The 57,671-nt window shown below is 42.2% G+C and carries 45 protein-coding genes, 1 tRNA gene and 1 pseudogene (1 of these 47 only partly in view); 28 read left to right on the top strand and 19 right to left on the bottom strand.

Annotated elements, in window-relative coordinates:
- The 5 genes from FHG64_RS05320 to dnaG form a co-directional block, all read left to right on the top strand.
- A protein-coding gene (locus FHG64_RS05320; RefSeq protein ID WP_139065451.1) for an RNA polymerase sigma factor crosses the window boundary here: on the top strand, positions 1–420 show its 3' portion. 144 nt of this gene lie to the left of the window's left edge; 420 of the gene's 564 nt are visible here — the last part of the coding sequence; the start codon falls outside the window, past its left edge; it ends in the stop codon at positions 418–420.
- Entirely contained in the window at positions 407–1,141 is a 735-nt protein-coding gene (locus FHG64_RS05315; protein WP_139065450.1) for a hypothetical protein, read from the top strand. The genes FHG64_RS05320 and FHG64_RS05315 overlap by 14 nt, the downstream gene beginning before the upstream one ends.
- 98 nt (positions 1,142–1,239) lie before the next feature.
- Complete coding sequence (locus FHG64_RS05310; RefSeq protein WP_139065449.1) at positions 1,240–2,298, top strand: hypothetical protein; 1,059 nt, start codon at positions 1,240–1,242, stop codon at positions 2,296–2,298.
- A 140-nt stretch (positions 2,299–2,438) separates the two neighbouring features.
- Positions 2,439–3,200, top strand: a complete 762-nt coding sequence (locus tag FHG64_RS05305; protein WP_139065448.1) for a hypothetical protein — start codon at positions 2,439–2,441, stop codon at positions 3,198–3,200.
- 185 nt (positions 3,201–3,385) lie between these two features.
- Positions 3,386–5,344, top strand: a complete 1,959-nt coding sequence (dnaG, locus tag FHG64_RS05300) for a DNA primase (protein ID WP_139065447.1) — start codon at positions 3,386–3,388, stop codon at positions 5,342–5,344.
- Here dnaG and FHG64_RS05295 read toward each other — a convergent pair.
- Together FHG64_RS05295 and nadE are read right to left on the bottom strand one after the other, a co-directional pair.
- Positions 5,337–5,978 carry a response regulator gene (locus FHG64_RS05295; protein ID WP_139065446.1) on the bottom strand — a complete coding sequence of 214 codons (642 nt, stop codon included), beginning with the start codon at positions 5,976–5,978 and terminating at the stop codon, positions 5,337–5,339. The genes dnaG and FHG64_RS05295 overlap by 8 nt on opposite strands.
- Positions 5,979–6,108: 130 nt before the next feature.
- Positions 6,109–6,900, bottom strand: a complete 792-nt coding sequence (gene nadE, locus FHG64_RS05290) for an NAD(+) synthase (protein WP_139065445.1) — start codon at positions 6,898–6,900, stop codon at positions 6,109–6,111.
- A 106-nt stretch (positions 6,901–7,006) separates the two neighbouring features.
- Between nadE and gldB the strand changes: the two genes are divergently transcribed.
- A complete protein-coding gene (gene gldB / locus FHG64_RS05285) occupies positions 7,007–7,966 on the top strand; it encodes a gliding motility lipoprotein GldB (protein WP_139065444.1) in 960 nt (319 codons plus the stop codon).
- Positions 7,966–8,304, top strand: coding sequence for a gliding motility protein GldC (gldC, locus tag FHG64_RS05280; protein ID WP_139065443.1), 339 nt, complete (start codon positions 7,966–7,968; stop codon positions 8,302–8,304). The genes gldB and gldC overlap by 1 nt, the downstream gene beginning before the upstream one ends.
- A gap of 51 nt (positions 8,305–8,355) precedes the next feature.
- On the opposite strand, the gene FHG64_RS05275 is transcribed toward gldC, so the two are convergent.
- Together FHG64_RS05275 and rho are read right to left on the bottom strand one after the other, a co-directional pair.
- Positions 8,356–9,024 (bottom strand): hypothetical protein, encoded by a 669-nt coding sequence (locus FHG64_RS05275; protein ID WP_139065442.1) that lies wholly within the window; start codon positions 9,022–9,024, stop codon positions 8,356–8,358.
- A 914-nt stretch (positions 9,025–9,938) separates the two neighbouring features.
- Positions 9,939–11,813, bottom strand: a complete 1,875-nt coding sequence (rho, locus tag FHG64_RS05270) for a transcription termination factor Rho (protein ID WP_139065441.1) — start codon at positions 11,811–11,813, stop codon at positions 9,939–9,941.
- Between the two features lie 200 nt (positions 11,814–12,013).
- Between rho and FHG64_RS05265 the strand changes: the two genes are divergently transcribed.
- Positions 12,014–12,424 (top strand): DUF4293 domain-containing protein, encoded by a 411-nt coding sequence (locus FHG64_RS05265; protein WP_139065440.1) that lies wholly within the window; start codon positions 12,014–12,016, stop codon positions 12,422–12,424.
- Positions 12,425–13,127: 703 nt separating this feature from the next.
- Here FHG64_RS05265 and FHG64_RS05260 read toward each other — a convergent pair.
- Positions 13,128–13,621 (bottom strand): annotated as a pseudogene (locus FHG64_RS05260) (metallophosphoesterase family protein).
- Positions 13,622–13,794: 173 nt separating this feature from the next.
- Here FHG64_RS05260 and truA point away from each other — a divergent pair.
- Both truA and FHG64_RS05250 read left to right on the top strand, forming a co-directional pair.
- Positions 13,795–14,541 carry a tRNA pseudouridine(38-40) synthase TruA gene (gene truA / locus FHG64_RS05255; RefSeq protein WP_139065439.1) on the top strand — a complete coding sequence of 249 codons (747 nt, stop codon included), beginning with the start codon at positions 13,795–13,797 and terminating at the stop codon, positions 14,539–14,541.
- Positions 14,542–16,308, top strand: coding sequence for an ABC transporter ATP-binding protein (locus FHG64_RS05250; RefSeq protein ID WP_139065438.1), 1,767 nt, complete (start codon positions 14,542–14,544; stop codon positions 16,306–16,308).
- Here FHG64_RS05250 and cdaA read toward each other — a convergent pair.
- Both cdaA and folP read right to left on the bottom strand, forming a co-directional pair.
- Complete coding sequence (gene cdaA, locus FHG64_RS05245; RefSeq protein WP_139065437.1) at positions 16,305–17,078, bottom strand: diadenylate cyclase CdaA; 774 nt, start codon at positions 17,076–17,078, stop codon at positions 16,305–16,307. The two genes, FHG64_RS05250 and cdaA, sit on opposite strands and share 4 nt — an antisense overlap.
- A gap of 36 nt (positions 17,079–17,114) precedes the next feature.
- Positions 17,115–17,939 carry a dihydropteroate synthase gene (folP, locus tag FHG64_RS05240; protein ID WP_139065436.1) on the bottom strand — a complete coding sequence of 275 codons (825 nt, stop codon included), beginning with the start codon at positions 17,937–17,939 and terminating at the stop codon, positions 17,115–17,117.
- A 98-nt stretch (positions 17,940–18,037) separates the two neighbouring features.
- Between folP and FHG64_RS05235 the strand changes: the two genes are divergently transcribed.
- The 5 genes from FHG64_RS05235 (at position 18,038) to FHG64_RS05215 (ending at position 22,101) form a co-directional block, all read left to right on the top strand.
- Positions 18,038–18,589 carry a DUF1599 domain-containing protein gene (locus FHG64_RS05235; protein WP_139065435.1) on the top strand — a complete coding sequence of 184 codons (552 nt, stop codon included), beginning with the start codon at positions 18,038–18,040 and terminating at the stop codon, positions 18,587–18,589.
- A 71-nt stretch (positions 18,590–18,660) separates the two neighbouring features.
- The gene (locus FHG64_RS05230; protein ID WP_139065434.1) at positions 18,661–19,755 is read left to right on the top strand and encodes a BT_3928 family protein; all 1,095 of its coding nucleotides are present in this window, start codon (positions 18,661–18,663) and stop codon (positions 19,753–19,755) included.
- Positions 19,756–20,067: 312 nt separating this feature from the next.
- Positions 20,068–20,832, top strand: coding sequence for a triose-phosphate isomerase (gene tpiA, locus FHG64_RS05225; RefSeq protein ID WP_139065433.1), 765 nt, complete (start codon positions 20,068–20,070; stop codon positions 20,830–20,832).
- A complete protein-coding gene (gene prmA / locus FHG64_RS05220; protein ID WP_139065432.1) occupies positions 20,822–21,658 on the top strand; it encodes a 50S ribosomal protein L11 methyltransferase in 837 nt (278 codons plus the stop codon). Before tpiA ends, prmA begins: the two co-directional genes overlap by 11 nt.
- A 164-nt stretch (positions 21,659–21,822) precedes the next feature.
- A complete protein-coding gene (locus FHG64_RS05215) occupies positions 21,823–22,101 on the top strand; it encodes an ATP-dependent Clp protease adaptor ClpS (RefSeq protein WP_139065431.1) in 279 nt (92 codons plus the stop codon).
- 107 nt (positions 22,102–22,208) lie between these two features.
- Here FHG64_RS05215 and FHG64_RS05210 read toward each other — a convergent pair whose 3' ends face one another.
- From FHG64_RS05210 to FHG64_RS05195, 4 genes are all read right to left on the bottom strand, one after another.
- Positions 22,209–24,386 (bottom strand): xanthine dehydrogenase family protein molybdopterin-binding subunit, encoded by a 2,178-nt coding sequence (locus FHG64_RS05210; RefSeq protein WP_139065430.1) that lies wholly within the window; start codon positions 24,384–24,386, stop codon positions 22,209–22,211.
- A gap of 23 nt (positions 24,387–24,409) precedes the next feature.
- The gene (locus FHG64_RS05205) at positions 24,410–25,402 is read right to left on the bottom strand and encodes an FAD binding domain-containing protein (RefSeq protein ID WP_139065429.1); all 993 of its coding nucleotides are present in this window, start codon (positions 25,400–25,402) and stop codon (positions 24,410–24,412) included.
- 65 nt (positions 25,403–25,467) lie between these two features.
- Positions 25,468–26,262 (bottom strand): 2Fe-2S iron-sulfur cluster-binding protein, encoded by a 795-nt coding sequence (locus tag FHG64_RS05200; protein ID WP_317133589.1) that lies wholly within the window; start codon positions 26,260–26,262, stop codon positions 25,468–25,470.
- Between the two features lie 815 nt (positions 26,263–27,077).
- Positions 27,078–27,151, bottom strand: a tRNA-Arg gene (locus FHG64_RS05195).
- A gap of 209 nt (positions 27,152–27,360) precedes the next feature.
- Between FHG64_RS05195 and FHG64_RS05190 the strand changes: the two genes are divergently transcribed.
- On the top strand, positions 27,361–28,848 hold the full coding sequence (locus FHG64_RS05190; RefSeq protein WP_139065427.1) for an aminopeptidase P N-terminal domain-containing protein: 1,488 nt from the start codon (positions 27,361–27,363) through the stop codon (positions 28,846–28,848).
- A 7-nt stretch (positions 28,849–28,855) separates the two neighbouring features.
- On the opposite strand, the gene FHG64_RS05185 is transcribed toward FHG64_RS05190, so the two are convergent.
- From FHG64_RS05185 to FHG64_RS05175, 3 genes are all read right to left on the bottom strand, one after another.
- Positions 28,856–29,266, bottom strand: coding sequence for a response regulator (locus tag FHG64_RS05185; protein ID WP_139065426.1), 411 nt, complete (start codon positions 29,264–29,266; stop codon positions 28,856–28,858).
- Entirely contained in the window at positions 29,256–31,460 is a 2,205-nt protein-coding gene (locus FHG64_RS05180; RefSeq protein WP_139065425.1) for a PAS domain-containing protein, read from the bottom strand. Before FHG64_RS05180 ends, FHG64_RS05185 begins: the two co-directional genes overlap by 11 nt.
- Before the next feature lie 831 nt (positions 31,461–32,291).
- Positions 32,292–32,891, bottom strand: coding sequence for a Tll0287-like domain-containing protein (locus FHG64_RS05175; RefSeq protein WP_139065424.1), 600 nt, complete (start codon positions 32,889–32,891; stop codon positions 32,292–32,294).
- 135 nt (positions 32,892–33,026) lie between these two features.
- On the opposite strand from FHG64_RS05175, the gene FHG64_RS05170 reads away from it, so the two are divergent.
- Positions 33,027–33,515 carry a YqiA/YcfP family alpha/beta fold hydrolase gene (locus FHG64_RS05170; protein WP_139065423.1) on the top strand — a complete coding sequence of 163 codons (489 nt, stop codon included), beginning with the start codon at positions 33,027–33,029 and terminating at the stop codon, positions 33,513–33,515.
- 393 nt (positions 33,516–33,908) lie between these two features.
- Here FHG64_RS05170 and FHG64_RS05165 read toward each other — a convergent pair whose 3' ends face one another.
- Positions 33,909–35,453, bottom strand: a complete 1,545-nt coding sequence (locus tag FHG64_RS05165) for a pyruvate kinase (protein ID WP_139065422.1) — start codon at positions 35,451–35,453, stop codon at positions 33,909–33,911.
- A 179-nt stretch (positions 35,454–35,632) separates the two neighbouring features.
- On the opposite strand from FHG64_RS05165, the gene FHG64_RS05160 reads away from it, so the two are divergent.
- Complete coding sequence (locus tag FHG64_RS05160) at positions 35,633–35,845, top strand: hypothetical protein (RefSeq protein WP_139065421.1); 213 nt, start codon at positions 35,633–35,635, stop codon at positions 35,843–35,845.
- 8 nt (positions 35,846–35,853) lie between these two features.
- On the opposite strand, the gene FHG64_RS05155 is transcribed toward FHG64_RS05160, so the two are convergent.
- Positions 35,854–36,486: a hypothetical protein gene (locus FHG64_RS05155; RefSeq protein ID WP_139065420.1), complete on the bottom strand. Its 633-nt coding sequence runs from the start codon at positions 36,484–36,486 to the stop codon at positions 35,854–35,856.
- Positions 36,487–37,133: 647 nt separating this feature from the next.
- Here FHG64_RS05155 and FHG64_RS05150 point away from each other — a divergent pair.
- Both FHG64_RS05150 and FHG64_RS19970 read left to right on the top strand, forming a co-directional pair.
- On the top strand, positions 37,134–38,027 hold the full coding sequence (locus FHG64_RS05150) for a helix-turn-helix transcriptional regulator (RefSeq protein ID WP_139065419.1): 894 nt from the start codon (positions 37,134–37,136) through the stop codon (positions 38,025–38,027).
- A 131-nt stretch (positions 38,028–38,158) separates the two neighbouring features.
- A complete protein-coding gene (locus FHG64_RS19970; protein ID WP_139065418.1) occupies positions 38,159–38,554 on the top strand; it encodes a YkvA family protein in 396 nt (131 codons plus the stop codon).
- 2,236 nt (positions 38,555–40,790) lie between these two features.
- On the opposite strand, the gene FHG64_RS05135 is transcribed toward FHG64_RS19970, so the two are convergent.
- Together FHG64_RS05135 and FHG64_RS05130 are read right to left on the bottom strand one after the other, a co-directional pair.
- Positions 40,791–42,458: a ribonucleoside-diphosphate reductase subunit alpha gene (locus FHG64_RS05135; RefSeq protein ID WP_139067897.1), complete on the bottom strand. Its 1,668-nt coding sequence runs from the start codon at positions 42,456–42,458 to the stop codon at positions 40,791–40,793.
- A 62-nt stretch (positions 42,459–42,520) separates the two neighbouring features.
- Positions 42,521–43,495 (bottom strand): ribonucleotide-diphosphate reductase subunit beta, encoded by a 975-nt coding sequence (locus FHG64_RS05130; RefSeq protein WP_139065416.1) that lies wholly within the window; start codon positions 43,493–43,495, stop codon positions 42,521–42,523.
- Between the two features lie 1,127 nt (positions 43,496–44,622).
- Between FHG64_RS05130 and FHG64_RS05125 the strand changes: the two genes are divergently transcribed.
- The 8 genes from FHG64_RS05125 (at position 44,623) to FHG64_RS05090 (ending at position 57,255) form a co-directional block, all read left to right on the top strand.
- Positions 44,623–45,291, top strand: coding sequence for a transglutaminase-like domain-containing protein (locus tag FHG64_RS05125; protein ID WP_218937557.1), 669 nt, complete (start codon positions 44,623–44,625; stop codon positions 45,289–45,291).
- A gap of 66 nt (positions 45,292–45,357) precedes the next feature.
- A complete protein-coding gene (locus FHG64_RS05120) occupies positions 45,358–47,151 on the top strand; it encodes an acyl-CoA dehydrogenase family protein (RefSeq protein WP_139065415.1) in 1,794 nt (597 codons plus the stop codon).
- 215 nt (positions 47,152–47,366) lie between these two features.
- Positions 47,367–48,173 (top strand): trehalose-phosphatase, encoded by an 807-nt coding sequence (otsB, locus tag FHG64_RS05115; protein WP_139065414.1) that lies wholly within the window; start codon positions 47,367–47,369, stop codon positions 48,171–48,173.
- A gap of 169 nt (positions 48,174–48,342) precedes the next feature.
- Positions 48,343–50,934: a M14 family metallopeptidase gene (locus tag FHG64_RS05110; RefSeq protein ID WP_139065413.1), complete on the top strand. Its 2,592-nt coding sequence runs from the start codon at positions 48,343–48,345 to the stop codon at positions 50,932–50,934.
- 86 nt (positions 50,935–51,020) lie between these two features.
- Positions 51,021–52,472 carry an exonuclease domain-containing protein gene (locus FHG64_RS05105; protein WP_139065412.1) on the top strand — a complete coding sequence of 484 codons (1,452 nt, stop codon included), beginning with the start codon at positions 51,021–51,023 and terminating at the stop codon, positions 52,470–52,472.
- A 305-nt stretch (positions 52,473–52,777) separates the two neighbouring features.
- Positions 52,778–55,864 (top strand): ligand-binding sensor domain-containing protein, encoded by a 3,087-nt coding sequence (locus tag FHG64_RS05100; protein ID WP_139065411.1) that lies wholly within the window; start codon positions 52,778–52,780, stop codon positions 55,862–55,864.
- 21 nt (positions 55,865–55,885) lie between these two features.
- Positions 55,886–56,524 carry a response regulator gene (locus FHG64_RS05095; RefSeq protein ID WP_139065410.1) on the top strand — a complete coding sequence of 213 codons (639 nt, stop codon included), beginning with the start codon at positions 55,886–55,888 and terminating at the stop codon, positions 56,522–56,524.
- 197 nt (positions 56,525–56,721) lie between these two features.
- Entirely contained in the window at positions 56,722–57,255 is a 534-nt protein-coding gene (locus FHG64_RS05090; RefSeq protein ID WP_139065409.1) for a hypothetical protein, read from the top strand.
- Positions 57,256–57,393: 138 nt separating this feature from the next.
- Here the strand turns inward: FHG64_RS05090 and FHG64_RS19770 are convergent, their stop codons facing one another.
- On the bottom strand, positions 57,394–57,516 hold the full coding sequence (locus FHG64_RS19770) for a hypothetical protein (protein WP_262710275.1): 123 nt from the start codon (positions 57,514–57,516) through the stop codon (positions 57,394–57,396).
- Between the last annotated feature and the right edge of the window lie 155 nt (positions 57,517–57,671).

The following is a 57,671-nucleotide window of genomic DNA, read 5'->3' as shown; positions in this document are numbered from 1 at the left end:
CACGCAGAGGAGGTGATGTTAAATGGTTTTTTTAAAGTCTTTGCCAATCTCTCGTCCTTTAAGAATGAAGGCAGCTTTGAAGGCTGGGTAAGAAAGATCATGATAAGGGAGTCCATTTCCTTTTTAAGGAGTGAGAGATTCCTGAACTTTCAGGAGAACGGGCTGGAAAATTATTCTGAAAGTACAAACAACATACAGTCGGGCATGGAAGTAGAGGAGATACAGAGCCTTATTGATGCCTTACCGGAAGGATACCGGGTGGTGTTTGTGATGTATGCGGTAGAGGGTTATAAACATCACGAGATCGCTACACTTTTGGGAATTACTGAAGGTACTTCCAAATCACAGCTCTTCAAGGCCCGGAAAATGTTGCAGGAGAAATTATCAATAACAGAAAATACCAGTTATGGGACAACATAATATAGACAAAGAATTTGGCCAAAAATTGAGGGATCGGGAGATCACTCCAAAGGCAGACAGCTGGGAGAAATTAAATGCGCGGCTGGAAAACGACAATAAAAGATCTGGCTCCTATAAATGGATCCTGGGGATAGCCGCTTCTTTTGTGGCCGGGATCCTTATCCTGGGACAGGTCTATCGTACAAATATGGTTGAGGATGCTCCTGCAGTTGTGGACACGCCTGAAAAGATTGAGGTAGAAGTGGAAACTTTTTTGGAGCAGCAAAATTCGATGCTGGCGACAGAGGAAGAGAAGGAACCTGTTGAGGAAAAGAAAATTGAAGATCGCAACACAGCCCAAAAACCACCGGTTCCCAAAATGGAAAATATAGTGCAGGTGGCCTATGAAGTTGAAGCCGATAAGGTTCTACTGGATGCAGTAGAGGAGAAGCCAAACCAAAATCTTCCTGTAGCCCTTGAAGATGCTATAGCAGCCGTATCCTCCGGCCTTGCTGAAAATAACAACCTTGCTGAAGCTGAAGCAGATTCCCTCCTTTTGATGGCAGCTGCACGAATATCAAGGGAAAGGACCACCTATGTTGCCGGGCAAAGCTTAGATGCGGAATCCCTATTATGGGATGTGGAGATGGAAATGGAACAATCCTTTAGAGAGAAAGTCTTTGACCTTATGAAGGAAGGTTATCTCAAAGCGCGAACTGCAGTGGCAAACCGCAATTATTAATAGATCATCACGAAAATTTAATCATTCATTCATCAATCAACTCCTGTCTTTTGCCTTCCCTTTAGGGGAGGGCAGGGATTTGGAAAAAATCAATCATTATGAAAACAATTATCACTTACATTTTAATCACATTTATCAGCCTTCTATTCTCCAATCTCATGGCACAAACAGATTCCATTCCTGCCAACAGAGAGCCACAAAGTATTGAGAATATTGAATATTTCAACAGGGAGAAGGAAAAGATCATACAGGAGGAAAAGGAGCAGCTAAAGCTTACAATCGAAGGGATAAACTACCGGCTTGAAAGAGAAATGATCTCTGTAGAAAAGGCTAATGAATTAAAGCAAAAGGCAGCGGAAAAACACGCCCGCAACATCGAGAACAGGATCACTATCCTGGAAAATAAACTTGCCCTCGAAGAAAGGAATCGGGACTTTGAGAACAGGCTTTCCCTGTTTGACAGCGGGAAGATCGTGAATATTTCTATGAGGAATAATTCCCCGACGCGCAAGTATGATAAACGAACTACCAGCGATCTTGTTTTGGCCGTTGGTTTTAACAATGCCCTCACTTCCGGCAGCTCCATTGATGAATCTGATTTCAAACTGGCGGGAAGCAGGTTCTTTGAAATTGGCTGGGCATGGAAGACCAGGGTATTTGATAATTCTAACTTCTTAAGGCTGAAGTATGGGGTTTCTTTTCAGTTCAACGGACTCAAACCTACAGACAATCGCTTCTTTGTAACAGATGGCGGCCTTACGACTTTGGAAGAATATCCAATAGAACTCGATAAATCAAAATTCAGGATGGACAACCTGGTATTCCCACTGCATTTTGAATTTGGACCATCAAAGAAAATTGAAAGAAAAGACTATATAAGATATTCTACAGCTGAAATGATAAAAATTGGTATAGGGGGTTATGCAGGCTTCAATATTGGGGACCGTCAAAAGCTTAAATACAGGGAAAATGGCGATAAGGTGAAGGAAAAATTAAAAGGTGATTATAATACTAATGAGTTTATTTACGGGGTTAGTGGTTATTTAAGCCTGGGCAGTACTGCCTTATATGTTAAATACGATCTCAACCCAATTTTTAAGGATCCCAACATTGAAATGCGAAATGTATCTGTAGGATTAAGGTTTGACGTAGATTAATAATCAATGCAGGAGTAAAAAAATAATATCCTTTAAAACCTTCGACATCAAAATTATATTTTCTCCAATGAGGCCGTATATGTAACTTGCAGAAGATCCCGTGTAAAGAGTCAAGGCACGGCAGTTCAAAATTCGAAAAGATGAAGATCACAAAATTTTTAATGGCGATTTTACTCATACTGCAGGCGCCTCTTTTGCAGGCCCAGGAAGAAACAGATGTAATTAGACCTACTCAGGATAAGCCCCGGGTGATAAGTAATTATAACCGTACTTCTACCCACCTGGTGCTTGCAGCAGGTTTTAACAATGCATTGGAGGAGGGTTCATCAATAAGCGACTCAGATTTTAAATTTGCAGGGAGCCGGTTTTTTGAAGTAGGGATCGCATGGAGGACCAGGGTTTTCAAAAGCTCCAACTGGATGAGAGTTAAATATGGGGTATCCTTTCAATTCAATGGCCTGAAACCAACAGAAAACAGATATTTTGTGGAAGATGGCGATTTAACTACCCTGGAAACATTCCCACAGGAGCTTAATAAATCTAAATTCAGGATGGATAATGTTGTTGTTCCGCTGCATTTTGAATTTGGCCCATCAGACAAAGCAAAAACAAACTGGGGGTACTGGTTTTCAACCGCTAAGAAATTTAAAGTCGGATTAGGAGGATTTGTTGGTTATAATATAGGAGAAAGACAAAAACTAAGATATGAAGAAAATGGGGAGAAAATGAAGCGTAAGATGAAGAATGATTTCAACACCAATGATCTCGTGTATGGCTTAAGTGGTTATGTAGGTTGGGGCGCCACTTCTCTCTATGCAAAATATGACCTTAATCCTGTTTTTGTGGAACCCAACGTAGCTCTTAATAATGTTTCTTTAGGTGTAAGATTTGATTTAAATTAATAAAAACGTTAAAATTTCTCCCTGTAATGTTATGATTAGAATAACATTAAAATGTGGTGCAGGTTTTGATGTTTAAATTATAACATTCTGCTAAGATGTTTGAAGAGGATAGTTTTCATTTATTTGAAAATTGTTCTCTTTTTTTATTCATTTGTTGCATCTTGCATACATATTTCCGCCAAGATTTGATTTCAAAAAACACTATAGATCAGGTATTTGAGACCGCCCGTGTAGAGGAGGTGCTCGGGGATTTTGTACAACTTAAGCGCTCGGGTTCCAATTTAAAAGGTTTAAGCCCTTTTTCTGAAGAACGCACCCCCAGTTTCATGGTTTCCCCTGTGAAACAAATATGGAAGGATTTCTCCAGTGGAAAAGGAGGTAACGTTGTTGCTTTCCTTATGGAGCATGAGCATTTTACATATCCCGAAGCAATTAAATACCTCGCTAAAAGGTACAATATCGAGATCGAGGAAACGCAGCAAAACGAGGAGCAAAAGCAGCAGGCAGATGAACGCGAGAGCATGTACCTCGTGTCTGAATTTGCGAGTAAATACTTCCAGAATACCCTTCTTAAAACAGATCCCGGAAAAGCCATAGGGCTAAGCTATTTTACTGAAAGAGGCTTCACAAAAGACACCATAGAAAAATTTGGACTGGGCTATTGCCTCGATGAATGGGATGCTTTTACGAAAGAAGCATTGGGGAAAGGTTACAAGTTGGAATATTTGGAAAAAACCGGGCTCACCATTGTAAAGGGGGAGAAACAATTTGACAGGTTCAAAGGCAGGGTGATGTTTCCCATACATTCCATGTCTGGCAGGGTACTGGGATTTGGAGGGAGAATTTTAACCAATGATAAGAAAGCCGCAAAGTATCTCAATTCGCCGGAGAGTGAGATCTACCATAAAAGCAAGGTCCTCTATGGGATCTATCACGCCAAGCAAAGCATCGCAAAAGAAGATAACTGTTACCTGGTAGAGGGATATACAGATGTGATACAGTTCCACCAAAGCGGGATACATAATGTGGTATCCTCTTCGGGAACTTCTCTTACATCAGAACAAATAAGGCTTATAAACAGGCTCACGAAGAACATTACTGTGCTTTTCGATGGGGACGCCGCCGGGATGCGGGCATCGATAAGAGGAATTGACCTTATCCTCGAGCAGGGAATGAATGTGAAGGTGTGTGTGTTTCCAGATGGGGAAGATCCAGATAGTTTTGCGAGAAAGAATTCTACAGAGGAGCTGCAGGACTATCTTAACGAGAATGCAAAGGATTTCATAGAATTTAAGGCTTCCCTATTGTATCAGGATGCTAAGAATGATCCTGTGAAACGTGCAGGACTAATCCAGGATATGGTTTCCAGTATTGCAAAAATTCCCAACCAGATCCAGCAGGAGGTTTATATACAGGAGTGCTCACGAATTATGGATATTAGTGAAGATGTACTCTTCTCGACGCTTTCCCAAATGCTGGCGAAAGAAGGGAAGGCCGCTCCCGGAAAGACTTCAAAACCCAACTCAATGGAGGTAGTAAAGGACTCTCCGCAGGTTTCTCCCAAAGTTGATGAACTCTTTGAGCTGGAGCGCAAGATCATAAGTATTCTTATGCTTTATGGCACAGTGGAAGAAGAGTTTGAAGATATGGTGCTTAAGGAAAATGATAAGGGGGACCTTGTCCTTGAACCCGAACTTCAAAAGGCCAAAGTATTTGAGAAGATTTTCCTGGACCTGCAGGAAGATGAGATTGCCTTTACAAACGAAAAGTTTCGGGATATCTACACGAGGATCATAGGCCACCTTAATGAGCAGGGAGAACTCAACCTTGAGAAATTCATCAATCAGCTTGATCCCCTGCTTTCAGCAGAGGTTACCACTCTGCTGATGGAAGAGGAGCAGTATGTTCTTCACGATTGGGAGCGAATGGAGATCATGGTAAAAACCAAGGATGTTACAATTTCAAGGCTGGTAAATGAAACAATATTATCTCTTCGAAGGTTTCTTATAAGTCAAAAAATAGATGAGTTATCCCGGGAGATTAAAGAGAAGAAACCGGAAGACCCCAGTGCTACCATGGAAGATATCATGGACTACCTGTCCCTTAAAAAGGTGCTCTCAAATAAATTGAACCGGGTTATGTAGTATGTAACTGCAGCAGCCTTGTCTGGTGGATAAGATCTGCGAGGTTATCTACCTTCAGCTTCTTTAGAAGCCTTGTCTTATAGGTGCTAACCGTCTTTTCGTTGATGTCAAGGACCTCTGCAATCTCTTTATTCCTCTTTCCTGTGGCCAGCATATTTAAAACCTCTGCCTCCCTTGTTGAAAGTTTCTTGAATTTGGAAATAAGTCCATTGTTTTGATTAACTCCAGAGTTGATTCTGTCGGTAATATTCTTATTGAGATAGATACCGCCGCGGGCAACCTGTTGTATGGCCTGCTGCAAAATATCTGTAGAGACGGTTTTTGCGAGATAACCTGAAGCTCCTGCTTTTATAGCACTTATGGCATACATTTCTTCCGGATGGCAGCTAAAAATAAGCATTTTGGTGCCCGGGAACTGGCTTTTAATGGTGCGAAGCGCATTGATGCCGTTAATTTCTGGCAGGTCAAGCTCAATCACCAATACATCTGGGAGCTCATTATTTTTTAAATATTTAAAAAGTTCCTGCCCGCTTGTGACATTGTCTAATACCTCAAGGTCATCATTTTCACTTAACAACGAGGTTATACCCACGCGGGTAATGGGATGATGATCTGCAATTAAAATTGTACTCATATAGCGTTATTAACACTAATATTACAGAGGTAGGGGCGATGCAATTTAGTTGGTTAGATAAATTGAATACCTAAAATTAAATGATAAAATGTTCAATTTTGAAAGCAGAGGGATTTATTCGATAAAAGGTTTAGTTTTTAAGATGAACGGGTATTTCGCACACAGGAATGGGATTGATTTTGTGTTGATTTGCAAGGTTGAGTCGTTTATAAATCTTAAAAACTTCCTGTTCCCTGCCCGAGAAACTGGTAACTTGATGTCCTTCGTCATCTTTTTTCATGGCCCATTCCAGTTCATCATAGCTGGCACCTATTTGTTCTTCATCACTGGGGCTGTCATCAAACAGGCCATCTGTAGGAATTGCCTCTATAATATCATTTTCCAGTTCCAGGAATCTTGCAATGTCATAGACTTCACTTTTCATAAGGTCGGCTATAGGACTAAGGTCTACACCGCCATCACCATATTTAGTGAAAAATCCTACACCAAAATCCTCCACCTTATTGCCGGTTCCGGCCACAAGATAGCCATGTAGGCCGGCGAAATAATACAGAGTGGTCATTCGCAGGCGCGCTCTTGTATTGGCAAGGGCCAGTGCTGTATTAGGATTTTCCTCTGCCGGGGGGACTGCATTTTTAAATTCCTCAAAAACAGGGGTTAGGTCTACTTCCAGGTTGCTCACATTGGCAAAATGCTCCTTGAGAAAGGAGATATGCTGCTGCGCCCTGGTGACCTGGCTTTTATGTTGATGAATTGGTATTTCAACACACAAGGTTCTTAAACCGGTCTTTGCACAAAGGGCAGATACTACTGCAGAGTCTATGCCGCCGCTTATTCCAAGTACAAAACCATTCATATTGGCATTGGTGGCATAATCTTTTAACCAGTTTACAATATGATCTACTACCTTTTCTGTTTGCATAATTTATGTGTTTAAGTTTCTAAGTAATACCTTTGCAAACAAATTTACCAAGATTCCATAATTATTAAAAGTGGCCGGCGTTAAAGCCTTCCCAATAAATTTTTGAATGCGAAGAAATCTCCTATATCTCCTGCTTGCAATTAGTATCATTTCCTGTGACCAAAAGTCCAAAGTGGAAAAGGAAATAGAACAGGTACCTGTGGATTTTGAAGTGGTGCGATTTGACCAAAAATTTGCAAATGTAACGGCTGAGACCCTGCCAGACCTCAAGGCTGAATATCCGTTTCTTTTTCCTGAAAGGTTTACAGATAGCGTGTGGCTGGAGAGGATCAATGACAGTATCCAGCAGGAATTGAATACCGAAGTTACCGATGCTTTTAGGGATTTTTCAGCTGAAGAGGATAAGCTTCACAGTTTATTTCAGCATATAAAATATTATTTTCCCAAGTTTGAGGCGCCAACGGTGATAACAGTTACTTCTGAAGTTGATTACCGCAATAAGGTCCTCCTGGCAGAACCTTATTTGTTCATTTCCCTGGATACCTACCTGGGGGAGGACCATGAATTCTACCTGGGGATACAGCAATACCTGAAAAAGAACTTTGAACGGAACCAGATCCTCCCCGATGTGGCTGCAAGTTATGCTGAAAAATATGTACCCAACCCCCAGTCCAGGACCTTCCTGGCGCATATGATCTATTATGGGAAAATACTCTATTTAAAGGATCTATGGCTGCCCGAAACAAATGATAATCATAAATTAGGGTACACGGCAGAAGAACTGGCGTGGGCAGAGGAAAATGAGGAGTACATATGGAGGTACTTTGTGGAGAGGGAGCTATTATATGATAATGATTCCCAGTTATATTCCAGGTTCTTGTATCCTGCTCCTTTTTCAAAATTTTACCTGGAACTGGACAATGAAACCCCGGCAATGCTGGGACAATATATAGGCTGGAAGATCGTAAGTCAATATATGGGCCGTACCGGCGCAGGCCTGGAGGAAATGCTGCAGGCAGATGCAGAAACCATATTTAAACAATCAAATTATAAACCAAGGAAATAATGGCTGAATTAAAGAAATCTGAGATAAATATTGAAGTAGTCCTTGACGAGAACCGGGTTCCTGAAGCTCTTTTTTGGAGCGCAGAGGATGGAGATGTCTACAAGGAAGAAGCAAAGGCAATGTTATTATCTATGTGGGACAGCGAAGCAAAGGAAACATTGAGAATAGACCTGTGGACCAAGGATATGCCTGTGGACGAGATGAAGAAATTCTTTCACCAAACCCTGGTTGCGATGAGTGATACTTTTAACCGGGCTACCCAGGATGAGAAAATGACTGCGACTATGAAGGATTTCTGCGATTATTTTGCAGAGAAAATGGACCTGGTTAAGAAGTAGGAGGCCCCCAGGTCCCCGAAGGGGGAGCTGTTTATTTCTATGTCTCCCGGGTTATTCAAACAGAGAGGAGGTAATTACAGGTACAGCGGTTTCTCCATGGTGAATAATAGTTGCTCCACCCGGTTTAATGATAGCAATGGAACCACAGGAGGCTTGTGTTTTAAACAATCCCTTTCTAAAGTAATGATCACGGTCAAGGAAAAAATATTCCTTGTGAAGCTGTGAGGGTTCTATAGTTATACCGGGTTCAAAGAAGTGATAGGCAATTACATTGGGATATTGCTGCTGTATCCTGCGTTTCAGGTTATCTGCTGCCCTCTTATCTTTTCTTATTCTAAGGGTATCCCAATTATTAAAACTGGAAGCCGGTGAACACAAGTCATTGGTGTAATCATAGAAAATTATGATCACCGGGTTTCCTGCAAGGGAGGATCCGGTTATTTTTTCAACAGACTTAAATACATCGGGGTAGGAAACTTTCAGCTTTTCCTTTTTAGGAATGAGCCGGGAGACCCTCACACTATCATTCTCAATTTGGTCCCACATATGAAATTCTGCCGGGTTTTCTTTTAGGGCATTTTGAAACTCTGCTTCGGTAAGAGGCGATCCATTTTGGTCAAAATAAAATGTGGTTTCATAAAGAAAGATATCGCGCCCGGTTTGTCCTTTAACAGGGTGGATGAACAGGAAGGCAAGGAAAAGAAAGAGAATTATCTTCATAGTTTGATAAAAGTACAAATAGAAAACCACCTTTACTCATTTAAGGTGTTTTTCCGTTAAAATAGAGGTCAAATTTTGGTCCAAATTTAGAAATGAGCTTCTAAAGTTACAGGTGTTATTCCATTATTACCCGGGAAAAGAGTTTAGGCCGGTGGCTACTGGACTCTATAACCTGAACTAAAATTTGAGTGCTTAAGAAGAGTCACCTAACCTTTGCCCGCGAATTTTGAAAATTTCATAATTCCACATTCAAATTCAGCCATTGCAAGTTTAATTCTTCCCCAGCCTATGTGCCGAAAGATTTAAGGAAAAACCTGGTTTTTTAATCGGCCCCAACAATCTTATATTTCCTTTTAGAAATTTCCCATAGGAAGTCTGCAATGTTCCCGGTGAAATATTACGCCCCTTCAGGGCTATATTAACCGGACTTTAAAGTCACATCCCGCTTCACGGGTTGCTGGCAGATTACGCCCTTTCAGGGCTTGTCTCATTAGCTTAAGAAGGGGAGGAAATCATTAGGTTGAGAGCCCCGAAGGGCATAATGTTTATAGATGGGTGCAGCCATAGTTAAAATCACAATAATAGATTAAAGCTCCGGAGGAGAGAAATATTCATTAAAATCTCAATAAAGATTATTGCCACGGAGGGGCGCAATATCTATAGCCATAAAATCACAATAATGGATTAGAGCCCCGGAGGGGCGCCATATTTATAGATGGGTGCAGCCCATCGTGAAATTTCCGACAGATAAATTAGAGCCCTGAAGGGGCGAAATATATATAGCCAAGAAGACCATAATTTTATTTCCGGATGGTCGCCCGTCAATGCTAGAACGGAAATGGGATCTTTAATAAAACAAAAAAAATCCGGTTACCAATGGCAACCGGATTTGATTATGTATTAAAAAGAAAGTCTTATCCGTTCATTGAGATAAGGAATTCCTCATTGTTCTTGGTTTGTTTAAATCTTTCATTAATGAATTCCATAGCTTCCACAGGATTCATATCTGCAAGATACTTTCTCATAACCCACATACGTTGTAAAGTGTTCTCATCAAGTAACAGATCATCACGACGGGTACTTGAAGAGGTAAGATCAATTGCAGGGAAGATCCTTCTATTGGCGATCTTTCTGTCCAGTTGCAGTTCCATGTTACCGGTTCCTTTGAATTCCTCAAAGATCACCTCGTCCATTTTGGAACCTGTATCTGTAAGTGCTGTAGCAATTATAGAAAGGGAACCTCCGCCTTCTATATTCCTTGCAGCTCCAAAGAAACGTTTTGGTTTGTGCAGGGCGTTTGCATCCACACCACCACTTAATACCTTACCACTGGCAGGCTGTACAGTGTTGTATGCTCTTGCCAAACGGGTAATGGAATCAAGCAGGATCACTACATCGTGACCACACTCTACCATTCTCTTTGCTTTTTCAAGTACAATGTTGGCAACACGTACGTGCTCATGTGCCTCACGGTCAAAAGTAGAAGCTACAACTTCTCCTTTAACATTGCGCTGCATATCTGTAACCTCTTCCGGGCGCTCATCTATCAAAAGGATGATTTGGTAAACCTCCGGGTGGTTGGCTGCAATCGCATTGGCAATATCCTTAAGCAACATTGTTTTACCGGTCTTTGGCTGGGAAACGATCATTCCCCTTTGTCCTTTTCCAATTGGAGAGAACAGGTCCATCACCCGGGTAGAGATGGTACTTTGCCTTTCAGCAATATTGAATTTTTCTTTTGGGAATAGGGGGGTAAGGTGCTCAAAAGAGATCCTGTCTCTTACCACCTGTGGGTCCAGCCCATTGATTTTTACGATCTTAATAAGCGGGAAATATTTCTCTCCTTCTTTAGGAGGACGTATTTGTCCCAGAACAGTATCTCCGGTCTTTAATCCGAATAAACGAATTTGTGACTGGGAGACGTAAATATCATCTGGAGAGGAAAGGTAATTATAGTCTGATGATCTAAGGAAACCATAGTTGTCCTGCATGATATCCAATACCCCTTCACTCTCTATAATAGCATCAAATTCATAATCTGGCTCACGGTACCTGTTACGGTTGTCTCGGTTTCCATTATCGCGGTTTCCACTGTCACGGTTTCCGGTATCCCGGTTGCCGTTGCTTTTATTGCCGCTATCCTTGCTGCGTGAATCCTTATTTCCGTCAGATTTATTTCCTCTGGAATCTTTATCTCCTTTATTTCTGGAATCTCTTGAATCCCTGGAATCCTGTTTGCTGCTGCGGTTATCTTTACCTGAGTCCCTGTTGGAATCTCCTTTTGGACGATTGTCTTTGGAGCTATCTTTAGAAGAATCGCTTCTATTGGATTTATTGTCACTGCGATTATCACGGGCAGGACGGGAGTCCTTTGCGTTTGCTTCGTCTTTTTGGGAAGAGGAAGGCTTTGATTTTTGTTGATGTTGCCTGTCTTCCATAGTATTTTGTTTTCCTGCAGAGGGGTCTTCTTTGCGGCTCCTGTTGTCTGCTTCCTTTGATTGTGTTTCAGCTTTGGGCTCATTTGCCTTTGGCGACCTTTTTGGCCCTTTTTTATCGGCTCCAATCTTGCCCTTTTTCTCACGGGGCTTTGATTCTTTAGGAGTGTTGCCGGAAGAAGTCTCTTCGTTTAAAACCTCTTTCACCTTAGTAGGGTTGGCTGCCTGGTAATCCAAAATTTGATATACCAAATCCAGCTTTTTTTGAGTGCGGTATTTTGGTACGTTTAAGGATTTAGCTATGTCCTGAAGCTCAGGTAGCTTCTTAGCTTTTAATTCTGAAATTTCAAACATGAATTTTATTAAGAATAAATTTGTGATTGCTTTGTTGTAAACTTCTCGAGGAAGAATCGAAAAAAAAATTGGAGTCCTAAGTAACCTATATTGAATTGGTTAGGAAATCTTAATGCAATAATACAACTTTATTTTAAATTTTTGAACACCTCATATAAAAAGAAACACTTATTTTTGTTGCCCTAATTGCATTACTTACTATGTTACAACGTATCCAGACTGTATATTTATTTATCGCTTTTTTGTTGAGCGGGGTTTTGATATTTTTTGTTTCTTTGTGGAGCAATGAAGCCGGGCAACCGGTATATGTTGAAGACGTTCTCCTGGCCCTGGTTCTTTTTGTAGGCTCGGCCGTATTGTCCCTGGTGACAATTTTTTTATTTAAAAACAGAAAGCTCCAGTTTGTTCTGGGGCGAGTCAATATATTATTAAACTTTATTTTGCTAGGAGTTTTCGTGTATTGGTCGCTAACTCTACCTGGAGAGATGAATATCTCTGAGAAAGGTATTGGGATGTTTGTTCCTGTTCTTTCTATCGTTTTTTTAGTGCTGGCAAACAAGGCCATAAAAAAGGATGAAGATCTCGTAAAATCTGCCGACCGGTTTCGATAAACCTATTATCTTAGTGTTATTAGTGCGAAGAAAACCCAGAGTGAAAACTTTGGGTTTTTTTATGGAAAAAATTGCGCGGGAAAAAAGAACCAAGAACCAAGAGGCAAGAGACAAGACAGTTATCGAGAAAGATTTTCATTTCTTCGAGGCTAATTGCAATTTAACCACAGAGTTATACACGGAGTTTTACGCGGAGTTTTTGGAGTAAAAACCAACTGAAGAAAGGCATCTTAATAAGGCAAATTAATTTTTTTTCCACCGACAACCGATCAGTCACAACTCACAACTAACAACCTTTTAACACTACAACTTTTTCACCCTACAACCGCCTAACTCCTAAGGTTAGTTGCGAGGTTGATTTTCATTTTTTCGAGGCTAATTTTTTTTAACCACAGAGTCGCAGGAGTTAAATTGGAGTTTCACAGAGTTGACAGGATTAAACCGGTTGATACGAAATATGCCATTTAGAATACAAAGCATTTTTCCCGCAGTGCAGATGTCATTTTTTTTCAACCGAACAACTGATAACTCACAACTGACAACTGACAACCGACAACAGACAACAAACAACAGACAGTCGCCAATAACGCTAATCTAGTCAGCAAACGGTAAACAACAACAAACCCCAAACAACAAACAACAAACCAGGGTCAGTCTTGCAGCGCAGCGGTCTTGATTCTTGATTCTAGCAGCGCAGCGAATCTTATTTTTCCCCCAACTCAATCACCTCCAGATCCTGTATTTCTTTCCCGTTGATCTTAAATCTTAACATCGTTCGCTTCTTGTGGAATCCCTGCTTTCCTGCAGCGCCCGGATTCATGTGGAGGAGTTTCAGGTTTTTGTCGTTCATTACCTTTAAAATATGGGAATGGCCGCAAATAAAAAGGTTTGGGGTGTTGGCTCTTATCTCTTCCTTAACAGCAGGGGAGTACCTGTTGGGATAGCCCCAATATGGGTGATCCATACATCTACTTCCTCACATAGGAAGCGCTGGTTAAGGGGGTATTCTTTTCTTATGCCGTGGCCGTCAATGTTACCATAGACCGCTTTTAGAGGTTTTACAGCCTTTAATTGATCTGCCACTTCAATATTGCCAATATCGCCGGCATGCCATATCTCATCAGCTTCCCCCGCATAATGCAGGATGCGGTCATCTATATATCCATGAGTATCACTAAGCAATAATATTTTTTTCATAATAATTTTTAATTTTTCAAAGAATCGGGCTGCCGCTGCGCCGTTGCATTGCAGGGTGGATAAGATAATTTTATAAAGACATTCCTAATCTCCCTTTCCAACCTGTGACAGGTTGTGAAGTTTGCCGTATCTTTGCAGGTATTCATTTAATCACGTAAAAGTATCAATTTAGATTGAGATATTTTTTGGAGTTGGCTTATAACGGAAAGGCATATAACGGCTGGCAGTACCAGCCCAATGCACCAACCGTACAGGAAACCCTGGAGCAGGCCCTGTTCACTATCCTTAGAAAGGAAACCCCGGTAGTAGGAGCGGGGAGGACAGATACCGGCGTGCACGCCTCCCAATATTTTGTGCATTTTGATGCAGAAGATATAAAGGATGGGAAGAAATTTCTCTATAAGCTCAATGGTATCCTTCCCGAAGATATTGCGGTTTATGATGTCTTTGAAGTGAAAGAGGATGCGCATGCCAGGTTTGATGCCCGCAGCAGGAGTTATGAGTATAAGATAAGCCTGCGAAAGGATCCTTTCCTGGTTGAGACTACTCATCATCTTAAGACAGTGCCTGATGCGGAAAAAATGAATATAGCGGCTTCGGTGCTGTTGGAGCACAGGGATTTTAAGTGTTTTTCGAGGTCAAAGACCGATGTGAAGACCTACAATTGCCATATTAAAAGGGCATTGTGGAAGCAGGAGAAGGATCTTTTAATTTTCAATATAACTGCCGACAGGTTTCTGCGGAATATGGTAAGGGCCATTGTGGGTACTTTACTGGAAGTAGGACTGGGGAAGATGGAGGAAGGATATATAAAACAAATTTTGGAGAGCAGGGACCGCAGTAACGCAGGACCCTCTGTTCCCGCAAAAGGATTATTTTTAACCGGAATAGAATATCCGCGATCAATAGTAAAAGAATAAATGGCAAACAGTACAGGAAACGCATTTGATTTTAAGCTTTTCAGAAGGCTGCTTGGATATACCAACCCTTACAAATGGACTTTCTATTTTGTAGCAGTTGCGGCTATTCTCTTGTCATTTTTTGCGGTGGCCAGGCCGTATCTTTTACGCCTTACTATAGATGATTCCATTATTCCGCAGGATAATGAGAACCTGGTTTTTTATATCAGCCTTATGTTTGCTGCCCTCTTTCTGGAGGTGATCTTTCAGTTCCTGTTCATTTATTTTGCCAACTGGCTGGGGCAGGAAGTAATTCGCGACCTGCGGGTAAACCTTTTTAAGCATATGCTTCAGTTCAAAATGAAGTATTTCGACCAGTCGGCAGTGGGAAGACTGGTGACCAGGGCGGTGAGTGATATTGAGACTATTGCGAGTATCTTCAGCGAAGGTCTATTTGTTATAGCCAGTGACCTTCTTAAAATGCTGGTGATCCTTATATTCATGTTCTATAATAGCTGGGAACTCACTTTGCTGGTACTTACGGTAATGCCATTCATTCTCTATGCGACCAGGGTCTTTCAGAAGAAAATGAAAATCGCCTTTGAAGATGTGAGGAACCAGGTGGCAAATCTTAACACCTTTGTGCAGGAGAGGATTACCGGGATGAAGATCGTACAACTTTTCACAAGGGAAAAAGTTGAATACGAAAACTTCAGAAATATAAATGACAAACATAGAAAAGCCTGGGTGAAAACCGTTTGGTACAACTCAATTTTCTTTCCCATTGCTGAAATGTCCACTTCCATAACAATAGGTCTTATTGTGTGGTATGGAGGTTTACGGGTGGTAGATAATGATGCGATTAGCCTGGGTGTGATCATCATGTTCATTGAACTGGCACAAATGCTCTTTAGGCCGCTTCGGCAAATTGCAGATAAGTTCAATACCCTGCAAATGGGAATGGTGGCTGCCAACAGGGTTTTCGGTATTCTCGATACAGAGGAGAGTATAGCCGATACTGGTACTACCACCGTAGATCATTTGAAAGGTGAAATTGAATTTGAAGAAGTACGCTTTGGATATAATGAAGCCGAGGAAGTGCTAAAAGGGGTCTCTTTTAAAGCCAAAGCAGGAGAAACCATTGCCATTGTGGGTGCCACGGGTGCAGGAAAATCTACAGTGATCAATTTGCTGAACAGGTTCTACGAGATAAACAGCGGCAGGATCCTGGTTGATGGGATAGATATTCGCGACATAACCCTTAAATCGCTGCGCGCTGAAATTGCCGTGGTACTGCAAAATGTCTTCTTATTTGCAGATACTATTATGAACAATATCACCCTTCATAATCCCGGCGTAACCGAAGAAGACGTGATCAAAGCGGCAAAAGAGATTGGAGTGCATGATTTCATCGCTTCCCTGCCTAATGCTTATCATTATAATGTGAAGGAAAGAGGGGTGATGTTATCCAGTGGCCAAAGACAGCTTATTTCTTTCCTGAGGGCTTATGTGAGTAATCCCAGTATTCTGGTTCTGGATGAGGCAACGTCATCTGTAGACTCCTACAGCGAGCAACTTATACAGGATGCGACAGATAAAATAACTGAAGGACGAACCTCAATCGTGATCGCGCACAGGCTGGCCACTATCAAGAAAGCCGACAGGATCCTGGTGATGGATGCGGGTGAGATCGTAGAAATGGGAACTCACCAGGAGTTGCTAAAGGTGCAGAACGGTTATTACAAGAACCTTTATGAAGTACAATTTATGGCCGAAGAATCTGTTTAAGTAAGGTCGTCTTTAAGTTTTGCCACCAACTCATCTGTATTTTCAAACATCACAAATTCCCCGTCTTTTAAATAGGAGATCTGTCCTGTCTCTTCACTTACCACTACTGCCAGGGCATCGGTTTTTTCAGTAATTCCAACTGCCGCACGATGCCTTAACCCGAATCTTAAAGGGATGGACCTGTCATTGGATACAGGAAGTATTACCCTCGTTGCTGTAATCTTATTGTCCTCCACTATCATTGCGCCATCATGTAAGGGGCCACTTTTATGAAAAATAGATTCTATAATTGGCTGGTTAAGTTCAATATTCATTTCATCGCCGGAATTTTTTACGAAATCCAGTTTAGTACTTTTTTGAATAATGATAAGAGCACCTGTAAAGTTGCGGCCCATAGTTTCACAGGCCTTAACAATGGCATTTACATTGGTAGTCACCTGGGAATCGTCTTTGACAAATTTCAACTGCCTGAAAAATTTTCGACGCTGGGTGAAGTTGGTTGAGCCAATCATTAAAAGGAATTTTCTTATCTCCTGCTGGAATACTACGATAAGCGCAAACATCCCCACACCTATGAATTCCCCCAGCACACTGCTTAACAGCTCCATACCCAGCAGCTGGGTGAGCTTTCCTATGAGGTACACTATTACGATCCCCACAAAGATATTTACTGCCACAGTGCCTTTTACCAGTTTATAAAGATAAAAGAGGAGGATGGCGACAAATACAATGTCTACTATATCAAGAATGCGAAGGTTTAAAAAATCCAAATGTCAAGGCTTTGTGTAAATGTAGAAAATATTAAGTTAGTTTTTAAGCCTGCTTACCAATTCCACGGCTTCCATGGCTTCCTTCACATCATGAACCCGCAGGATGGCTGCTCCTTTTTGCAATGCAATTGTGTTAAGGACGGTAGTGCCGTTAAGGGCTTCCCCGGGGGTACAACTTAATGTTTTGTAAATGGTAGATTTCCTGGAAAGTCCTGCCAGCACAGGGAGGCCCGCGGTTTGCAGCAGTTCCATTTTATTGAGAAGCTCAAAATTCTGACTGATATTTTTAGAAAACCCAAACCCGGGATCCAGGATAACGTCGTTGATCCCATGATTCCTTGCCTCTGCAATCTTTTCTGAAAAATAAAAGATCACCTCCTGGATTAGATCTTTGTAGTTATTTTGTTCCTGCATAGTTTGAGGTGTTCCCCGCATGTGCATCATAATATATGGCACCTTTAATTGGCCAACTACCTGCATCATTTGCCCGTCGAGGTTTCCCGCAGCAATATCATTGACCATTGCAGCACCTGCTTTGATTGCCTGCGATGCAACTTCAGCGCGAAAGGTATCTATGGAAATGAGGGTTTCAGGATGATTTTTCAGGATCGATTCTATGGCAGGTATGACCCTTTCCAATTCTTCATTAACAGAAACTTCGTTTGCACCCGGCCTGCTGCTGTAGCCACCTATATCAAGGAATGTGGCTCCTTCTTCCAGCATTTCTTCAGCAGCTTGCAATATTTTTTCTTCTGTCTGGGTACGGCTTTCAGAAAAGAAAGAATCTGGAGTAATATTGAGGATCCCCATTACTTTTGGGGTACTTAGGTCTATGAGGTTTCCCTTGCAATTTATTGTCATGTAGGTATATTCTGGTGAGAGTAGGTTTTTCAGTAAAAAGTTTAACTTTGACTATCTTAACAATCTGGCCTAAATTTACGCAAATTTGAAATAGTTCTATGAAGGATACCTCAAAACAATACGACGCGGTGGTTGCAATGTGCCGCGAATTATTTGTAAATAAAATGAAAGATTACGGCAGCGCCTGGAGAATTTTGAGGCTACCTTCTTTAACCGACCAAATCTTTATCAAGGCTCAACGCATACGCAGCCTGCAGGAAAATGAGGTGCGCAAAGTTGCCGAGGATGAAAAACCAGAATTCATTGGTATCATTAATTATTCCATAATGGCCCTCATACAGCTGGACCTGGGGATTGCCACCCAGCCGGACCTTAGCGCCGAAAGAGCAACAGAACTCTATGATGAGAAAATTGCCGCGACCAAAGCCCTTATGGAAGATAAGAACCATGATTACGGGGAGGCGTGGCGAGATATGAGAGTAAGTTCGCTTACAGACCTTATTATTCAAAAACTCCTGCGGGTGAAACAAATTGAGGATAATAAAGGTAGAACGCTAGTGAGTGAAGGTATAGACGCCAACTACCAGGATATGATCAATTATGCCGTTTTTGCACTTATCCTAATGGAAGAGGCGGTGGAACAGGGGTAATATTTTACAACAGGTTATCGCTTCGCCCGGTGATGACTGTGCAGGTTGCATTTTAAAATGAAAAAGTACGTATGAAAATACTAGTAGGATTTTCCAGGATCTTTGTGGGGATATTATTCATTATTTCCGGATTTGTGAAGCTAAATGATCCTTTGGGATTTTCATATAAGCTGCAGGAATATTTTAGTGCACAGGTACTAAACCTGGAATTCCTGATACCATTTTCACTGGTGCTGGCAATCATCCTGGTGGTATTTGAACTGGTACTGGGCATTATGCTGCTCATAGGCTACCTGCCAAAGTTCACCACCTGGAGCCTGCTGGTGATGATCGTATTCTTTACCTTCCTCACATTTTATTCGGCTTATTTCAATAAGGTGACAGATTGTGGTTGCTTTGGAGATGCCATGCCGCTTACACCCTGGCAATCCTTTACGAAGGATGTAGTGCTGCTGTTGCTTATTTTGATCTTGTTCCTTAACAGGGAATATATCACCCCATTTCTTGCAAAGGCTTCCCACCGCTGGATCATTTTTCTTGCGTTCATGCTTTGCTTCACCTTTGCCTACTATGTACTTATGCATTTACCCCTTATAGATTTTCGCCCGTATAAAGTTGGGAATAATATACAGGAGCAAATGACGGAGCCAGAGGGTGCTCCAAAAGATGAATATGAATACCAATGGAAATTCAACCGGGGTGGGGAAGAGGTGGTCCTTAAGAATAGCGGTACCTTCCCACAGGTGGACGGGGAATTTGTGGGAGTAGAGACAAAACTGGTAAAGCAGGGTGCTACTCCTGCGATCAATGATTTTCAGTTGGAGAAGGACGGGGAAGATGTGACCATGGAGATCCTGGATGAGGAGAAATTATTGATGATCGTAGCCTATAATCTAAGGAATACAGAATGGGATGGCTACCCTGCCGTAAAATCCCTTAGTGAGGAAGCTGCTGCCAAAGGTTACAGGGTTGTAGGCCTTACTTCCTCGGGTACAGAGGCGCAGGAAAGCCTGAAGAATAAATTTGGACTGGATTTTGAATTTTACCAGGCAGATGAAACCCTTTTAAAGACCATAGTACGCTCCAATCCCGGCATACTTACACTTCGCCGGGGAACGATCACGCAGAAGAAACACTGGTTTGATGCAGAGGATATTAAGCTGTAAACTATAATGAATCTGGACCGCTGCGCTGCTGGAATCTGGAATATAGACGGCTATGAAGCAACCATTCTTTTCCAGGTTTTTCCGTAGGAATAGAAGCCCTGTCTTAAATTTCTTCTGAAAGATTATCTTTTATTAAGGTTCTTCGGAAATATTTCAGATTAAACAAAACTTAATCAGGCAGATGGTTTGACTGCGATTGAATATATTTGCAAAGAAGGCTTTTGCTGAAGGTTTTTCAGAAAAAAGATGCTATCTGTTCCCTGGTATGGTGCAGGTCCTTCCGCTTACATCTAACCCTAAAAATTCAAAATTATGAGGAAAAATATAGTTGCCGGAAACTGGAAAATGAATAATGACCTGGCAGAAACGTCTGAACTGCTCAACCACCTGAAGATGCAGCTCGTAAAAGAACCAACTGCAGAGGTATACGTGGCGCCATCCTATGTAAGTCTTTATCATGCTTTTCAAACCCTTAAAGATACTCCTGTTAAAGTAGCAGCACAAAATATGCATTTTGCAAAAAGCGGTGCCCATACGGGGGAAGTTTCAGCTCAAATGTTGATGAGTACGGGGGTGAATACCGTGATCCTTGGTCATAGTGAGAGACGTGCCCAGTTTGGAGAAACAGATGAGATCCTGGCAAAAAAAGTTACAGCAGCCATTGAGGCAGGAATGGAAGTGATCTTTTGTTTTGGAGAGGAACTGGAAGAGCGTAAAGGCGATAAGCATTTTGATGTGGTTAAAAGTCAGCTGGAAAACGCCATTTTCCATCTTTCAAAAGAAGACTGGAAGAATGTGATCCTGGCTTATGAACCTGTTTGGGCAATTGGTACGGGAGAGACCGCTTCGCCAGAGCAGGCACAGGAAGTTCATGCTTACGTAAGGAAATTGGTGGCAGATAAATATGACAGCGAAACAGCAGAGAATGTTTCTATTCTCTACGGCGGGAGTGTTAAACCCGATAATGCAAAAGAGATCTTTGGAAAAGAAGATGTTGACGGGGGGCTTATTGGCGGTGCCAGTCTTAAAGCCATAGATTTTCTAGCTATTGTTAATGCCTTTGAAGATGCCGACTAATTATATAGAATATCAATTTCTCATTGAGCCCCTGCAACCAGCTTCTGAAATACTTATTGCAGAACTTGGATATGCCGGCTTTGAGAGTTTCGTTGAAAATGAGGACGGGATCACAGCCTATATCCCGGCAGAAGAAGTAGATGAGGAGATCCTTGCAGGAATACACATTTTGCATTCAAACGAGTTTAACATCACCTATTCCACAAAGGAAATAGAGCAGGTAAACTGGAATATTGAATGGGAAAAGAATTTTACGCCCATCATTGTAGATGACCAATGCTCTGTAAGAGCACCTTTTCACGAGCAGCCCGAGACCGAATATGATATTGTCATAGAACCAAAAATGTCTTTTGGAACAGGGCATCACGCTACAACGCATATGATGCTGCAATTCATCCTGAAGAATGAGTGGGAAGGAAAAAAGGTTTTGGATATGGGATGTGGAACTGGCGTGCTGGCCATCCTCGCAGAAATGAGAGGAGCAAAGGAAATTGATGCCATAGATATAGATAACTGGTGTTACCAAAACACATTGGAGAATGTGGAGAGGAATAACTGTGAGCTTATTTCTGTCTATGAAGGTGGAGCAGAGTTGCTGGAGGGGAGAAGTTATGATAGCATCATTGCAAATATTAACCGGAACATCCTTCTGGATCAAATCCCCCTGTATTCTGAATGTCTCTCCCCCGGCGGCAAACTTTTCTTAAGCGGGTTTTACACCGAAGATATCCCTGCCATTGAAGAGAAATGCAAGGAACAGGGTTTTAAGATGCAAGAGCAGCTGGTGCGGGAAAACTGGACGGCTTTAAGTTTTGTAAAGAAATAATCCCGGGGAGAATTGTAATTTTACCGGGGTTTCTATGACCAAGGGAAACAATATTGGGTGAAAAAATAACTTTTTAAAATCATTGGGTTAACAATGTACTAAGAATACCAAAAGATGAACTTTTGTATCTTTGTGAATTGAAGATCAACATAATAAGAACGAAGATGAGTACGAAGGAAGAAGTATTGGAAGAGGTAAAGACCTCGACGAAGAAGCAGAAAAATTACGAAATAGTCCTTTATAACGATGATGTCAACACCTTTGATCACGTGATAGAGACCCTTATCTATGCCTGTGAACATACCCCGGAACAGGCAGAGCAGTGCTCTCTATTGGTTCATTACAAAGGTAAGTGTACCGTAAAGACCGGCGCCTATCCCGACCTTAAACCCAGGTGTTCCAAACTATTGGAAGCCGGGTTGAGTGCAGAGATCGTAGGGTAAACTCTTATGTATTATACTTGATAACATCCTTCCGGACAATTGTCCTGAGGGATGTTTTTTTTAGTAGAAATGCCGGGGACCCTGGAGGAGTTATCGGTTTTCTGGCATTAAGTTACTCCTGGTTCTAAAGGCGCATTGATGAGTTTCTCCGGAGTGATTGGCAGGTCCCGCATTCTCTTTCCGGTGGCGTTAAAAATTGCGTTGGCCAATGACGCTGCGACACTAGTGATCCCAAGTTCTCCAATCCCTTTTATGCCCATTTTATTGGCTATCTTATCCTCTTCCGGAAGAAAGATCACATCTATATTGGCCATATCCAAATTTACCGGCACGTGATAATCTGCCAGGGAGCGGGTGATAAAATTCCCGAAATTTGGTTCTACCTTCGTTTGCTCTGCAAGGACCATTCCCGCACCCATTGTTAATCCACCTATCATCTGGCCGTATGCGGTCTTAGGGTTCATTATTTTTCCTGCAGAACCTACATTCACCATGCGCTTTATACGATACATCCCGGTATCCTTATCGACCCATACTTCAGAGAAATTCGCGCCAAAAGAGAATACCGAATGTTTCTCAAATTCTTCTGATGGTGCCACGGTACCTTCAGCTTCATATCTATTCAGCTGATTTTTTTTCAGCAGTTCGGCAACACTTATTTCCTCATCCTTATCTATATTTCGGTTTTCCTTTAATTTAGTTATTGCACTTTCACAAGCGGCACGCGCGCCATTGCAATAGGAAGCTGCTCCCCAGGAACCTCCGGAACCGGGAGTGATGGGGAAATTGGAATCTCCCAACTCCACCGTCACCTGCTCTACCGGAATGTCGAGATACTCTGCCGCAGTTTGTGCGATAATGGTGTAACTTCCAGTACCAATATCTGTAGCATCCATTTGTATTGTAGCAAACACCTTTTCATCCTCCAGCTCCAGGATCACTTTTGCGGCGGTTTCCTGGTAAGGTGCATTTCTTGACGCCGCACTCATCCCGTAACCTATAAGCCAGTTTCCTTTCTGCCTGGAACGCGGCTCCTTTGGGCGGTCATCCCACCCAAATCTATCGGCTCCTATGCGTAAACATTCTATAAGCAATCGTGAAGAAAAAGGCTTGTCTGCTCCAAGATCGACCTGCGTATCATTTTTAATCCTGAATTCTACAGGATCCATTTTTAACTTCCAGGCCATTTCATCCATAGCAGATTCCAGCGCAAAGCTGCCCGTGGCTTCTCCCGGAGCACGCATTGCACAAGGGGTCTGAAAATTCATTGGTATCAATCGATATTTTATCTGGTTGTTAGGAACATTATAAAGCATTTTTGACATCATCCCGCAAGGTTCCTGATACTCCTGAAAAGTAGAAGTATGAGATAAAGTCTCGTGGGAAAGGGCGGTAAGAGCACCATCTTTTTTAGCTCCAATTTTCATTCGCTGCTCATTATGCTGCCTCATCCCGGTATTGGTAAACATTTGTTGCCGTGTAACTGTCATTTGGACGGGACGCCCCAGCATCTTCGAAGCCATAACGGCTAGAATAACATGTCGCTCTGTATATAATTTAGAACCAAAACCTCCACCAACATAAGCAGAAATTATCCTTACATCTTTCTTCGGAATTTGAAAGGTGTCTGAAATTGAAATTATAGAATCTTCGACTATTTGCTGACTCGCATAAGCAGTTACCTTTCCGTTCTCCCAGGAAGCTATCACAGCGTGCAACTCCATAGGATGATGATGCTCAATGGGGGTTGTGTAGGTTTCATCAAGCGTTTCATCGGCATCGGCCAATCCTTCGGCTATATTTCCACGAAGATAATCTTCCTGTGCTTCGGGGGTATAGGCTTTAGATCGCGAGCCATCAAATTGGAACGTTGGATCAGGATCTTTCTTATATTCAATTTTCACAAGCCTGGCTGCATATTGGGCTTGCTCAAAAGTTTCGGCCACCACCACCCCTACATACTGGCCGTAATAATAAACCTTTGAACTTTGCAATACAGGGGCTTTGCTCGGCGTGGAAAGCTCGGGCATCTCCTCCTCAAAAGTTTTTAATTTTTCAGCATTTTTATGGGTAATCACAGCAAGTACACCCTCCACCTTTTCAGCTTCAGAAGTATCAACAGAGATAATTTCTCCCTTGGTAATAGTACTATTGATCCCCTGTGCATAAACTTTATTTTTCACAGGAAATTCCGTAGCATATTTTGCCATTCCCGTTACTTTTAACTTGCCTTCTACCCTGTTAATAGGTGTTCCTACTCCAGATTCTTTCAATGTCTTCTTCATTAAATATTATTTTTGAAATGGGCTTATGCTTTTCTTTCGTATGCCATGGTTAATGCCCTGACAATTCCCTTTGCAGCCATTTCTACTTTATACTTATTGTCTTCAAGCGGTTTTGCGTCTTTCATAGCAAGTCCGGCCGCGGCCTCAAAGTTTTCCTGATTAGGTTTTTTTCCGGTAAGGTAAGTTTCCACCTCTGTTAACTTCCAGGGTTTATGGGCCACGCTGCCCAATGCAAGTCCGGCTCTGGTGATCACTCCGTCCTTAATTTGTAAACCCGCCGCTACAGAAACCAAAGCGAAAGCATAACTCGCCCGCTCACGGATTTTTAAGTAATAATAGTGGTCTGCAAATACAGGTTCCGGCAGGTGAATAGCAGTGATCAATTCTCCCGGCAAAAGGTTGGTATCTTTTTCCGGCTGGTCTCCCGGTAAACGGTGAAAGTCTGTAAATTCGATCATTCTTGAAGAGCCATCGGGTTGCAGTACTTCTACTGTAGCCCCAATCGCTGCCAATGCCACACACATATCTGATGGATGCACTGCGACACACTTATCGCTCCACCCAAAGATGGCGTGCAAAGCATTCATGCCATTTAAAGCTCCGCATCCTGTGCCCGGCTCCCTTTTATTGCAGGGCATCGAGGTTTCGTAAAAATAAGGGCAACGGGTACGCTGTAACAAGTTGCCGCCGTTGGTCGCCATATTGCGAAGTTGTGCTGAGGCCGCCGAAAGCATCGCCATGGACAACAAAGGATATTGGGTACGGACTTCCCGGTGATTGGCAGTTTCAGAATTATTGAGCATAGCACCCAATGTTAATCCGCCGTTTTCATTTGAAGTTATATTCTTATAATCCAGACTTGCAACCTCGATAAGCTCATCGGGACGCTCCACATCCTCCTTCATTAGGTCGAGCAAATTTGTACCTCCCCCTAAATAGTGGGCATCTTCATTGGAGTTTGCCGCCTGCAAAGCTTCCTCTGTATTCTTAGCACCGGTATATTTGAATGGTCTCATTTTAAAATTGCTTTTAGAACCCCTGAATTAACTCTTAGTCTTTCCAGGGATTTGATGTGTTTGCTTTAAGAATTCTTTGCCTTGTCCATTTGCTCCTTTGTAGCAAATTCCCAGGTTGGCATTTCGTCGCCACCGGAATGTACTTCTTTAAAAGCCTGCACAATGTTGTTATAGGCACCGCAGCGGCAAATATTTCCAGACATTCTTTCCCTGATCTCTTCTTCGGAAAGTTTTAACCCGGTTTTGAAATTTTTAAAATTTTCGGTAACATAACTCGCATCCCCATTTTCAGCTTCTTCCAGAAGTGCTACTGAAGAACAGATCTGTCCGGGGGTACAGTACCCACATTGAAAGCCATCATGTTTCAAAAAAGCCTCCTGCATAGGGTGAAGTTCCCCCTCTTGCACTAAACCTTCAATAGTTGTGATCTCCTTGTTCTCACAGGTGGCTGCGAGCGTAAGGCACGAAAGTTTACGTTTGCCATCTATTAGTACCGTACAGGCACCACACTGGCCGTGGTCACATCCTTTTTTAGATCCTGTAAGAGCTAATCTTTCTCGTAGGGCATCGAGCAGGGTAGTACGGGAATCCAGGGTCAATGGTTTTACCATTTTATTTACCCGCAGGTTCACTTTTACTTCATTGAGAAGAACCCCGGGGTTATCAGGCAGATTTTTCATTGTATTTGCAAATAACTCATTAGTAAAAAAAGAAGAAGCATAAACACTTATGCTTGCTGCTGAAATTTGTTTAAGGAATTTTCTACGGGAGGTTCCGTCTTTTAGTCCCAGTTGATCCAGGATATTCTCTTCATCTTCAGATAAATTGTAAGACTGTGGTTTTTCTTTGTCTTTTCCCATATCATCCATAAGAAATTTTATTTTTCAGGTCTAAAAGTCAGACAGATATAACCTTTGACATGGTATTAAACACACATTACACCCCGGAGCTTTTTTTGTCGTTTAACCTTAGTCTTTGAAAAATAAAAAATATAAATCAGCCTTATACCTTTATTATCAAAATATTAGTAAAATTAAAACTGCAAATACCGGCGGGGAATATTAAATGCAATTTGAAATCGCTGCGATAAAAAGCGATAAGAATGAAATTTTTCAAATTATTTTACATAATCTGATTTGGCAAATCTGTAGTCCGGGCAGCAGATGTGGTTCTTTGAATGGCCGGAAGAAGATAGAATTTGTAATTCCGCACATTCAATTCAGCATTTTTATAAATCCAAATATTTTTGCCTTTTTTCTTTCATAGGTTCCTAAGAACGGTTGGTATTTATCTGTTGTAAATCTATAATAAGAACCTTTGAGAGTGTAGGAAGGAGCGTAGGTTGGAGGCAATTAATTAAAGAACGAATTGTTTATCTACTATTCCTGGTGCGATAAAAATTTTGGATTACCTTTTCTAACTGAAGTGACACGAAAAGTTACACATTTTATAAACAAAAAATCCCAACAGCTTCATATTTAGCTAATTGGGATTTTGCTTCGTGACCTCGACAGGAGTGACTTCGTTTTTCCTTTGAACCCCCTCCTGAAAATAGAAAGTGGCCCCGCTCTCCGGGACGTGGCACTTTTTTTATTTTTTCCCAAGCTTTGAGCGTTGCTCAGCTTTTCCAAACACAAAAAAAGTCCGCACTTTCGTGCGAACTTTCTGCTTTAAGTGACCTCGACAGGATTCAAACCTGTAACCTTCTGAGCCGTAATCAGATGCGCTATTCAGTTGCGCCACGAGGCCGTTTTGCGGGTGCAAATATATGTTTATTTTTAAAAAACCGAAAACAAAGAGAGGCTTTTTTTATGCAAATTTGACCGGCAACAGGGGGAAGCTCATACAAGGCCCCTGGCGGGTAGTAGATATTTTTCTTCTTACTTGAAAAAGAGTTGACTCCAGCTGTTTGTACAAAGGATTAATATTCTTATTTTTCCTTTTTCAAAATTTCTGCTATGAGAACCTTGTTCACCCTTTTCTTCAGCTTAATAATTATTATCATCTCCCACGCTCAGGAAGATCTGCCTGCCGATTATCTTTCAGCTCAATTCCATAAGGATAGACGGGAAGCCCTTCGGGAACAAATGCCGCCAAATTCTGTTGCGGTTTTCTTTGCCAATGCCGTGAGAAACCGGGCCAATGATGTGGATTATATCTACCACCAGGATCCCGATTTCTATTATTTAACAGGATATAAGGAGCCGCATGCGGTACTGGTCATTTTTTCTGAGGATCAAAAAAGTAAAAATGGCGAGGTCTATAATGAGATGCTTTATGTGCAGGAAAAAAATCCGCAGGCAGAGCAGTGGAACGGCTACAGGTTGGGAACAGAAGGGGCGAAGGAAAAGCTTGGTTTTGTACAGGTTTATAATGGCAAGGAATTCCTAAAATCTGGTATAGATTTTACAACTTTTGATGAAGTGTTGTTCAAAGGTTTTGCCGATGACTACAGGGACAATCCACGGGATCCTGCCGATCTTTTTAGCCTTGTAGAATCTTTCAAACAACAAACAGGATATTACCTTGAAGAAAGTGAAGATGGAGCCACTACGGCTATTGATAAGGAGCTGAAAACAGGTGGGAGTTTGCCGGTGAAAAGAGCAAACCTTGACAATAGAAGTGTAAGGCGGTATATGGCAAAGCTGCGGCAAATAAAAACCGAAGAAGAACTGGGGCTGCTTAAAAAAGCAGTACGAATATCGGCTATGGGACAGCGGGAGGTGATGAAGGCCATGCACCCCGGGATGAGCGAGCGCGAGATACAGGGGATTCATGAATACGTCTATAAAAAATATGGCAGTGAATATGAAGGTTATCCCAGCATTGTTGGAGGTGGCCATAATGGCTGCGTGCTGCATTATATTGAGAATAATAAAACAAAAGTAGGCGATGACCTTGTACTTATGGATTTGGGGGCTGAGTACCATGGTTACACGGCAGATGTGACCCGTACCATCCCTGCCAATGGAAAGTTCAACCCGGAACAAAAGGCAATTTACGACCTGGTCTATGAGGCACAGGAGGCGGGAATTGCAGCCTCTGTGGTTGGGAACCCATTTCGCTCCACGGATGCGGCTGCAAGAAAGGTTATTAATGAAGGCTTAGTTAAACTGGGTATTGCGAAGGATGAAACCGATGCACGCCAGTATTTTCCTCATGGGACCTCACATCATATTGGCCTGGATGTTCACGACCCTGGACTGGGAGAGAATTTTGAACCTAATATGGTGATCACGGTGGAGCCGGGGATCTATATTCCTGAAGGGAGTAATTGTGACCCTAAATGGTATGGAATTGCAGTAAGGATCGAAGATGATATACTTATTACTGAGAATGGCCCGGTAAACCTTTCAGCTGAAGCACCACGACGGGCAGAGGAGATCGAAGCGCTAATGAAGGAAAAAAGTCCCTTGGAAGCTTTCGTATTGCCACAACTGGACTAAAAAATCCTTAATCTTTTGGAACCGGGATCTCTTCCTGTAGGGCTATGATCTCCTTAAATTCCTGCACACTTAATGATTTTTGAAAATAGCCAATGACCCGGGGATAATTTTTGGAGCGTTTAATATCATCCCTGAATAAGGAGGAGGTGACTATAACTATGTGCAGCTTATAAGCATAGGGTTTATCTTTTATTGCTTCCAGAAAGTCCCAACCATTCATCCCGGGCATGTTAAGATCGAGAAGTATGAAAAATTCCTGACCTGTGTTCTCTTCTGAATCCAGGTAGTCCAATATTCCCTTCCCATCCAGAAAGAACCTGGGATCTTCAATACCCATCTTCTTAAGCATAAAGAGCTGCATTTGGCCTATAACCTGGTCATCATCTACTATGATGGTTTGTAAGTACTTATCCCTCACTCTCAATTTCCTCTGTCTTATGAATAATTCCTTTGATAATATCGTCCATTTCCTCTACGGTCTCCTGCATCTTTTCCAGCAGGCAATCCCTGGTCCATAGCTCATAACATTCGGCATCCAGCAGTTGCATAAGGCCTTTTAGCCTCACCAGCGGCGCCCTCACTATATGAGCCTGCTCCCAGGCGATCTCTTTTAGAACTTTATTTTGCTTTTTAATGTTTTTCATCAACCTCCTGGACTCGGTTACATCAAGCAAGGCACCTACCATTCTTATAGCTTTTCCTTTGTCATCCCTCAGGATATAGCCCCTGTCAACCACATGAGATTTTTCCCCGGGATTGGTTATAAGCCTGTATTCCTGTCTCCATTTTTGGATATCTGTATTGTCGAGGGCATAATTTATTGAGGTTATCACTCTTTCCCGATCCTTTGGATGGATTTTGTCATACCATGAGTTATAGACAGTATCTTCCCGGGTTTGGTAAGAATAGGCTTTTTTAAAGGCTTTACTCCTCTTTATCATATCGTTGGAAATATCCCAGTCCCAAATCATTTCCTTGGTCGCCTTCATTGCATAGCTAAATCTCTTGTTTGAGATCTCAAGCGCCTCCTGCTTCTCTGTAAGTTCACTTACATCATTGGTTGCACCTATAATGCTTAATGCCTTTCCCTGTTCATCCCTTACGATATGGCCCCGGTCTATAATCTGGGCATAGGTGCCATTTGCCCTACGAAACCTGTACCGGGTCTTAATGGTGTGAGCCTCGGGATTTGCGAGGGTGGAATTCAGCGTATTCTTTATCTCCTCCAGTTCTTCAGGATGTATATGTTCTTTCCAAAAATGTTTCTGGTCTACCTGGGCTTCAGTATAACCAAAGAGTTTATCCCTGCCATCAAAATACCGCTTCACCTTATCTGCTTCCAGGTCCCAGTCGTAAATGAGGTCACCTGTAGCACTTGCAGCAAGCCGGTAACGCTGGTAAAGCTGTTCGAGCCTATCGGCATTTACAACGCTTTCTGTAACATCAGATGAATTTGCAACAAATCCCTGGATGGCGGGTTCATCCAATAAATTGGTAACGGTAGCTCTAATCCAGCGCCATTTATTTTGACCATCCCTGAACCTGTAAGGGGCAATTTCCATTTGCTTTTGGTCACCCATTTTACTAAATTTTGCTTGAACCCGGTCTTGATCCTCCGGATGAATAAAATCAAAAGCATTTTTACCGATAAAATGAACGGGGGAGATCCCAAGTATTCTTTTTGTGCTTGCACTTACAAATTTGTAGTTTCCTTCCTCATCGAGGATTGCTGTAAGGTCAGATCCTTCCTGTACTAAGGCCTTGAATTTTTTTTCACTTTGCAACAGTTCATTTTTTTGATGGCGTACCGTTTCTTCAGCCCTGTGTTGCCTGGAAATGTCCTTGGCAATACCATAAGCACCTGCGAGTTTACCTTCAATCTCCATAGGAGCCAGAGTTACTTCAAGCACAATTTGCTTACCTGTACGGGTAATGAAATCTGCCTCAAACTGTTGATGTTCTCCATGAATTACCCTGTTAAAATGATCTAACACGAACTCCCTGTGATGGGGTGCACAAAATGGCAAGAAGGTCATCTCCAAAAGCTCTGATTCAGAAAATTCTGCCATATTCACGAGACCGTCATTCACACTTAAAAACTTCCCCTCCCTGTCCAGGGAATATAGTCCATCTGGATTTTGGTTGATAAAATACCTTGCCTGTTCCAGGTTATAGTCTAAATCCTCCTCATTGAAAGTGCGTTCCTTATTTCTAAAAACTTCTGAAGTAGTATCGTGCAGGATCTGCAATATATATTGAACCACATCTTTTTCACCTGTTACCGGAATATTTTCGATCTGCCAGTTTTTTTTACCCATTGCAGTTTCTGTATCAGGTAGAATTTCAGAAGATCCAGCCTCCAAAATAGAAGGCCTGCCGGTTTGTATAACCTTATTCAGGGTGGAGGTGAGGCGGTAGCCGTAAGAGTTTTTATCCCTGCTTTCCTTCGCCCAGATCTCCCGGACTTGCCTGCCGGAAAGGTCGCTTTCTGATATTCCTGTCTTATTCTGGAAAGCCAAATTTGCGCCTGCTATAAAAAAAGTTTCCCTGCCGGGCTCAAGTAGCAGGCAGGGTAGAGGTAAGGAATTAAAAACCTGTAAATAATCGACCATAGGCGTACCGGGGGATTATAATTTTTAGCGTGCAAAAGTAATCAATACCATCGCATTATCTTCTTATTGTGTAGGTTAAACATTTATATAGTAAGCTTAAAACTAGTATAAAATATTCGTTTTACCAGAATTTTTAGATGTTTTGGAGGGCTTTTGGGAGATTTTTAAGAAATTTGCGTAGGAAATTGACTACTCTTTGAGGATTAAGTGCCAGAAATTCTCTTGAGTTAAAATGCGGTTAGTATCAAAGATTGGTGGAAAATTGTTATCATGCAGAAGGGGTTCCGCAGGAATTTTTATCGTGTAATTTCTTTATTGATTTAAGTTCTTTTTCAATCAAAGCACGCTGCTCCCGGTTGCTTTTCACAGAGAGAAGAAGCCAGATCAAGCCAAAGCATAGGAAAAAGAAAAAGATGTAGTTAAGCATTTTTAATAATGAGGCTTGTAAATTTAAAATAAAACATTGAAACTCCTTTACGGAAAACCGCAATCGTTTGTTAATTCTTTTATTTTTTTATAAAATTTTTGTTTGCCGTTAATTTTTTAGTGGGAAAGGTGCAAATTTGATATTAGAAAATACAGTACACAGATTTAAGCGGATTCCGCGAAACGTGAGGATCTAAAATTTGGAATTTTTAATTGACGCCGGAGTCAATTCATTCTTTTTACACAGATTTTACCCGTCCTAACTATCCACTCTCCACTTTCCACTCTCCACTTTTCCACAAACCTTTAACCAACAACCTACAACCTACAACCAACAACCGACAACCAACAACCAACAACCTACAACCAACAACCGACAACCGACAACCCACAACCGACAACCCATCACTCCTCAAACTCAATACTCCACATTCCCCTTACTTCATTTTCGCTGTATCCAATGGCTTTGTCATTAGGATAGAGGTCCTGCAGCTTTTTAATTACTTCCGGTTTCATTTGCTCTGGTTTGCCGTGGCACTGCAGGCACATTTTATTGGTTAGGATTGTGGCGTAAAACCTGGAACGGCCATTTTCTGTGATCACAATGGGTTCAGGATCTTTACCTGTGGCTATTTGTTCCTTAAAATGCTCAATGTAATCCAGTTCCTGTTCGCTTGCCTCATTCTTCTCATTGCGATTCCTGTCACTCACCCTTCTTATATAGGCATTATGTTCTTCCTCCATTTTCCGGGTAAGGGGCATCGCCTCGACATTGCAAAATTCAACAGCGTGTAAAGTTCCTTTATCCCCAATAGCTTTAAGAAGGTTTTGGGCCAATAACTGCTGGGTTGTCTGTGCATATTTCATTCCCTTTTCAGCCACATCTTCCTTATTAAATTCAGTAGTATTCTCTGCCGCAGGTTCAGGTTCTGGATTTGTTGTTTCTTTTTCCCTGCAGGAGAAAAGCAGTGCAGAAAAAAGGCATATCAATAAAAAATTTTTCATTGGAATTGATTTTCATACTTAAAGATACTCCTTCAGAATAAAATATTGGCCGATGCGGGATTTTTTTATTTATCTCTTCCTCGACGTGGTTTGACGCCGCTAATTCTTAAATTTGATAGAATTAAAAAAGAGAGTATGAAGATCGTTTATATACATGGGCTGGATAGTAAATTAAGTCCTGAAAAAAGAGAGATCCTTAAGAAATTTGGAGAGGTAATAAGCCCCGAGGTAAATTATTACCAAAACCCGGGTGCTATAGCTACAATCCTGCAGCAGTTGGAAGGGAAGGGTCCAGATGTGATCATAGGCAGCAGTATGGGAGGTTTTGCAGCATATTATGTCTCTATTTCCTTACATAAACCCGCACTTATGTTCAATCCTGCCCTTGCAGAAAGAACTGTAGAGCAGGAGGTGCCGGAAGCGAAAATTGAGCAAAAACAGCTTAAACAATTTCTCCTTGGCGCCATAGATGATGTGGTAAATCCAGGGGAAACTCTAAAGTTTATTGCTGAAGCTTACAATGAGCACACAGATTTTCACCTCCACATCCTGCCGGGCCTAACCCATAATATTCCTCTGGATGTCTTTGAAGCTGAAGTCAGGTCGTTTTTGGAGAAAGTTTAGTTCCTCGTATACTATATACTGTATATTGTATACAGTTTTTAGGAACAGCAGGTTTCCTAATTATAGTTAGGTGTTTTGTGTACGTAACGATCACTTCCACCTGCATCCAAGGTAGGGATCCTTCACGTCGTTCAGGATGACAACAGTATAAGACGGCTAAAGGAAAATTTCTAATTTTCAACCCAAAAATAAAGGCCTCATAGTTTTTCTTAAATGGTTAAACTACTAAATACACAGAAAAACCCTGCAAACCTAAAACCTACAACCTACAACCTACAACAGACAACAGACAACTTTTCAACCTACAACCTACAACCTACAACTTTTTAACCCGACCCAACTCTCCACTTTCCACTCTCCACTCTCCACTCTCCACTATCCACTTCCCTCGATTTACCTCTCCCAAAAATCCTTTGCCACATTCAGCGGCCGCAGGGCACCGTGCTTTTTGGACATGTGCTGGATCATCCTGTTGTCTATATTTCGAATTGCCTTCATTGCTTTTTCAACAAAGGGGCCTTTATTCAGCATCACACATTCTGCGCGAACGGCCATTGCGGCATCTGTGATCTCGGCCCGGCTGGCTACCCCATCCTTCAGGAGATTTTCCAGTACCTGGGTAGCCCAAATTACGGGAACATGTGCCGCCTCGCAAAGCCACAGGACCTGTTCCTGCACTTCGGCGATGCGGGTAAAGCCAACTTCAATAGCCAGGTCCCCCCTTGCAAGCATGATTCCGTAAACCGGGCTGCGCATACTTTGCAATAATAGCTCCGGCAGATTTTTAAAGGCCTCGCTGGTTTCAATTTTCAGAATAACAGGAAAGTCCTCCTGGTTCAGTTTTTTCAGTTCCTGTTGCATTCTCTCCACATCTGCCGCCTTTCTTACAAAGGAAAAACCCAGCATATCTGCGTGCTTACAAATAAATGGCAGGATCTCGAGATCCTCCACGGTGAGTGAGGGCAGGTTAAGGTTTGTTTCAGGTAAATTCACCCCTTTGTCTTCCCGCAGCAAATTCCCCTTTTCTGGCCTGGCCCTGGTGATCCTTACCGAAATGAATTCTTCAGCATCCTCTATGATTTTTCCACCTATTTTACCGTCATCAAAATAGATCTTTTCTCCCGGCTTCACATTTGACCATACCTCCGGCAGGGAAACCGAAATACGTGCCGGGGTAACGACCTCTCCATTTTTTCGCCTGGCCTTGCTACCCGTTACTGGTCTTTTATATACTTCAAGAATATCCCCGGTATAAAGCCTGATACCCGGGCCTTTCTTTTTATTTTTTTTCGAAATGAGCTTTGAGCTAATTTTTCCAGTCCTTATCTTAGGACCCGGCAGGTCCATATGGATAAGGCATTTCTTTCCCTGTGCAACTTTCGCCTGGCGAATGTTCCAGATCATTTTGTTCCAAAGTTGTGGGGAGCCATGGCTGCAATTGATCCTGGCAATATCCATTCCTGCAAGCAGCAGGTTTTCCACAAGGGTAGTATCATCTGCGGCCTCATCTGGCATCGTTACCATAATTCTGGAGCCCGGTTGAAATGGGGTTCCAAAAAGCGCGGTGGTATTAGCCTGTAATTTCTTTCTTCCCGAAGAATAATCTAGGATAGGAATGGTGTTTTTATATTTATTCGATGGCTCCCTGCCGGAAATTCTATAGAGCAGCTGCAGGATGTTTTCAATATTACCCCGGGTAAAAGCTTCAGCGTGGCTCAGGGAGGACAATCCGTAGTTGGTAAGTTCCTCCTGCAATGGCCGCAGGTCAAAGCTGCGCAAAGCCAGGTAATGCAGCAAATTCCTCGCGCTTTCGAGATTATTGGGGGGGAGAGTTTTATAGTATACAGAGGAATAGGAAATTTCCCTGTCCATAATCTCATCCTTCAGTTTTTCAAGCTGAAGGATAAGAGAATTCATCTGAGCTTCCGTAATAGTCATAAGCCAAATTCTTTCCTGAAGATAGAGAATTTGATAATAGCGGACAAGCTCATTTGGTTGCTGATCCCTGTAGGAATTTTACAACGATTGCTAAAAAAACGTGAAACAAGGTTAAATATTTCGCTTATGCTTAAAGGACTCCTAACTTTATGTGATCCCTATATTTTAAAATATGCACTATGGCGAATACAGATAGAGACAACAGAGAAAAGAATGAATTTAAAGATAACCGAAACAGATGGTGGATCTGGACTGCAGTTGCAATTGTACTCATAATCATCCTTCTTCTTGTGTTTAACCGAAAATCTACCGTGGTGGCAGATGATGCTACCCCTACAACATCTGGAATGCTTATTATGGAGAAGGAGAAACAGCTAAAATTAGAGGATTAGACCTTTGCTTATATGCCACCGGTCCTTCTTCCAGCCTGGTTTGATTTTCTGCTGTAGTAACGGGTTTCACTTTTAGCTCTGGCCTTATATAATTTTCTTTCAGCTTTGGCCATTTTACGATTTTCCTTCGCATAAGTTCTAAGGAGGGCCCTGTCCTGTTTAGCAGCAATCCTGCTGCGGTCGCGATACCATTTTTCCTCGTCTTTTGCACGCTGCTCGGCCAAATCGGCTTCCACAGCCGCCCTTTCATTGTTCCAGCCTTCCCCATTCTTTTTGATATTTTTCCCACGGTTTACAGCTTCCTCTGCACGGGCTCCATGCCATTGAGCTTCCTCCCTGGCACGGCTGCTGTAAAGTTCATATTCAGCTTTAGCCAGGCCTTTCTCTGCTTTGGCAGCAAGTTTGGAATAATTCTTTTCCCGGGCCCCAGCTTCTTTTACTCGCTCGCGGTGCCATTTCTCTTCAGCTTTGGCTATCTCCCTGAAATCTTTCGCATTTGCTTTTTCCGTTTTCCTTTCCAGCTTCAGGATCTCTTTTTCAATTTTTTTCTCCGTCTTAACCTGGGATCTCGTTTGTGCTATAGAGGAAAAAGAAAATGCCAGAATGGCAAGAATGGTAAATATGGGAGTCGGTGTTTTCATAGTTTGAGGTTTGAATATTTGATGTAACGGGGAATTTGGGAGGTTAGTATGTATTTGGTTGTAGGTTGGAAAAAATGTTGTGAGTTGTCGGTTGTCTGTTGTCGGTTGAAAAAGTTGTAGGTTGTAGGTTGTAGGTTGTAGGTTGAAAAAATTTGTCGGTTGTCATTTATAGGTTGTAGGTTGTAGAAAAAGTTGTCGGTTGTCGGTTGACGGTATAAGGTTTTTTTAGCTAATAGGTTGTCCGTAATTATCTTTTAACGTTAAACAGTAAACGGAAAACAGAAAACAGAAAACAGAAAACAGGGCTTAATTGCTTTATTCAATCCATTCTTCCTCTATTTTAACTTTTCCAACTGCCGACATTTATTGTCGTATTCTTTTGTTAGATTTGAGATGTGAGATGTGAGATGTGAGATGTGAGATGTGAGATGTGAGAAGGAAGAAAAGAGAAAGAAGCGAGCGTCAGCGAGTGGATTAACCACAAGCACCAAATTCCAAATTCCAAATTCCAAATTCCAAATTCCAAAGGCAAACAGAAAACGGTAAACGGCAAACAGAAAACAGAAAACAGCAAACGGAGAAACACCAAACACCGAACACCCATCCAACTAACGACTAAAGACAAACGACTAAAAAAGACTACCCAAATGTCCAGACGAGAAGGAATACAACGCCACAGATTCATCATCCACCAACTGTCCAAACGGCCGTCTTCTTTTAAGGAGATCCAGGATTTTTTGGAATTACAGGAATCTCTTTCTGAAGATAAATTAACCTGTTCGCAGAGAACTTTGCAACGGGATATAAAGGAGATTGAGCAGGATTATCATATTTTGATAAAAAATGACAGGTCCCGTAACCTGTATTATATAGCTGAAGATGGGAGGGAGGAGCACAGTGAAAGGCTTATGGAGACTTTTGACCTCTACAATGCGATGCGAATAGGGAACAGTTTTGGCGATCACCTGCTGTTTGAGAACCGCAAGGCCCTGGGAACGGAGCATATGAACGGACTCCTGCACGCAATAAGGCATAAGAGACTGGTGGAATTTACCTATGAGAAATTTGAGGACGGCGCTGTTAGCAGGCGAACTGTTATACCTATAGCTATCAAGGAGGCGAGGAATCGCTGGTATCTCATTGGAAAAGATGGAGGGGTGGTAAAGAATTTTGGTCTGGACAGGATGAGCGGCCTGGAGATCCTGCAAAAGAATTTCAAACCTGTTAAGGATTATAATGTTCAGTCCGAATTTGAACATCATTTCGGGATCATTAACGGCACAGGGGAGGAGCCACAAAGAGTAGTACTCTCCTTTACCCCGAAGGAGGGGAGATATATAAGCAGCCTGCCACTACACCATAGTCAGCAGGAGGTGTTGTGCAACAAAAAAGAACACATGTTTGAGTATTACCTGGTCCCCACTTATGATTTTAGAATGGAACTTCTCTCTTATGGACACACAGTAAAAGTGCTCGAACCTGAAAGTTTAAAAAAGGAAATAATTAAGCAGCTGGAGATTGCTTTGAAAAGTTATAAATAAAGGTTTTCCTGGATGAGCACGACAACCGGCCGTTTTACTTAGACTCTTCACAAGTAATAAAAGCTCGATCAAATTTCGGTTTCCCCGTGATAATATTTACTTTTAAAGAAAAAAAGTAAAAACCTGTTTCAATGGCAAAATTTTCAGAAGAAAAGGCAGAAAAAGAATTAAAGAAAGGGCAGAAGAATTTTTCAGCAGAGAAGCTGAAGGATCTTTTACAGAAGGAGGACAGTTTGTTTGCGAAATTCCTGAATGTTACCAACCTCAAAGAATACACAGATGATTTTATAGATCTTTTTTCCCTGCTGCGCGACTGGTACCAGGGCCGCTATAAGGATGTGCCGTGGCTGGTGATCTCTTCCATAGGAGGCGCCTTACTGTATGTGCTTTCCCCCATAGACCTTATCCCGGACTTTATCCCGGTTATAGGCTACCTTGACGACGCCGCTGTGATTGCAGCTTTGGTGAAATATGTGCGTGTAGACCTGGCCGATTATAGAAATTGGAAGGAAGCTGAGGAAGTTTAGTAAAAGGATTTTGCAGATTTAGGCGGATTACGCGGTTTGGTTAATTTGCAATCAGGGAGGTCCCTAAAGTCCTGAATAAACTAACTTACAGAGACCACGGACTTAACTAAAACATTTTATATAATAATTTAAGTCTTCATTTTCTTAACCGCAAAGCACGCTAAGGTTTACGCAAAGAACGCCAAGGGTTTTTACCTGCCTTCCAATAATAGATCAAACTTATCAAACGCCAATCTCAAACAGAAAACAGTAAACGGTAAACAGAAAACGTTTAAACCGTTTATAAGCCACGAATGCACGAATGTTTTTTGTTTCTCACCTACTGCAATAAACCTAACCACATAGAAAACGGAGTACGGCGTAAAGTTGCACGGAGGGTAAATGGTTCAAATATTTAATGGTATATCCATTTTTTAACCGCAAAGTACGCTAAGGTTTACGCAAAGAGCGCCAAGGGCTTTTACTTGAGTTCTTTAATTTTTAATCGCATTGAGAGATCAAACTTATCAAACGCTCAATCTCTAAACAGAAAACGGTAAACAGAAAACGTTTAAACTGTTTATAAGCCACGAATGCACGAATGTTTTTTGTTTCTCACCTACTGCAATAAACCTAACCACGGAGGAAACGGATTAAGGCACGGAGTTTCACGGAGGGTAAATGGTTCAAATATTTAATGGTATATCCATTTTCTTAACCGCAAAGCACGCTAAGGTTTACGCAAAGAGCGCCAAGGGTTTTTACCTGCCTTCCAATGATAGATTAAACTTATCAAACGCCAATCTCTAAACAGAAAACGTTTAAACCGTTTATAAGCCACGAATGCACGAATATTTTTTGTTTCTCACCTACTGCAATAAACCTAACCACAGAGAAAACGGAGTACGGCGTAAAGTTTCACGGAGGGTAAATGGTTCAAATATTTAATGGTCTATCCATTTTCTTAACCGCAAAGCACGCTAAGGTTTACGCAAAGAGCGCCAAGGGTTTTTACTTGAGTTCTTTAATTTTTAATCGCATTGAGGGATCAAACTTATCAAACGCCAATCTCAAACAGAAAACAGTAAACGGTAAACAGAAAACGTTTAAACCATTTATAAGCCCACGAATGTTTTTTGTTTCTCACCTACTGCAATAAACCTAACCACGGAGAAAACGGAGTAAGGCTTAGAGTTTCACGGAGTAAAGATAAGAAATAAGGGAAGGCTTGGAGAGAAGTAAGCCCTGAAAGGGCGAAATATATTAGCGATGGGTGCAGCCCATCGAAAAAAAACGCCTCCATAGAAAGCCCTGAAGGGGCGCAATACAAAATGGGTGAGTTCGGTGCCTTTCTATTACGCACCTTCAGGGCTTGAATAATTGTATTAATTATATCATCCCGCTTCACGGGATGCTAGTATATTATGCCCTTTCAGGGCTGGTAAATTCATGGTTGTCATTTCATCCCCCTCTATCCCATATCTTTAATAGATTACTGACCACTATTCTTTTTGATCTAAATTCCAAATTTGAGGGGCTATATTCCAAGTATATTAAACAAAAAATCAAAAACCGAATCACCAAACACCAAACTACAAACAACAAACAAATTCCAAGCACCAAATCATTGTTGTCCGGTAAAAGAGTCTGGACCGCTCCGCTGCTAGAATATAGAACCTAGACTTAAATCTGAATGCCTGGAAAATAGTTACTTACATTCTGCTACATAACTTCCAATTTCCCTAAACTATTTTAAATCCAAAACCACCCCCTGGTAGATGTTGATATGTCCTTTGACTATATATAGAAAGAGTTAATAGAAATTTTACATATTTTAATCGGACAACAATGGCACCAAATCCCAAATCCCAAATCCCAAATCCCAAATCCCAAATCCCAAATCCCAAAACCCAAATCCCAAAACCTAAACAGAAAACGGTAAACTTTTTTGGTTTTGCCCCGGCCCTAAAGGGAGCCCAAAAAAGCACAGCGCCAGAAGTTTATATTTATTTTTTTCGCGTTCAGACTATCCAATTTTCACTTTTTTTAACCCTAAACAACAAACAACAAACAACAAACAACAAACACCAAACACCAAACACCAAACACCAAACACCAAACACCAAACACCAAACACCAAACACCAAAACACCAAACGGAAAACGGCAAACGGTAAACAGAAAACCCTCTAACGACTAAAGACTAACGACTAAAGACTTTTCCCTGTCCTCTGTCCTCTGCCCTCTGTCCACTTTTCCTACGCTTCACAACTAGCACAAGTCACCATCTCCGCAATAAACTCCTTGGAAACACTCTGGCTTCTCTGGTAGTAGAGCGTTTTAACTCCAAGCTGCCAGGCCTCGATCATAAGCTTGTTCACCTCCTTTACCGGTAGATTGGACGGGATGTTGAGGTTGAGGCTTTGCGCCTGATCTATAAATCGCTGCCGTACCGATGCCTGCTGAATGATCTCGAGCTGACTTATTTCCTTGAAGGTCTTGAACACCGCTTTTTCTTCAGCCGTGAGTTGGGGCAGGTGCTGTACGCTGCCGTGGTTGAGCATAATGCTTCGCCAAATTTCTTCTGTGTCCATCTCTTTTTTAGCGAGTAGTTTTTTGAGGTACTTATTTTTTCGCATAAAATTACCTTTTGCGAGCCCCGCTTTGTAGTAGTTGCTGCTAAAGGGTTCTATCCCCGGAGAGGTTTGCCCCAGGATGGCAGAGGAGGAGGTGGTGGGAGCAATGGCCATGAGCGTGGTGTTTCGCTGTCCGTAGCCCTTAAGAATATCCGGTTCTCCATAGATATGTGCCAGTTCTTTGGAGGCTTTCAATGCTTTCGCGCTTATCTCCTCAAAGATCTTATTGGTAAGGCCCTTTGCCTGCAGCCCCTCAAATGGGATCATATTCTTTTGCAGGTAGGAGTGCCAGCCCATTACCCCAAGTCCAAGGGCGCGGTGACGTTTTGCAAAGCGGTTGGCAGAGGCGAGGTAATAATTATCCTCTGTCTTCGCGATGAACTCCTGCAACACCGCATCGAGGAAATAGATGGCGAGTTTCACAGCCTCGGTGTCTTTCCACTCATCATAGAGCTCCAGGTTCATAGAGGAGAGGCAGCAAATAAAGGATTCTTCGCGGGTTGATGGCAGTGCAATTTCTGAACACAGGTTACTGGAGTGGATGGTAAGGTTCTGGTCCTTGTAGACCTGCGGCCGGTTTCGGTTAATGTTATCTGTAAAGAAAATATAAGGCAGTCCTTTTTGTTGTCGGCTTTCCAGCACCTTGGCCCAGATCTCCCTTTTTTCCTGATCTCCGTCTATCATTTCCTGCATCCAGTAATCGGGTACGCACACCCCGGTGAAAAGATTCTGGATGGGATTTCCAATGTTCTTGATCTCCAGGAATTCGCGAATATCGGCGTGGTCAATATCCAGGTACGCGGCAAAGGCCCCGCGGCGCACCCCTCCCTGGGAGATTGTGTCCATGGCCGTGTCAAAGAGTTTCATAAAACTGGTGGCACCGCTGCTTTTTCCGTTATCTGTCACGGCACTACCGCGGCCGCGGAGTTCGCCGAAGTAGCCCGAAGTTCCGCCACCTATCTTGGTTTGCATGATCACCTCGCCCAGTTTGTGGGTTATGCCCTCAATATTATCCGGTACATACACGTTGAAACAGGAAATGGGAAGTCCCCGCTCTGTACCCATATTGGCCCAGATTGGAGAACTAAGGCTCATCCAGCCACGCTCTATCATTTCGATAAAGGCTTCTGCCATTTCGGGTTTGAAGAGGCGTTTTGCGGCTGCGTTGGCAATTCTTTCAATCGCCGCTTGGGTGGTTTCCCCTTTTAAAAGATATCCCCTGTTTAATATTTGCTGACTTTCCTCATTAAGCCACCATAACCTGTCTTTTGTTACTTCCTGTATTTTCATCTTATATATATTTTTGTCTGCTGAAGCTGCATCCTTCAGCATTAAACATTAGCCTTTACCGCCTAGAACAGATCGTTTGCCGTGATACTTTTATCATGCTTGGTATAATCTACCGGCCTCTTGGCGAAGAAATCGTCCAGGCTGTTGGCATAGATCTCCTCCTCAAACCATCGCAGGGGCTGGCTGCCAAGCGCGGTTTCAGGATAGAGTTTTTCCATTCCTATTTTCACAAGGCTCTCATCCACGCGGAATTTCATGAAATTAAGAAGGTCGCTTTTACCAAGATGCTCAATTTCTCCGGCAGAAAATATCCAGTCCAGGATCTCTGCTTCCACCTCGATGGAATGGGCCACGATCTCGAGGATTTCCTCTTTGGTTTGCTCATTGAAGATCTCCGGAAATTCTTCTTTGATCCTGTTTACAATATAAATCCCCGCATTGGCATGAATTTGCTCATCTACAGAAGTCCAGGCAATGATGTTGCTCACATTCTTCATCACCCCCTTGAACCTGGAAAAGGAAAGGATAATCGCAAACTGGCTGAAGAGGGAGACATTTTCAATAAGAATTGAAAAAAGGATAAGGGACGTTACGTACTCTTTCTTATTGGTTGATTTGGTATTTGCCAGGGCGGCAGAGAGGTATTCAATCCGTTTCTTTATGACCGGCGTTTCAATAAGATGCTGAAATTCGTTATTATAACCCAGCACTTCCAGAAGCCTTGAATAGGCTTCAGAATGTCGGAATTCACACTCGGCAAAAGTGGAACCCAGTCCGTTGAATTCAGGTTTTGGGAGGTGTAGGTAAAGGTCTCCCCAAAATGATTTTACTGCCACTTCAATTTGCGCGATGGCCAGAAGGCTGCGTTTTATCACCTGTTTTTCATTGGGAGTAAGGTGGGAATGGAAATCCTGCACATCTGCCGTAAAATCCACTTCAGAGTGAACCCAGAAGGAACGGTTAATGGCTTCAGTAAAAGTTAGGATCTTCGGGTACTCGAAAGGTTTGTAGTTAACTCGTTTGTCAAAAATGCTCATAATACTTTTGTTATTAGGTTAATAATTCAAAAGCATAAAGAGAGATGTGCCGGGGAGATATGTGACAGGCAGCCACAAGTATGCAACGGGACATTTACTTTTTATGCGAAAGTAATAGTCTGGACTGTAGAGAAGGTATCCTGGCTTGTAATTAAATTACTCACAGTTGCGCAACAGCTCATGTTTCTCACATGATTCCCCTTGTTTATTACCTCAGGTAATACTCAACAGTTACAAAATCTATAGAGTAAAAATAGGAATCAAAGTGGGTATTTCTGGCGAGGGAGGGAATTGTTTTCAACAGAGTTTTGCACAGGGGAGGTTGTAGGTTGTATGTTGTAGGTTGTGGGTTTGAAAATTCAGGAGAGAGAATAATCTGGATTTGGAAAGGTTGTCAGTTGTGGGTTGTCTGTTGTCGGGTGAAAAAAAGGGGAGAGGGGGAAGTCTGGACGGGGGAATATTCAATTTAGACTTGTCTTTTTTCTCTCTGTCTTGATTCCTGGCTCTTGACTCTTGATTCTTTTTTTAGCCACGAATGCACGAATGTTTTTTCTTAAATGACTGACTTAACCCGGAGGAAACGGAGTGAGGGACGGAGTTTCGGGGAGTTTTTCGGGGAGGTTCTATTACGAGATTATTTTTCTTCCGAAGGACCCCTAAATCCCCTGAAGGGGACTTTTGATCCTGCAAAGATTTAAGTGGAGAAATAGGAAGATTTTGCCCCCTTTAGGGGGTTGGGGGTCTATGGAGGAGAATTTTACTTATGATATAATGGTAATATCCATTTCACGCAAAGTGCGCTAAGGTTTACGCAAAGGGCGCAAAGGGTTTATTCGCTGCGTGCTTTGCGGTTTTACTTTGTGGACTTTGCGTGAAAAATTTTCCATCAACAGGCAGCTAAAACAACAAAACCCAAGCACCAAATTCCAAATCACCAAATTACGCAGAGAGCGCAAAGGATTTTTTCTCTCCGTGCTTTGCGGTTTCACTTTGCGGCCTTTGCGTGAAAAATTTTCTATCACCAGGCAACTGCTTTATTCCATCACTCATCACAAAAAAAGGCTTATTTAATAATATAAAAATTATGTAAATTACAGAAGTATTGCTTTCTATTCAATAACAAAACAATGCTTAGCCCTAACATGAAAAACGCCTCATTAGACCCCTTTCTTAAACCCACCGAATTCCTCGACTCCGGCCATCCTGCGGTACAGGAGTTTGTGGAGAAACATACAAGTGGGTTTATCGGCGATGTGGAGAAACTGGAAGCTTTATATTATGCTGTGAGAGATGGGTTTAGATATGATCCTTACAGGCTGGATTTTTCACGGGAAGCGATGAGGGCCAGCCATCTCACCGGCAGGGAATATGGGTATTGCGTGGAAAAAAGCGGTCTCTTTGCCGCGGCTGCACGGGTGATTGGGGTACCTGCGCGAATGGGTTTTGCCAATGTGCGCAATCATATTGGCACTGCCAGGCTGGAGGAGGTTTTGCAAACAAATGTGCTGGTTTTTCATGGCTTTGCAGAGGTGTATATCGGCGGGCGGTGGATCAAAATGACCCCGGTATTTAATAAAGAGCTTTGTGAAAGGCTGGGCGTAGCTCCACTGGAGTTTAATGCACACAAAGATGTGATCTTCCAGGAATTCGACCGGCGGGGCGGGAAGTTCATGGAATACCTGCACGATTATGGCCGGTTTGAGGATATCCCCTATGAATTCTTTATGAGCGAACTTCAGCGTCATTATCCGCACCTCAGGGAAGAGATTGGTGAGGGACGGCTTATAGAACTTTAAAAGAGCAGGAATTTTATATAAACAACCATACTTCCGAAGGGAATTCGGGAGGCTAACCCACCAGTTATGAAAACAATTCAGAAAAACCAGGAGCAAAGAACCGGCGGCGCGTTTTTAGTGCGTACGGCTGGAACAGGCAATCATCTACCGGCCCAATTTTCAGAAGAAGAAAAAATGATCCTTGGCAGTGTGAAAGAATTCATACAGCGGGAGGTACAGCCGCATGCGGAAGAAATGGAGCACCAGAAGGAGCATAGCCGCTCTGTTGCCCTGTTGGAAAAAGCGGGGGAACTGGGGCTTTTAGGTCTTGGGATCGCTGAAGAATTTGGCGGACTCCCGGTTTCTTTCACTACAATCCTGCGGGTAACAGAGGAAGTTGGGCGGGTATCGGAATTTTCACCCACTTTCGGGGTGCAAACCAGCATAGGCATCGCCCCCATACTTTTTTACGGTAAACATGCCCAGAAGCAAAAGTACCTGCCTAAACTGGTGAGCGGGGAGTGGAAAAGCTGCTATTGCCTTACTGAGCCCGATGCAGGATCTGATGCCAACTCCGGAAAGACCAGGGCCACTCCGGTGGAAGAAGGGGCTGCTTATGTGCTTAACGGACAAAAAATGTGGATCACCAATTCCGGTTTTGCAGATGTGTTTATTGTCTTTGCGAAAGTGGAGGATGACAGGAACCTTTCAGCATTTATTGTGGAAAAAGAGTTTGGCGGAATAAGCCTGGGCGAAGAGGAGCGTAAAATGGGAATTAAAGGCTCCTCCACGCGGCAGGTATTTTTCAATAATGTACGGGTGCCACTTGAGAATATGTTGGGAGAAAGGGAAGAGGGATTTAAGATCGCTCTCAATGTGCTTAATGGCGGACGCATAAAACTGGGTGCAGGGGCCATTGGCACCTCCAAAACTGCCTTTGACCTGGCTGTGGCCTATGCAAAGGAGCGAAAGCAGTTTGGAACATCCATAAGCAATTTTGGTGCGATCCAGCATAAGCTGGCACAAATGGCGGTGCGTATTTTTGCCCTGGAGGCAGCTACTTACCTCACCGGAAAGTATATAGATGATAAGATAAATGCCCTTGAAGCAGGCGGCCTTTCAGCAGAAAAGGCTGAGGTCGCGGCAGTATCGGCCTACGGAATTGAGTGTGCTGTAATTAAGGTTTATGGATCTGAAAGCCTGGCCCTGGTGGTAGATGAGGGGGTACAGATCTTTGGCGGAATGGGCTTTTCTGAAGACGCTCCCATGGCCAGGTTATATCGAAATGCCCGAATCACCCGCATCTATGAAGGCACCAATGAGATAAACAGGATGCTGATTGTTGATATGTTGCTGAAGAAGGCGAACACGGGAGAGCTGAAGTTATTGGAAAGGGGTAGGAAAATAAAGGCAGATCTTACTACTGGTGAAACTGATAGTGAAAAGCCCGCCAGGGGACCAAAGGAATCATTAGTAATCCTGCAAGAACTTAAAAACGCCAACCTGCTTATTCTTGAAGCAGCAACGCAAAAGCTGGGGAAAAAGCTGAAGGAAGAACAGGAGGTGCTTATGCATGTTTCAGATATGGTGATGCAGGTGTATCTTTTGGAGGCAGTAATTACAAAAATAGCGAACCTGAAGAGTGAGGGGCAAGATTCTGCGCCGCACAAAAATAAAGATATAGCCAATGTGTTTATATATGAGTCGGTTGAAAAGATAAGGCAGGCAGGGCAGGAGGCTATCTTTGGGTTTGCAGATGGCGAGGAACGTTCCCAGCTGTTAAGTTGGCTGGAAAGTTTGACGATGCCAGTACAGTTCAATATTAAAGATGCCCGCAGGAAAATTGCGCAGATGATGATTGAAGAAGGGAAGTATGTTTAAATTGGTAAATTGTTAATTCAGGGTTGGTTAATTTGTTAGTACGGATTGAAATTGGTTGAATAGGGCTTGGTTAATTTGAGGGCTTAAGCCTAATGATTAATCTCAGTGTAATCCGTCAAAATCCGTGTAATCTTTATGCAAAATATCAAAGCAATCCCAAATTTTTTCAAAGCTCAAATTAAATCTGTATTTTAAGTGGCCTGAAAAAAAAGAGCATGAATATTAAGAAAGAACGAACTCCTGCAGAACTGCCCTCTGCTATAAAAAATTTTGAAGAAATATCAGAGAACATAAAGCGTCATAAGCCACTTATTTTCCTTGATTTTGATGGCACCCTGGCACCTATTGTGGAGCACCATGCCGATGCCGCGATCTCAAGTGAAATGAAAGGGCTGGTAGAAAAACTGGCAAAGAAATTTTCCCTGGCTGTGGTAAGCGGGCGTGGACTTGCCGACGTGAGCAAAAAGGCAGGAATCGATAATATATACTATGCCGGCAGCCACGGCTATGAGATCTCAGGGCCAAATGGATTTTCCAAAGATCATGAAGAGGCAGAGAAGGTATTGCCTGTTTTTGAAAAAATTGAACCTATGCTTAAGGAGGAATTGAAGCATATCCAGGGAGTGGATTTTGAACGGAAAAAATTTACCCTTGCCGTGCATTACCGTCAGGTAGCCAAAGAACACGAGCAGGAGGTGCACGACCTGGTGCTGAAAACCGTCAGTGAATACCCAGAGCTCTCCAAAGCCGAGGGAAAGAAAGTAATTGAGATAAAACCCTCCATAGACTGGCATAAAGGTAAAGCTGTGGAGTTTCTGAAATCTCAGCTTGGAGCTGGCCCCGAAGATTTTTCCATTTATGTAGGCGATGACGTGACAGATGAAGATGCTTTCAAATATGTTAAGAACAATCTTGGAATTCTTGTAGGCGAACACTCCCAAAACACTTATGCCGATTATGGGGTGCAGGACCTGGAAGAGGTGAAGGAGCTTTTCAGGGAAATTCTCAAACTAAAAGTTTAAAACTTAATCCAATTTCTTCCTGTACTTCAGGTTTTTATAAAACGGGCTCCAGAATCATGGACATCGCCACCTGCTTCTTAAATTCTATTTTCAGGGGAATAAAAATCTAATACTGCTATTCTATTTTAGTTGCTGAGCCTTACATTTGAAGTTCTTAGAATTTATAAATATGAAACAGTTTTTTCTCCCCCTGGTTTTTTTAATGATCATAATTTTTCCTGCCGCAGCACAGCAGGAATATTTCTTTCCCGGTAATAAATCCTTAAGTGAGGAAATACCAAGTCCGCAGGAATTTTTAGGTTATGAAGTTGGTGAGTTCCATACCCGTCACGACAGGCTGGTAGCTTATTTTGAAGAATTGGCAAGGGTATCAAACAGGGTTCATATACAGGAAATTGGAAAAACCTATGAGCAACGGTCTATGATCGTAGCTACAATTACAAGTGAACAAAATTATAATAACCTGGAAACCATACGCCAGGAACACCTGCAGCTCATAAAGCAGGAACCTTCTTTACCTTCTCTGGACGGGATGCCGGTGATCATTCAGCTGGGATATAATGTGCACGGCAACGAGCCCTCCAGCAGTGAGGCCGCAATGCTTACTGCCTATTATCTTACTGCTTCCAATGATCTCGAAGTTTTGCGGTACCTGGAAGAGGCAGTTATCTTTGTAGAGCCGGTGCTAAATCCCGACGGCCGTGACAGGCATACAAATTGGGCAAATATGCATCGCAGTTTCCCTCCTGTGGCAGATGCCAATGACAGGGAGCACAATGAAGTATGGCCCAGCGGCAGGGTTAACCACTATTGGTTTGACCTAAACCGCGACTGGCTGCCCCTGGTGCACGTTGAGAGCAAGGCCAGGATAGATTTTTATCACCGCTGGTACCCAAATGTGGTAACCGATTTCCATGAGATGGGTACGAACAGTACATACTTTTTTGAACCTACCAAACCGTTTGGTTCTGAAAATCCGATCATTCCCCGCAGTAATTATGAAGGGCTCAATAACCTGCTGGCACCATATTTTGCCGGTGCGATGGATGAAATAGGTTCCCTGTATTTTACAAAGGAGGTATTTGATAATTCCTACCCGGGATATGGATCTACATATCCCGATATCCAGGGTGGGCTGGGGCTGGTTTTTGAACAGGCAAGTTCAAGAGGGCACTTGCAGGAGAGTATTCATGGCGATCTCTCCTTTGCCTTTACAATTCGAAATCATTTAGTAAATAGCCTTGCCACAGTAAAAGCGGCGGTAGAGAACAGGGAGGTTTTCCTTCGTCACCAGAAGGAATTTTTTGAATCGGCTATCACCCAGGCTGAGGATCATCCTTCACGGGGATATATTTTTGGAGATGCAGGTGACTCCAACAGGATCAGGGCATTTATGGACTTGCTCCTGCGCCATAAAATAGAGGTTTATGAAAACAACCGGGACCTAATAGCCGGAAACAGGAGATTTGAGGCCGGCAGGTCATATTTTGTCCCTGGAAGTCAGCCACAGTTCAGGATGGTGGCTTCAATATTTGATACAGTTACTCAATTTCAGGATAGTCTCTTTTACGATACTTCAGCCTGGTCAATGGTGCATGCCTATGGATTACCTTCAGCTACCCTCAATAAAAGTCAGGTGAGGACATTTAACCGCGGCTCCAGGATAGATAGCACATTTATGGAGCCTGGAGATCTTTCCGTAGAAAAAAGCAATTACGCTTATATTTTTAGCTGGGAAGATTATAACGCCCCTGCGGTACTATATAAACTTCAGCAAAAAGGAATACTCACGCGTGTCGCATATAAACCATTTAGTATTAAGACCGTGAATGGGGAGAAGGAATTTAGCTATGGAAGTATTATGGTGCCGGTAGCGATCCAGGAATTATCTCCTGAGGAGTTATATCAAATTATGAGGGAGGTTGCAGTAGAAAACAGGGTGCCTGTAGAAGCTGTTACAGGGGGATTTAGTACTACCGGGGTTGATCTTGGCAGCCGGTCCTTTGAAGCTTTGGAGAAGCCACAACCACTACTTATTATAGGAAAGGGAACCTCGCAGTATGAGGCGGGAGAGATTTGGCACATGCTGGACAGTAAACTGAAGATGCCTTTGACGAAGGTGGATATTCTGGACTTCAGCCGCCTGGATCTGGACAGGTATAACGAATTGATCATGGTACAGGGAAATTATAACCTGCTGGATGAGGAGGATGTGCAAAACATCAAAGCCTGGGTGGAAAAAGGAAACACGCTTATTCTCCAAAAATCGGCTGTGACCTGGGCGATTAATAATAAGATCATTGCTGAAGAACTTGAGGTGAAAAAAGATACCGCAACTAATGGCGAAACAACTGTACGCCGGGATTTCGAAACTGCCGAAGCTACTGAAGGAGCAAAGATCATAGGAGGTTCGATGTATAGGGTGGACCTTGATATCACCCATCCGCTTGGATTCGGATATAAAGAAAGGGAGCTTATCGTTTACAAGAACAATAATACGCTGTTGAAACCTTCTAAAAATCCATATAGTACAGTAGCTGTATATAAGGAGAACCCATTAGTTAGCGGGTATGTTTCCCGTGAAAACCTGGAGAAGATACCCGGCACAGCTTCTACTTTGGTCAGCAAGGCAGGCAGGGGAAGGGTGATCTCTTTTATAGATAATCCCAATTTTAGGGGCACCTGGTATGGCACCAATAAATTATTTTTTAATGCCCTGTTTTTTGGTCAAATTATTAAGGTCCCTAATATTGCAAATTAAGAGTGCATTGGATAAAATCCACTTATTAGGAAATTATCCAAATAAATAAAAATAATTCATACTTTTGTTTCTTCAGCACAAAATACATGAAGGATCAATTATTTGCAGTTGTAGATGTAGAAACCACGGGAGGTGGGATGAGCGGGAACAGGCTTACAGAAATTTGCATCGTGCTGCTTAAGGGGAATAAAGTGCTGGACAAGTATACCAGTCTCATAAATCCCGAAAAGCCTATCCCTTCATATATCACTGCACTTACAGGAATTGACAATGCTCTTGTTGCAAATGCCCCAAGGTTTCATGAAGTTGCAAAGGATATTGAGCTAATGACCCGCGATGCGATCTTCGTTGCTCATAATGTCAATTTCGATTATAACGTGCTGCGCAATGAGTTCAGGGAACTGGGATTTGAATTTACCCGCAGGAAATTGTGTACGGTTCGCCTCTCGCGTAAGCTCATCCCGGGGCTATTCTCCTATAGCCTGGGACGCCTGTGCGATTCCATCAATATTCCAATAACTTCACGGCACAGGGCAGAAGGGGATACAGATGCCACAGTGATCCTGTTTCAAAGACTGCTTGGCCTGGATACGAATTTTGAAGTGATGAGGTCGTTTTTGCATGCACGATCCAGAGAGGCTACCTTGCCGCCGCATCTTGAAGCAGAACAAATATTTGACTTGCCAGATGATCCCGGGATCTATCTCTTTAAGGATAATAAGCACAAGGTGATCTATGCGGGAAAGGCTATAAATATTAAAAAAAGGGTGATTTCCCATTTTTACGATAAAGGGACAAAAGAATATAAGTTGGGGCAGGAAACCTATCATATTGATTATGAAACCACAGGGAATGAACTTATCGCCCTTTTGCTGGAGGCTGAAAAAATTAAGAAGCATTATCCAAAATTTAATCGTGCCCAAAAGCGGCCGGGAACGGTTTACCAGATCATTAGTTACACCAACCAAAAGGGGGTTATCCAGCTTGCCCTGGGAACTACCAGGACCTTAAATAATTCTGTAGGTACATTTTATAACCGGCTTCGTGCTGCTGAAAAGCTGGAGCAGTTGTGTGAAGATTTTAATCTTTGCCCCCGCTTTTGTACCCTGCAAAGCAATGTGGAGGTATGCTCCCATTACAGCATACAAAATTGTGAAGGTGTTTGTGAAGGAAAAGAATCTATATCTTCATATAATAAAAAAGTACTTGCGGCCATTGCATCCCTTGGGGAGGAGAATTCAACATATATAATAAGGGAAAAAGGACGGCATTTTAAGGAGGAAGCATTTGTTTATATAAAAGAGGGCCGTTATATGGGTTACGGCTTTATAGATACAGATGTATCAATTGCTACTGTTGAAGACCTTGACCCTTTCCTGAGAATAAAAGAAGCTACCTATCATACAAATAAGATCCTGAGCAGCTATTTACGCAACGGTGCCCATAAGAATATCGTAATTCTCGAACAACCGGCAGCCAGTTCTTCCCTTAAAAAGGTTTCCGGTAACTGGACAGATGGGTTGTTTGCCCTGCAATAATAAGGTGCCTTAGGTTTCCTATCTTAAAAAAAATCTTCACACCACCCCTACCTGCCTGAAACTTATAACGGCAGTTAACTTTTAATAAAGTGGTGATTAATCTTGAAACATCTTTCCTTCACAAATTTTTGAGCTTACACGTGGAATAAAATGCTGGTGCTTTCTTAATAAAATATAACTATTTATAGAAGTTGTGAAAATAATTGACTGATATTTAATTATTTAACTTTTTTATTTTTGCTTCTTTTTTACTTTTTCCAAATTAAATGTATAATTTAATACGGTCCTCCCGGTGAGAATTTTGAATGGGAAATCGTAGGGGCCTTATATTATTTTATCTTCTGTTCAATAGTTTTTTATCTATTCCACAGCAGGAAAATTTTGTGTTTAAAAATATTACAATAAATGAAGGTCTCTCCCAGAATTCTGTAATAGATATTGCCGAGGATCCCTCAGGATTCATGTGGTTTGCCACCCAGGAAGGGCTCAATAGATATGATGGAAAGAATTTTCTTGTATTTCCGGTGGCATTTGATGATATAACCACCCCGGATAATGCCCAACTTGGAAAACTTCTGGCCACTCCCGGAAAGTTATGGATGATCAAACGAGGTGGAAAGGTCGCCAAACTGGACCTTTACACCCATAAATTTACTCCGCTAAGTTTACCCGGCTATGTCCATCATAACATTCCTGCCGCTACATATCTTTATAATGACAAATCAGGACGAATGTGGATTGGAACTCTCCAGGATGGGGCTATTCTAATAAATAAAAATAATAGTCTGGAACATTATAGTCCTGAAGCAGCAAAAGGAAAAAAGCTACTACATAGCAGGATTCGGGCTATCTACGAGGATAGCAACAAGAATATTTGGATATTAACCCCTAATGGCTTAACCGGTTTTAAGGGTGACCAGGCCAATCACTTTCTTAAGGGGATCAATTCAAATGTTATAACTGAAACAGCAGACAAAACTCTCTGGTTGGGCAGTCTCGGCAATGGGATCTATCGAAGAGGTCCCGAAGATCAAAACTTTCAGAAATTTACCGGCTATGAGGCCGGGGAACTTCCTGAGGATCTTGTGGTAGAAACTATATATGCAGATGGCAGGAACAGGATATGGGTAGGAACCTATGGGAAAGGTCTTTTTGTTATTAATACAGCTGCCCGTGTCATTAAGAATCTTATGCCCAATAGGCAGGATCCAAAATCCATAAACTTTCAGGATGTCTTATCTGTTAAAGAAGATAGCAGGGGCGGTATCTGGATAGGAACAGACGGGGGAGGGGTAAGCTATTTTGATGAGCAGTTTAATACCCTCAGGACCATTACTGCCAGGGAAGTAAAAGAGAATATAAGTATTGAGCAAATACGGGCGATAACAACCACAGCCACAGGACGTATTTGGCTGGGAACATCTGGACAGGGTTTGACCTCCTTTGATCCTAAACTTCAGGATTTTGCTACACTGCACCTTTCTCCCTATAAACCCGGGATAAGCAATTATGACAGGGTGGTATCTTTACAGGTTGATGGTGAAGGCGACCTTTGGATAGGGACACAGGGAAATGGCTTGATTATCCTGGATTCCTTAACCGGGAATATCAAAAAATGGTTTACTACAGATGCTGTGGAAGCTGGAGCAAGGATAGAGTGCAATACCCAATGGGTCCTTATTCCCGCCGGGAGGGGTCAAATGTGGGTAGCTACCAGGAGTGGAGGCCTGTTGCTTATAGATAAGGAGCTGGGGATGCAAAAGCAATATTTGCTTCCGTCACAAGGGAACAGGAAGCTAAAGGCCGCAAACCTGCAGGCTTTGATGCAGCTCGATGAAAAGACCCTTGTTCTTGGATATGAAGAAGAAGGTATTTATCTATTGGACATTCTAGGGGAGAAATTTAACCGGGTAAACCATCCGTTAATAGAGGAAACCCTTCGCGGGGAAACAGGTATTAAGAGTTTTTTTTATGAAGATGGGTGGTTATGGGCAGGAACCGCGGGACGGGGAATCCTATTGATCCATTTGGAGACAGGGAGGACACAGCTGCTGGATGATTCCAATTTTTTACATAATAATATGATCTACGGTATTTTACCCGGACAAAAAGGGAGGGTTTGGGTAAGTAGTAACAGAGGCTTGTTTAAATTAGATTATTATACAACCAGTCTGGGTCCCGAAATAAGACAGCTCCAGCACTTCACGGTAACCGATGGTTTGCAAAGCAATGAATTCAATACAGGCGCATACCACCGGGACCAAAACGGGAATCTCTATTTTGGAGGCATAAGCGGGCTCACCTATTTCAATCCGTCAAAGATCTCCAGTGACCGCAATGAACTTCCCGTGGTCCTAACCGGGGCGATGGTTGGTAACAAACCGGTAAGTACTGATACCGTCATCACCTATTTGACCAGGCTTAGCTTACCATACAATCAAAACTCCCTCTCCTTTAATTATACGGTACTCGATTACCTATCAGCCGATAATACCCTCTATCAATATATGCTGGAAGGATACGACGAGGATTGGGTAGATGCTATGGATCGTAATTATACAGCATATACCAACCTGCCCTCTGCCGACTATATCTTTAGGGTTAGGGTCGCAAATAAAGCGGGATCCAGGGCACCTCTTACCTCTTTAATTATTTCCATAGCTGTACCGTTTTGGAAACAATGGTGGTTTTTACTCCTTGTTGGAGTTTTATTAATGGCTTTTATTTATGGGTTGCATAAATACAGGGTTTATCAATTACTCCGGGTTCAGCGTGTTAAGAACAACATCTCTGCCGATCTTCATGACGACCTTGGCGCCAGGCTCACCAATATACAAGTGCTTTCTGCAATATCCAGAAGAAAACTGGGAGTAGATAAGCCGGAAGCCATGTATTTGCAGAAAATAGAGGAAGAGGTGGAAGCATCTGCCAGAGCATTGGACGAGATTGTATGGAATATTAAAATGAAAGATGAAAGCCTTGAGGAGATCGTGGCAAAAATGCGAAGATATGCAGGCGAGACTCTAGATGGCCAGTATGATTTTCAAATTGAGGTAAAAGGTAAATTCAGGAAAAAAAGGATGTCTATGCAGAAGCGGCGGGAACTCTTCCTGGTATTTAAAGAATTGCTGAATAATATAAAAAAACACGCAAGGGCAACCAGGATATATATCAGGATTGCTATAGAAAATGATCATTTTGTAATGGAATTTAAGGATGATGGGTGTGGGTTTGATACCACGCAGGAAAGTTCCAGGAATGGGCTTAAAAATATCCGGGAGCGGGTGAATAAATGGAAAGGCAGGATCTCACTCGAGTCTCAACATAATAAAGGAACTCATGTCCTCCTGCACGTTCCTTTTGATCGCCGGTCCTTTTCTATCTCTTCATAGGTAAAACTTAAACTTTTAAGTATGGCTGTTAAACTTGTAATATTTGAAGATAATGAGAAGCTTAGAAACTTACTTAAGTCTCTCTTCCAGTATAATAATGATTATGAGATCACCGGAATGTATGAAAATGTATTGGATGCAAAGAAATTGATCGAAAAAGACAGGCCGGAGGTGGTACTTCTTGATATAGATATGCCCGGTATGGATGGGATCTCTGCCCTTCCTGTTATTAAAGGGGTAGACCCCGGCATTTCTATTATTATGTACACCCAATTTGAAGATGATGATAAATTATTTAAAAGCCTTTGCGCGGGTGCAGATGGTTATATATTAAAATCTACTTCTCCTATGCATCTTTTTGATTCAATTGAGGAGGTACGTAAAGGTGGAGTACCCCTGTCTCCCGCAATTGCAAGAAAAGTATTGCACTTTTTCCAGGGAGACCCCAGAGAGTCCGGTGATAAATTCGGATTAACCGAGAGGGAAAGGGAGGTGTTGAAATTGCTGGTAAAGGGTTATAGTATTAAAATGATCGCAGCAGAACTTAATATTGCTTATGATACCACAAGGTCTCACCTGCGCAATATCTATAATAAATTGCATGTGAACTGCGGGAAGGAAGCCATCGCAAAGATCCTTTCAGGTCGCATAAAATTCTAAGGTATATGGCGGCTTTTTATCTTAAAGCTGTAAACAAAAATTTGCTTTAAACTTCCACGGTTTTAATTCATCACCTATACCGATTAGTTGCGTGACTTTAAACCCATTTCGAGTATAAAAAACCATCTTAAAAGGCGATTGCAGAACGAGGTATTCCGGGTTACATTTAATTATTATTAACCTTTAATACCTTTATTATGAAAACAGTATTTTTATCGTTCTTCCTGGTGTGTCTTATGGGCAACCTTCACAGCCAGGTGATCCCACTGGATCCTGCAACAGTAACCTTTCAAAAAGTAAAAACCTCCTCAAACCTTGGGAATGTCACTATAGAAGTAAAGGAAAACTATGCAAACTACTTTTCTAAAGATCCTATAAAATTCATTGAAGAGAATTTTAGTCTGGCGTCTCTGGATCTAGATGAATATGAAGAAATTGAAGTTAAATTTATAAGTAACAAGGGATTTCTATTAGCCACTTATGACGCCAACGGAGAATTAAAGGATACCTTTCAAAAGTTTAGAGATATCACACTTCCAAGAGCTGTGTGGAGTGAAATCTACAACGACAATATAGGGTGGAGTATGGCAGGTAATTTATATATTGCTTCCGGCACCAAGAATAATCTCGAAAATCAAAAATACAAGGTGAAACTTGTGAACGGGAAAGAAGTTAAACGAGTGAAATTCATCCCCGGGGAAACAAGGGACGGCCGTGTAGTAAGTAATTAAATCCTTTAAAATGAAATAAATGAAGACGATCCCTAACTGAAGATCCGCACCGAAAAGCTGCGGATCTTTTAGTTTCTACCTGCCCGCAGGGAGATTTTTATTCTTAATACAGCTTTAATTAATTATTTTCATAATATGCTAATAAAAATCATCAATAACCGCACGCATACCTTCAGGTAACATTTTCATGGCAGCTGCTCTCAATTTTTCAGGGATCTCTCCATAGTAGGCCTGTGCAATAGGGCCGCTTATACAGGCCACGGGTAATTAAGCCTTATCTCATCCATGCTTCAGCATAGAATATATTCACTTTCTTAGGATTTCTCTATACTTCCTGTGATTTTTAAAGATTATAATAGAAAGTTACCAGTTTCAGGCTGCGTCAAAAAAAAAAATTCCCGGCTAAACGGGAATTA

It is taken from the genome of Antarcticibacterium flavum (genome assembly GCF_006159205.1).
GTDB classification, from domain to species: Bacteria; Bacteroidota; Bacteroidia; order Flavobacteriales; family Flavobacteriaceae; genus Gillisia; species Gillisia flava.
This window is presented reverse-complemented; position numbering and strand designations above follow the sequence as displayed.

Excerpts from the sequence above, each read along its gene's own strand:
- folP (WP_139065436.1), bottom strand. The coding sequence starts at position 17,939 with ATGACAATAAATTGCAAGGGAAACCTCATAGACCTAAGTACCCCAAAA.
- FHG64_RS05250 (WP_139065438.1), top strand. The coding sequence starts at position 14,542 with ATGGCAAACAGTACAGGAAACGCATTTGATTTTAAGCTTTTCAGAAGG.
- FHG64_RS05215 (WP_139065431.1), top strand. The coding sequence starts at position 21,823 with ATGAGTACGAAGGAAGAAGTATTGGAAGAGGTAAAGACCTCGACGAAG.
- FHG64_RS05275 (WP_139065442.1), bottom strand. The coding sequence starts at position 9,024 with ATGAAGATAATTCTCTTTCTTTTCCTTGCCTTCCTGTTCATCCACCCT.
- FHG64_RS05130 (WP_139065416.1), bottom strand. The coding sequence starts at position 43,495 with ATGAGCATTTTTGACAAACGAGTTAACTACAAACCTTTCGAGTACCCG.
- FHG64_RS05210 (WP_139065430.1), bottom strand. The coding sequence starts at position 24,386 with ATGAAGAAGACATTGAAAGAATCTGGAGTAGGAACACCTATTAACAGG.
- FHG64_RS05230 (WP_139065434.1), top strand. The coding sequence starts at position 18,661 with ATGAAAATACTAGTAGGATTTTCCAGGATCTTTGTGGGGATATTATTC.
- FHG64_RS05135 (WP_139067897.1), bottom strand. The coding sequence starts at position 42,458 with ATGAAAATACAGGAAGTAACAAAAGACAGGTTATGGTGGCTTAATGAG.
- FHG64_RS05180 (WP_139065425.1), bottom strand. The coding sequence starts at position 31,460 with ATGGTCGATTATTTACAGGTTTTTAATTCCTTACCTCTACCCTGCCTG.
- FHG64_RS05100 (WP_139065411.1), top strand. The coding sequence starts at position 52,778 with ATGGGAAATCGTAGGGGCCTTATATTATTTTATCTTCTGTTCAATAGT.
- rho (WP_139065441.1), bottom strand. The coding sequence starts at position 11,813 with ATGTTTGAAATTTCAGAATTAAAAGCTAAGAAGCTACCTGAGCTTCAG.
- tpiA (WP_139065433.1), top strand. The coding sequence starts at position 20,068 with ATGAGGAAAAATATAGTTGCCGGAAACTGGAAAATGAATAATGACCTG.
- FHG64_RS19970 (WP_139065418.1), top strand. The coding sequence starts at position 38,159 with ATGGCAAAATTTTCAGAAGAAAAGGCAGAAAAAGAATTAAAGAAAGGG.
- FHG64_RS05315 (WP_139065450.1), top strand. The coding sequence starts at position 407 with ATGGGACAACATAATATAGACAAAGAATTTGGCCAAAAATTGAGGGAT.
- FHG64_RS05235 (WP_139065435.1), top strand. The coding sequence starts at position 18,038 with ATGAAGGATACCTCAAAACAATACGACGCGGTGGTTGCAATGTGCCGC.
- FHG64_RS05295 (WP_139065446.1), bottom strand. The coding sequence starts at position 5,978 with ATGAGTACAATTTTAATTGCAGATCATCATCCCATTACCCGCGTGGGT.
- FHG64_RS05175 (WP_139065424.1), bottom strand. The coding sequence starts at position 32,891 with ATGAAAAATTTTTTATTGATATGCCTTTTTTCTGCACTGCTTTTCTCC.
- gldC (WP_139065443.1), top strand. The coding sequence starts at position 7,966 with ATGGCTGAATTAAAGAAATCTGAGATAAATATTGAAGTAGTCCTTGAC.
- prmA (WP_139065432.1), top strand. The coding sequence starts at position 20,822 with ATGCCGACTAATTATATAGAATATCAATTTCTCATTGAGCCCCTGCAA.
- FHG64_RS05110 (WP_139065413.1), top strand. The coding sequence starts at position 48,343 with ATGAAACAGTTTTTTCTCCCCCTGGTTTTTTTAATGATCATAATTTTT.
- FHG64_RS05105 (WP_139065412.1), top strand. The coding sequence starts at position 51,021 with ATGAAGGATCAATTATTTGCAGTTGTAGATGTAGAAACCACGGGAGGT.
- nadE (WP_139065445.1), bottom strand. The coding sequence starts at position 6,900 with ATGCAAACAGAAAAGGTAGTAGATCATATTGTAAACTGGTTAAAAGAT.
- FHG64_RS05095 (WP_139065410.1), top strand. The coding sequence starts at position 55,886 with ATGGCTGTTAAACTTGTAATATTTGAAGATAATGAGAAGCTTAGAAAC.
- FHG64_RS05205 (WP_139065429.1), bottom strand. The coding sequence starts at position 25,402 with ATGAGACCATTCAAATATACCGGTGCTAAGAATACAGAGGAAGCTTTG.
- FHG64_RS05165 (WP_139065422.1), bottom strand. The coding sequence starts at position 35,453 with ATGACTATTACGGAAGCTCAGATGAATTCTCTTATCCTTCAGCTTGAA.
- FHG64_RS05190 (WP_139065427.1), top strand. The coding sequence starts at position 27,361 with ATGAGAACCTTGTTCACCCTTTTCTTCAGCTTAATAATTATTATCATC.
- FHG64_RS05150 (WP_139065419.1), top strand. The coding sequence starts at position 37,134 with ATGTCCAGACGAGAAGGAATACAACGCCACAGATTCATCATCCACCAA.
- FHG64_RS05305 (WP_139065448.1), top strand. The coding sequence starts at position 2,439 with ATGAAGATCACAAAATTTTTAATGGCGATTTTACTCATACTGCAGGCG.
- FHG64_RS05090 (WP_139065409.1), top strand. The coding sequence starts at position 56,722 with ATGAAAACAGTATTTTTATCGTTCTTCCTGGTGTGTCTTATGGGCAAC.
- FHG64_RS05310 (WP_139065449.1), top strand. The coding sequence starts at position 1,240 with ATGAAAACAATTATCACTTACATTTTAATCACATTTATCAGCCTTCTA.
- otsB (WP_139065414.1), top strand. The coding sequence starts at position 47,367 with ATGAATATTAAGAAAGAACGAACTCCTGCAGAACTGCCCTCTGCTATA.
- FHG64_RS05160 (WP_139065421.1), top strand. The coding sequence starts at position 35,633 with ATGGCGAATACAGATAGAGACAACAGAGAAAAGAATGAATTTAAAGAT.
- FHG64_RS05125 (WP_218937557.1), top strand. The coding sequence starts at position 44,623 with ATGCTTAGCCCTAACATGAAAAACGCCTCATTAGACCCCTTTCTTAAA.
- FHG64_RS05120 (WP_139065415.1), top strand. The coding sequence starts at position 45,358 with ATGAAAACAATTCAGAAAAACCAGGAGCAAAGAACCGGCGGCGCGTTT.
- FHG64_RS05200 (WP_317133589.1), bottom strand. The coding sequence starts at position 26,262 with ATGGGAAAAGACAAAGAAAAACCACAGTCTTACAATTTATCTGAAGAT.
- FHG64_RS05155 (WP_139065420.1), bottom strand. The coding sequence starts at position 36,486 with ATGAAAACACCGACTCCCATATTTACCATTCTTGCCATTCTGGCATTT.
- gldB (WP_139065444.1), top strand. The coding sequence starts at position 7,007 with ATGCGAAGAAATCTCCTATATCTCCTGCTTGCAATTAGTATCATTTCC.
- FHG64_RS05170 (WP_139065423.1), top strand. The coding sequence starts at position 33,027 with ATGAAGATCGTTTATATACATGGGCTGGATAGTAAATTAAGTCCTGAA.
- FHG64_RS05265 (WP_139065440.1), top strand. The coding sequence starts at position 12,014 with ATGTTACAACGTATCCAGACTGTATATTTATTTATCGCTTTTTTGTTG.